Source organism: Erysipelatoclostridium sp. AM42-17 (assembly GCF_003480255.1).
In the GTDB taxonomy this organism is placed as follows: Bacteria; Bacillota_I; Bacilli_A; order Erysipelotrichales; family Coprobacillaceae; genus Faecalibacillus.
Genome location: NZ_QUIN01000001.1, coordinates 1 through 57,671, shown reverse-complemented (window position 1 = coordinate 57,671; position 57,671 = coordinate 1). Strand labels below are relative to the sequence as shown.

At 30.9% G+C, this 57,671-nt stretch carries 55 protein-coding genes and 1 riboswitch (1 of these 56 running past the window's edge); of the genes, 8 read left to right on the top strand and 47 right to left on the bottom strand.

Going from position 1 to position 57,671, the window contains the following annotated elements:
* The 8 genes from DW911_RS00270 to DW911_RS00235 form a co-directional block, all read right to left on the bottom strand.
* Window positions 1–178, bottom strand: partial view of a hypothetical protein gene (locus DW911_RS00270; RefSeq protein WP_227158437.1) — the 5' portion only. The gene continues 98 nt to the left of window position 1, outside the view; only the first 178 of its 276 coding nucleotides appear in the window; it begins with the start codon at window positions 176–178; its stop codon lies beyond the left edge, outside the window.
* 253 nt (window positions 179–431) lie between these two features.
* Window positions 432–785 (bottom strand): TnpV protein, encoded by a 354-nt coding sequence (locus tag DW911_RS00265; protein WP_008788592.1) that lies wholly within the window; start codon window positions 783–785, stop codon window positions 432–434.
* On the bottom strand, window positions 782–2,080 hold the full coding sequence (locus DW911_RS00260; RefSeq protein ID WP_008788591.1) for a relaxase/mobilization nuclease domain-containing protein: 1,299 nt from the start codon (window positions 2,078–2,080) through the stop codon (window positions 782–784). Before DW911_RS00260 ends, DW911_RS00265 begins: the two co-directional genes overlap by 4 nt.
* Window positions 2,080–2,397: a plasmid mobilization protein gene (locus DW911_RS00255; RefSeq protein WP_017144210.1), complete on the bottom strand. Its 318-nt coding sequence runs from the start codon at window positions 2,395–2,397 to the stop codon at window positions 2,080–2,082. Before DW911_RS00255 ends, DW911_RS00260 begins: the two co-directional genes overlap by 1 nt.
* A gap of 187 nt (window positions 2,398–2,584) precedes the next feature.
* Window positions 2,585–3,655 carry an AAA family ATPase gene (locus DW911_RS00250; protein WP_017144209.1) on the bottom strand — a complete coding sequence of 357 codons (1,071 nt, stop codon included), beginning with the start codon at window positions 3,653–3,655 and terminating at the stop codon, window positions 2,585–2,587.
* Window positions 3,656–3,802: 147 nt separating this feature from the next.
* On the bottom strand, window positions 3,803–4,159 hold the full coding sequence (locus DW911_RS00245; RefSeq protein WP_008788588.1) for a plasmid mobilization protein: 357 nt from the start codon (window positions 4,157–4,159) through the stop codon (window positions 3,803–3,805).
* Window positions 4,149–5,237 (bottom strand): site-specific integrase, encoded by a 1,089-nt coding sequence (locus DW911_RS00240; RefSeq protein ID WP_022001766.1) that lies wholly within the window; start codon window positions 5,235–5,237, stop codon window positions 4,149–4,151. Before DW911_RS00240 ends, DW911_RS00245 begins: the two co-directional genes overlap by 11 nt.
* On the bottom strand, window positions 5,218–5,430 hold the full coding sequence (locus DW911_RS00235; RefSeq protein ID WP_008788586.1) for a hypothetical protein: 213 nt from the start codon (window positions 5,428–5,430) through the stop codon (window positions 5,218–5,220). The genes DW911_RS00240 and DW911_RS00235 overlap by 20 nt, the downstream gene beginning before the upstream one ends.
* A 210-nt stretch (window positions 5,431–5,640) precedes the next feature.
* Here DW911_RS00235 and DW911_RS00230 point away from each other — a divergent pair, with 210 nt between their 5' ends.
* Entirely contained in the window at window positions 5,641–6,141 is a 501-nt protein-coding gene (locus tag DW911_RS00230; protein ID WP_017144208.1) for a helix-turn-helix domain-containing protein, read from the top strand.
* Between the two features lie 178 nt (window positions 6,142–6,319).
* On the opposite strand, the gene guaA is transcribed toward DW911_RS00230, so the two are convergent.
* Window positions 6,320–7,867, bottom strand: coding sequence for a glutamine-hydrolyzing GMP synthase (guaA, locus tag DW911_RS00225; RefSeq protein ID WP_118430864.1), 1,548 nt, complete (start codon window positions 7,865–7,867; stop codon window positions 6,320–6,322).
* Window positions 7,868–7,881: 14 nt separating this feature from the next.
* Window positions 7,882–9,159, bottom strand: a complete 1,278-nt coding sequence (locus DW911_RS00220; RefSeq protein WP_118430862.1) for an adenylosuccinate synthase — start codon at window positions 9,157–9,159, stop codon at window positions 7,882–7,884.
* Between the two features lie 156 nt (window positions 9,160–9,315).
* Between DW911_RS00220 and DW911_RS00215 the strand changes: the two genes are divergently transcribed.
* Complete coding sequence (locus tag DW911_RS00215) at window positions 9,316–10,212, top strand: LysR family transcriptional regulator (protein WP_118430860.1); 897 nt, start codon at window positions 9,316–9,318, stop codon at window positions 10,210–10,212.
* On the opposite strand, the gene DW911_RS00210 is transcribed toward DW911_RS00215, so the two are convergent.
* From DW911_RS00210 to proB, 11 genes are all read right to left on the bottom strand, one after another.
* Entirely contained in the window at window positions 10,163–11,203 is a 1,041-nt protein-coding gene (locus DW911_RS00210; protein ID WP_118430858.1) for a molybdopterin-binding protein, read from the bottom strand. The two genes, DW911_RS00215 and DW911_RS00210, sit on opposite strands and share 50 nt — an antisense overlap.
* 36 nt (window positions 11,204–11,239) lie before the next feature.
* Window positions 11,240–11,698, bottom strand: coding sequence for a COG2426 family protein (locus DW911_RS00205; RefSeq protein WP_118430856.1), 459 nt, complete (start codon window positions 11,696–11,698; stop codon window positions 11,240–11,242).
* Window positions 11,699–11,715: 17 nt separating this feature from the next.
* On the bottom strand, window positions 11,716–12,423 hold the full coding sequence (locus DW911_RS00200; protein WP_233541796.1) for a GntR family transcriptional regulator: 708 nt from the start codon (window positions 12,421–12,423) through the stop codon (window positions 11,716–11,718).
* 115 nt (window positions 12,424–12,538) lie between these two features.
* The gene (locus DW911_RS00195; protein ID WP_199588993.1) at window positions 12,539–13,894 is read right to left on the bottom strand and encodes an MATE family efflux transporter; all 1,356 of its coding nucleotides are present in this window, start codon (window positions 13,892–13,894) and stop codon (window positions 12,539–12,541) included.
* A gap of 119 nt (window positions 13,895–14,013) precedes the next feature.
* Entirely contained in the window at window positions 14,014–15,861 is a 1,848-nt protein-coding gene (locus DW911_RS00190; RefSeq protein ID WP_118430850.1) for an ABC transporter ATP-binding protein, read from the bottom strand.
* Window positions 15,854–18,070, bottom strand: a complete 2,217-nt coding sequence (locus tag DW911_RS00185; RefSeq protein ID WP_118430848.1) for an ABC transporter ATP-binding protein — start codon at window positions 18,068–18,070, stop codon at window positions 15,854–15,856. The genes DW911_RS00190 and DW911_RS00185 overlap by 8 nt, the downstream gene beginning before the upstream one ends.
* Window positions 18,057–18,524, bottom strand: coding sequence for a MarR family winged helix-turn-helix transcriptional regulator (locus DW911_RS00180; RefSeq protein WP_118607332.1), 468 nt, complete (start codon window positions 18,522–18,524; stop codon window positions 18,057–18,059). The genes DW911_RS00185 and DW911_RS00180 overlap by 14 nt, the downstream gene beginning before the upstream one ends.
* A gap of 131 nt (window positions 18,525–18,655) precedes the next feature.
* Complete coding sequence (locus tag DW911_RS00175) at window positions 18,656–19,531, bottom strand: sensor domain-containing diguanylate cyclase (protein ID WP_118430844.1); 876 nt, start codon at window positions 19,529–19,531, stop codon at window positions 18,656–18,658.
* Window positions 19,518–20,063 (bottom strand): V4R domain-containing protein, encoded by a 546-nt coding sequence (locus tag DW911_RS00170; protein WP_118430842.1) that lies wholly within the window; start codon window positions 20,061–20,063, stop codon window positions 19,518–19,520. Before DW911_RS00170 ends, DW911_RS00175 begins: the two co-directional genes overlap by 14 nt.
* Before the next feature lie 113 nt (window positions 20,064–20,176).
* A complete protein-coding gene (locus DW911_RS00165; RefSeq protein ID WP_118430840.1) occupies window positions 20,177–21,418 on the bottom strand; it encodes a glutamate-5-semialdehyde dehydrogenase in 1,242 nt (413 codons plus the stop codon).
* Window positions 21,411–22,547 (bottom strand): glutamate 5-kinase, encoded by a 1,137-nt coding sequence (gene proB, locus DW911_RS00160; RefSeq protein ID WP_118430838.1) that lies wholly within the window; start codon window positions 22,545–22,547, stop codon window positions 21,411–21,413. The genes DW911_RS00165 and proB overlap by 8 nt, the downstream gene beginning before the upstream one ends.
* 171 nt (window positions 22,548–22,718) lie before the next feature.
* Here proB and asnA point away from each other — a divergent pair, with 171 nt between their 5' ends.
* Entirely contained in the window at window positions 22,719–23,726 is a 1,008-nt protein-coding gene (asnA, locus tag DW911_RS00155) for an aspartate--ammonia ligase (protein ID WP_118607331.1), read from the top strand.
* An 8-nt stretch (window positions 23,727–23,734) separates the two neighbouring features.
* On the opposite strand, the gene DW911_RS00150 is transcribed toward asnA, so the two are convergent.
* Genes DW911_RS00150 through DW911_RS00140 form a run of 3 tightly spaced genes read right to left on the bottom strand, consistent with a single transcriptional unit; the run spans window position 23,735 to window position 25,987 of the window.
* Entirely contained in the window at window positions 23,735–24,910 is a 1,176-nt protein-coding gene (locus DW911_RS00150; protein WP_118430834.1) for a MalY/PatB family protein, read from the bottom strand.
* A gap of 5 nt (window positions 24,911–24,915) precedes the next feature.
* Window positions 24,916–25,761 carry a DUF3737 family protein gene (locus tag DW911_RS00145; RefSeq protein WP_118607330.1) on the bottom strand — a complete coding sequence of 282 codons (846 nt, stop codon included), beginning with the start codon at window positions 25,759–25,761 and terminating at the stop codon, window positions 24,916–24,918.
* The gene (locus DW911_RS00140) at window positions 25,754–25,987 is read right to left on the bottom strand and encodes a hypothetical protein (protein WP_118430830.1); all 234 of its coding nucleotides are present in this window, start codon (window positions 25,985–25,987) and stop codon (window positions 25,754–25,756) included. Before DW911_RS00140 ends, DW911_RS00145 begins: the two co-directional genes overlap by 8 nt.
* 129 nt (window positions 25,988–26,116) lie before the next feature.
* Here DW911_RS00140 and DW911_RS00135 point away from each other — a divergent pair, with 129 nt between their 5' ends.
* Window positions 26,117–26,992: a LysR family transcriptional regulator gene (locus DW911_RS00135; protein ID WP_118430828.1), complete on the top strand. Its 876-nt coding sequence runs from the start codon at window positions 26,117–26,119 to the stop codon at window positions 26,990–26,992.
* Between the two features lie 29 nt (window positions 26,993–27,021).
* Here the strand turns inward: DW911_RS00135 and purB are convergent, their stop codons facing one another.
* The 10 genes from purB to DW911_RS00085 all read right to left on the bottom strand — a co-directional run bounded on the left by purB (window position 27,022) and on the right by DW911_RS00085 (window position 40,670).
* Window positions 27,022–28,404: an adenylosuccinate lyase gene (purB, locus tag DW911_RS00130; protein WP_118430826.1), complete on the bottom strand. Its 1,383-nt coding sequence runs from the start codon at window positions 28,402–28,404 to the stop codon at window positions 27,022–27,024.
* Window position 28,405: 1 nt separating this feature from the next.
* Entirely contained in the window at window positions 28,406–32,164 is a 3,759-nt protein-coding gene (locus DW911_RS00125; protein ID WP_118430824.1) for a phosphoribosylformylglycinamidine synthase, read from the bottom strand.
* Between the two features lie 11 nt (window positions 32,165–32,175).
* The gene (purD, locus tag DW911_RS00120; protein WP_118607329.1) at window positions 32,176–33,429 is read right to left on the bottom strand and encodes a phosphoribosylamine--glycine ligase; all 1,254 of its coding nucleotides are present in this window, start codon (window positions 33,427–33,429) and stop codon (window positions 32,176–32,178) included.
* A gap of 17 nt (window positions 33,430–33,446) precedes the next feature.
* Window positions 33,447–34,973, bottom strand: a complete 1,527-nt coding sequence (purH, locus tag DW911_RS00115) for a bifunctional phosphoribosylaminoimidazolecarboxamide formyltransferase/IMP cyclohydrolase (RefSeq protein WP_118607328.1) — start codon at window positions 34,971–34,973, stop codon at window positions 33,447–33,449.
* A complete protein-coding gene (purN, locus tag DW911_RS00110) occupies window positions 34,974–35,567 on the bottom strand; it encodes a phosphoribosylglycinamide formyltransferase (RefSeq protein WP_118430818.1) in 594 nt (197 codons plus the stop codon).
* Window positions 35,561–36,586: a phosphoribosylformylglycinamidine cyclo-ligase gene (gene purM / locus DW911_RS00105; RefSeq protein WP_118430816.1), complete on the bottom strand. Its 1,026-nt coding sequence runs from the start codon at window positions 36,584–36,586 to the stop codon at window positions 35,561–35,563. Before purM ends, purN begins: the two co-directional genes overlap by 7 nt.
* Window positions 36,587–36,603: 17 nt before the next feature.
* Window positions 36,604–37,308: a phosphoribosylaminoimidazolesuccinocarboxamide synthase gene (purC, locus tag DW911_RS00100; protein WP_118430814.1), complete on the bottom strand. Its 705-nt coding sequence runs from the start codon at window positions 37,306–37,308 to the stop codon at window positions 36,604–36,606.
* A 13-nt stretch (window positions 37,309–37,321) separates the two neighbouring features.
* Window positions 37,322–37,810 (bottom strand): 5-(carboxyamino)imidazole ribonucleotide mutase, encoded by a 489-nt coding sequence (gene purE / locus DW911_RS00095; protein WP_118430812.1) that lies wholly within the window; start codon window positions 37,808–37,810, stop codon window positions 37,322–37,324.
* A gap of 12 nt (window positions 37,811–37,822) precedes the next feature.
* Window positions 37,823–39,493 (bottom strand): formate--tetrahydrofolate ligase, encoded by a 1,671-nt coding sequence (locus DW911_RS00090; protein ID WP_118607327.1) that lies wholly within the window; start codon window positions 39,491–39,493, stop codon window positions 37,823–37,825.
* Between the two features lie 153 nt (window positions 39,494–39,646).
* Window positions 39,647–39,725: riboswitch (ZMP/ZTP riboswitch) on the bottom strand.
* A 66-nt stretch (window positions 39,726–39,791) separates the two neighbouring features.
* Window positions 39,792–40,670, bottom strand: coding sequence for a class I SAM-dependent methyltransferase (locus DW911_RS00085; protein ID WP_118607326.1), 879 nt, complete (start codon window positions 40,668–40,670; stop codon window positions 39,792–39,794).
* A 164-nt stretch (window positions 40,671–40,834) separates the two neighbouring features.
* On the opposite strand from DW911_RS00085, the gene DW911_RS00080 reads away from it, so the two are divergent.
* Window positions 40,835–41,287, top strand: coding sequence for a GNAT family N-acetyltransferase (locus DW911_RS00080; RefSeq protein WP_118430806.1), 453 nt, complete (start codon window positions 40,835–40,837; stop codon window positions 41,285–41,287).
* A 108-nt stretch (window positions 41,288–41,395) separates the two neighbouring features.
* On the opposite strand, the gene DW911_RS00075 is transcribed toward DW911_RS00080, so the two are convergent.
* From DW911_RS00075 to DW911_RS00045, 7 genes are all read right to left on the bottom strand, one after another.
* Window positions 41,396–42,394, bottom strand: coding sequence for a GGGtGRT protein (locus DW911_RS00075; protein WP_118607325.1), 999 nt, complete (start codon window positions 42,392–42,394; stop codon window positions 41,396–41,398).
* A 17-nt stretch (window positions 42,395–42,411) separates the two neighbouring features.
* Window positions 42,412–43,104: an iron-sulfur cluster assembly scaffold protein gene (locus DW911_RS00070; RefSeq protein ID WP_118430802.1), complete on the bottom strand. Its 693-nt coding sequence runs from the start codon at window positions 43,102–43,104 to the stop codon at window positions 42,412–42,414.
* Window positions 43,105–43,555: 451 nt separating this feature from the next.
* Window positions 43,556–43,900, bottom strand: coding sequence for a P-II family nitrogen regulator (locus DW911_RS00065; protein WP_118430800.1), 345 nt, complete (start codon window positions 43,898–43,900; stop codon window positions 43,556–43,558).
* 12 nt (window positions 43,901–43,912) lie between these two features.
* Window positions 43,913–45,154 carry an ammonium transporter gene (locus DW911_RS00060; protein WP_118430798.1) on the bottom strand — a complete coding sequence of 414 codons (1,242 nt, stop codon included), beginning with the start codon at window positions 45,152–45,154 and terminating at the stop codon, window positions 43,913–43,915.
* Between the two features lie 263 nt (window positions 45,155–45,417).
* Window positions 45,418–47,151, bottom strand: coding sequence for an ABC transporter ATP-binding protein (locus tag DW911_RS00055; RefSeq protein ID WP_118430796.1), 1,734 nt, complete (start codon window positions 47,149–47,151; stop codon window positions 45,418–45,420).
* The gene (locus tag DW911_RS00050; RefSeq protein ID WP_118430794.1) at window positions 47,151–48,938 is read right to left on the bottom strand and encodes an ABC transporter ATP-binding protein; all 1,788 of its coding nucleotides are present in this window, start codon (window positions 48,936–48,938) and stop codon (window positions 47,151–47,153) included. Before DW911_RS00050 ends, DW911_RS00055 begins: the two co-directional genes overlap by 1 nt.
* A gap of 72 nt (window positions 48,939–49,010) precedes the next feature.
* Entirely contained in the window at window positions 49,011–49,613 is a 603-nt protein-coding gene (locus tag DW911_RS00045; protein WP_118430792.1) for a TetR/AcrR family transcriptional regulator, read from the bottom strand.
* A gap of 132 nt (window positions 49,614–49,745) precedes the next feature.
* Here DW911_RS00045 and DW911_RS00040 point away from each other — a divergent pair, with 132 nt between their 5' ends.
* On the top strand, window positions 49,746–50,015 hold the full coding sequence (locus DW911_RS00040) for a hypothetical protein (RefSeq protein ID WP_118430790.1): 270 nt from the start codon (window positions 49,746–49,748) through the stop codon (window positions 50,013–50,015).
* A 91-nt stretch (window positions 50,016–50,106) separates the two neighbouring features.
* Here the strand turns inward: DW911_RS00040 and DW911_RS10905 are convergent, their stop codons facing one another.
* The 6 genes from DW911_RS10905 to DW911_RS00015 form a co-directional block, all read right to left on the bottom strand.
* Window positions 50,107–50,280 (bottom strand): hypothetical protein, encoded by a 174-nt coding sequence (locus DW911_RS10905; protein WP_158568136.1) that lies wholly within the window; start codon window positions 50,278–50,280, stop codon window positions 50,107–50,109.
* On the bottom strand, window positions 50,267–51,499 hold the full coding sequence (locus DW911_RS00035) for an MFS transporter (protein ID WP_158568135.1): 1,233 nt from the start codon (window positions 51,497–51,499) through the stop codon (window positions 50,267–50,269). Before DW911_RS00035 ends, DW911_RS10905 begins: the two co-directional genes overlap by 14 nt.
* A gap of 82 nt (window positions 51,500–51,581) precedes the next feature.
* Window positions 51,582–52,346 (bottom strand): MurR/RpiR family transcriptional regulator, encoded by a 765-nt coding sequence (locus DW911_RS00030; protein WP_118607324.1) that lies wholly within the window; start codon window positions 52,344–52,346, stop codon window positions 51,582–51,584.
* A gap of 8 nt (window positions 52,347–52,354) precedes the next feature.
* On the bottom strand, window positions 52,355–52,906 hold the full coding sequence (locus DW911_RS00025) for a DJ-1 family glyoxalase III (RefSeq protein WP_118430784.1): 552 nt from the start codon (window positions 52,904–52,906) through the stop codon (window positions 52,355–52,357).
* A gap of 1 nt (window position 52,907) precedes the next feature.
* Window positions 52,908–53,468 (bottom strand): DJ-1 family glyoxalase III, encoded by a 561-nt coding sequence (locus DW911_RS00020; protein WP_118607323.1) that lies wholly within the window; start codon window positions 53,466–53,468, stop codon window positions 52,908–52,910.
* 96 nt (window positions 53,469–53,564) lie between these two features.
* Complete coding sequence (locus DW911_RS00015; RefSeq protein ID WP_118430780.1) at window positions 53,565–55,976, bottom strand: glycyl radical protein; 2,412 nt, start codon at window positions 55,974–55,976, stop codon at window positions 53,565–53,567.
* 180 nt (window positions 55,977–56,156) lie between these two features.
* On the opposite strand from DW911_RS00015, the gene DW911_RS00010 reads away from it, so the two are divergent.
* Window positions 56,157–57,050 (top strand): glycyl-radical enzyme activating protein, encoded by an 894-nt coding sequence (locus tag DW911_RS00010; RefSeq protein WP_199588989.1) that lies wholly within the window; start codon window positions 56,157–56,159, stop codon window positions 57,048–57,050.
* Window positions 57,051–57,061: 11 nt separating this feature from the next.
* A complete protein-coding gene (locus tag DW911_RS00005; protein ID WP_118430776.1) occupies window positions 57,062–57,571 on the top strand; it encodes a pyridoxamine 5'-phosphate oxidase family protein in 510 nt (169 codons plus the stop codon).
* Window positions 57,572–57,671: the final 100 nt, after the last annotated feature.

The window sequence follows — 57,671 nt, the reverse complement described above, 5'->3', positions numbered from 1 at the left end:
TTGGTTTGATTGTTCCTTCACTTGTAAGTTCAGCTCTTGCTCTTTTAAGTGTTGATTTGCTTATATCTAATTCTTCTGCCAAATTATAGATTTCATCTGAATAAGCATCATGGTCATTTAACAAACTTATGATTGCTTCCTCAACCAATGATTTTTTCTTATTACCTTTTGTCTTCATTATTTTTCTTAAAAGTTTTGATTTCATATTAATTTCATTAAATGCTTTCTTATTATACTTAGTACAAATTTTATTTACCTTTGCAAGTTATAACTCCAATTTAGGATTAGCAGGATTATATTAATCATTTTCTCTTTTTCAGTCATAGTATATGCTACCTTAAAATTTATATTTAATAAATCATGTTATACAAATTTATTACAAGAAAGTCATTATATTTCAAATATAAAAAGGAACTCTGCTATAAGTTCCCTTAAATATGAATAATTTGTTTATTAATAACCTCTTCAACACAGTTTTGAATGTTATTCATCTCTTGAATCCATTTCATTTGATCTTTTTCTTTAAGTTCTTTAGTAATATTTCTTTTAACTTTATATTGTTCAATCAATCTATCATATAATACATTTGCTTCATCATCTATCATTTGCAGATGTTCATTTAATTCACCACTTGTTAATAAATTTGTATAAAATATTGGTCGATATTGCTTTAGATACTGCAATCTCTTTCTACCAAACCTTGTTAAATGTATTTCCTTTTGAGGCGGTAATGTTAATTTTGGATATAATAATCCATTAATTTCAATGTATTCAATTTCTTTCATCTTGTTCTTTCCTTTCTTCTCTTTTGTTTTTCATGTTCGTTTAAAAATTTATTGATACCTAATGAACGTTCTTCTATTTTTTGACAATACATTAATTCTTTTCTTAACTTTCCTATCTCTGGTGTATATGATTTTGCTATTAACTTTTGTTCATCTTTTTGCTCTTTAGTTTTATATTTTCTCACTTGATTTCTTGCTTTTTGTCTTTCCTTGATAAGATGGTTAAGTTCATTTTCAATCTTATCCATATGGCTGTATAAATCATCAAAAGTTTCAATTTTATTCTTACAAAGAATGATTGTCTGCTGATTAAATTCCTCCATCTTTTGTACTGCTTTTTGTAATTCTTCCTTTTCAAACGGACTTAACTTGCATCTATTATTACGTGGTAAGATTTTTAATTTGTACTGATAGTGAAGGAACAATCTCTGTAATCCTGTTAATCTTCGTTGTTCATATTGCTGACAATATGGCTTAATATCAAATCCTAATCGTCCATATGGTGATGTATTATATTTATCTTTATTAAAATCTAATATTCTATCAATTAGTTTTTCTTTTGTATAATCATCACCTAATGATTTCAAACGAATAAATTTGCGATGTAATGGATGCCTAACAGAAATATTCCTTTCAGTTATTTTGATTTCATAGCCTTCTAGTTCAAGTTCATTATAGAATTGTCTATCTGTATAACTGACACTGATTACCTGATCAACTGCTTCTCTAACAATTTCTTTAAGTCTATCATTATGGAAAACCTGTTTTCTTGACTTGCCTACATATTGTTTAAATTCTACAACTGATAAATTATGTTCTCTGCATAATTCATCAGATATATTTCTCATATTTTGAATATCATTATAGGTATTACAATATCTTTTTCCATCTACAAATGATGTTGAGTTTAATAGAAAATGATTATGAATATTATCAGTATCCAAATGTGTTGAAACAATCACCTCAAACCTATCTCCCCACATCTTTTTTGCAAACTCCACACCTAACTGATGTGCCAAATCTGCATTGACTTCATCTTCTTCAAATGACTGGTAGCCATGAAATGCTAGTATTTCGCTTTCATCATGGAAATGCCTCTTCGTATTGACCATGCTTAATTTTGGATTATCAAATAAACAGTTAAGATAAGTGACATATCTTTTTTCAATAGTCTTTTCACCATTAGTCGTATAATCGATAACAGTTTCCAATCCAATTGTTTTATATGGATTGGAAACATAATTAACTAAATGGTCTAAACGATTCTTTACTGCCCACATTCCTGTTGTTGCCATTATACAACACCTCTTATCATTGATTCTGTGAATGATATAAGAGATTTTAACTGTGTTAGAACAGATAATGACTCTTGTTCAATTAATGGCTGATAATAAGCTAATTTCACCAATTGATTGAGATTATTACCAATAGAATTAAACTCATTGATTAGCCTTTGATAATCAATTGATGGCTGTTCTTTTGGAACACTTTTTAACAAAGTTGTTCTCATATAATTTTCTCGGCTGGTATAACCTGCTTTCAAAACATAGCTGTTTAAAAGCATTAATTCGTCATCAGTAAATCTCACTTTAACTTCTTTATTTCGTTTCATGTGACATTTCACTCCTTTCTCTGGGTCTTAGGGTCATCCCTAAAATTGTAATTTGCCCCCAAATTACGCTGCTTGCTAATACAATAATCACTACTTTGAGTTACCTTTTTAAATATTTTCAAAATACAGAGGATCACTTTGTTAGTCACTGTATTTTTGGCCCTCTGTATTTTTTGAACCTCTGTATTTATACTTTTTTTACTAAACTAAATATCGTTCTTTGTTTATCATTACCTTTATTAGAACCTGTTCTTTTTGGTTTGATTATTCCTTCACTTGTAAGTTCTGCTCTTGCTCTTTTAAGTGTCGATTTGCTTATGTCTAATTCTTCTGCTAAATTGTAGATTTCATCTGAATAAGCATCATGGTCATTTAATAAACTTATAACTGCTTCTTTAGCTTCTTCAACCAATGATTTTTTCTTATTACCTTTTGTTTTTTCTTTTTGAAAGTCAAAATCCTTTTTAGAAGTCGTTCCTACTTTAACAATCACACTATCTTCAATTTTAAATAAGGTTGTAGGTTGCAATTTCCCATAATTACTTTTTTCCTGCGAAAAATAATGAATACCCTCATCACTTGCATCTCCTACAAAAATAACACTTCTTGCAATATCCCAAATATCAGAACTATCAGATGCTCTATTTCGTCCACCTGCCATTTCTCGTTTATTTGTGTGAACAATAATGATGATTGTGACATGATATATTTTACCCAATGCAATAAGGTTATTAAGAGTACTTCTCATAGTATTTCTTGCGCCCATATTAACACTATCACCAATAAAGCTTTGTAATGGATCAAAGACTAATACTTCTAACTTATTTTCTATAATTAAACCTTCTAGATATTGACTATTGAATTTCACTTTATGAAATCTCTTATCTGTTATTGGAATTGTTTTCACATTGCTTTGTTTTGCTAAATTGAGTCGCAACTTCTTTTTAATGATACTATCATGTGGATCTTCTGAACTAAAAAAACCAATTTTTAAAGGTTCTCTTTTATCTTCTTCTTGATTTTCAAAGAAACATAACTCTCCTTTTGATAATGCTGATATAATGCTGGTCCAAGAGGTTGTCTTACCAACCCCTCCATCACCAACAATCAAAGTTATTTGTTCTTTAGGAATATAGTTGGGAATAAGCCATTGTATTTCTTTTTCTTCAACTTCATCCATTGAAATCATATGATAATCTTCATTATCATCAAGTAAAGTTATATCATTAAAAACTGAAGTGTTTTTTAAGGTATCCAATGATATTTTCCTTTCATTGATAAATGATATTTAGTTTTTATATTTAATATATCTAACATACATATTCCTCTTTTCATTGACTTATATCCTTAAAATCAATAAAATGAATATGAGCATAAATGAAAGTCATTCAATGAGAATCCACTGCTAAATAGTTCTATTTGATGCTTTGATTTTTTGCTCTTTTTTTCTTTTCATTGATATAACGATTTCTAACATCATTTTTAATATTTCTAATTCATCTAATTCCAAATCATTAAAACTTTCTATCTTTTCAAACAACTGAATAAAATGAATTAATTCTCTTTTTAAAGAACGATAAACATATGGATTACCTAATACAACATAATCTTGATTTTCCATACAATGTATCAAATAGTCCTGCTTGGTTAACCCACTCAAAAAGACTTTTCTTTCAAGTACTCTATTTTCTTCAGGTGATACCCTAAATGCAATCACTTTACTACGAAAACGTCCTTGTTTATCATTGTTTTTATGCGACATTCACTATCTCCTCTCTTTCTATATTAAGTTTATCAGCTATTTCTTTACCTTTTGCAGGGAACAAATGTGCATATCGATAAGTAATATCAATACTTTCATGTCCTACTCTATCGGCTATAGCTACTGCACTAAATCCCATTTCAATCAATAATGATACATGACTGTGACGGAGATCATGCAAACGGATTCTTTTAACACCTGTTTCCTTACATCCTCTATCCATTTCATGATGTAATCCTGATTTTGTTATATGAAATATTCTTGAATCTCTTTTAATTCCATATAAACGACTAATGTAATCATGTATTTCTTCAGCCAAGAAATGTGGCATTTGTACTGTTCTATTACTCTTTTCAGTTTTAGGATCTGTAATCACATCATGTCCTTTAATTCTTTGAAAAGATTTATTAATTCTTACAGTCTCTTTTGTAAAATTAAAATCACCTGGTGTTAATGCCAACATTTCACCTAATCTTAAGCCACACCAATAAAGCATTTCAAATGCTTGATATACACCATCTTTTCTCATCATTGATTCAGAAAATTTTAAATACTCCTCCTTTGTCCAAAATTTCATTTCTTTACTTTTTTCTTTTCCCATATTTCCAGCAATTCTAGCAGGATTATTTTTAAGATTGTAATACTTAACTGCATGATTAAATATTGCACTTAATTGGTTATGAACTGTTTTAAGATAACATGGAGAATATGGATTACCATTTTCATCACGATATGCAAGCAATTCATTTTGCCATTCGATAATATCTGCTGGACTTATTTCATTTATCTTTTTCAATTTAAAATATGGTTTGATTTTATCTTCAATAACATATGTTTTTGTTATCATGGTATTTTGTTTAATACGATTAGATAAATCTCTTAAATAGATATTGAGAAATTCTTCAAAATTCATATCTAAATCTTTTGCCTGTTCCAATTTGAATTTTGCAATAAACTCATCTGCTTCTCTTTTAGTGCGAAAGCCTCGTTTCATTTTTTTGATTCTTTCGCCTTTCCAATTTTGATAATAAAATGAAGCATACCATGTTTGAGTGTTATTATCCTTGTATGCTGGCATAGTTTTGTTCCTCCTTTCTTACTCCATAAATTCTTTCTTCAAAATACTGCCTACTAACACGTCCACGAATAGTAATAAATCCTTTTTCTTCAAGCTCTTTATTAAGTTGCTTGATCAACTTATAAGCATACGCTTCTGACATACCAGTTATTTCAATAATATCGTGAGCATCCATAAATGTATTCATATCCATCTTATTTTCACCTCCTTTCATTAACTAACCCAAATAAGTTAATCTGTATATTATAGAATAATAGTAAAATCAACTATTGTCAAGAATAAATTATACTATTTAGGTTAGTCTACTTATTTTTTTAAGTTTATAGACTAACTTATTTAGTATTATTTTTTCTTTACCAATATTATATATTCTGTTATAATGGGGACAAAAGGAGTGATAATGATGTCATTAGGTTCAAATTTAAAAACAATTCGTCTATTTAGAAATAAAACTTTAAAGGAATTAGGACAAATTTTAGGTTTTTCAACTTCATCTGCTGATGTGCGTATTTCTCAATATGAATCCGATAAAAAGAAACCAAGAGAAAATGTTATTGAAAATCTAGCTTATAAACTAGATGTTTCACCACAAGCTATTGATATTCCTGATATTGAAACATACATAGGAGCTATTTATACCTTATTTCAACTAGAACGTTCATACGGCTTAAAAATTGATGAATTAGATGGTCAACCTATTTTGCGATTTGACAAGCTATTACCTCATGAACAAGATACTTTGTACGAATACATGCAAAATTGGTTAGAAGAAGCCAAAAACTTTAGAGAAGGTAAAATAACCCAACAGCAGTATGAAGAATGGAAATATAATTTTCCCAAATATTCAACTTTAAACATAAACAAGCAACCTCGGGAAGATTGGTTACACAATCAAGATGACTAATTGCAGGATTTTCCTGCTTTTTTATACTTACAATCCTTTCTTTACCACTTACAAAATATATAAATGAATTATCAAAAGAATAGTACAGTCTTAAAATCTGTAGTATCAAAATAGAATCATTTTCATGTTAATATACAAAAAAACTCCGATAAACACGGAGTTTTTAGCTTTTTTTCTACTATTCAAACTCAATAGTTCCAGGTGGCTTACTTGTAATATCATACATTACTCTGTTTACCCCACGAACTTCATTAATAATTCTAGACATTACTTTGTTTAAAACATCGTATGGAATTTGAGCTGCTTCTGCAGTCATGAAGTCAATTGTATTAACGGCACGTAATGCAATAGCGTAGTCATAAGTTCTTTCATCACCCATAACACCTACTGAACGCATGTTAGTAAGTGCTGCAAAGTATTGACCGATTGAACGATCTAGTCCTGCTTTTGCGATTTCTTCTCTATAGATAGCATCAGCATCTTGCACAATTCTTACTTTTTCTGCATTAACTTCACCAATGATACGAATTCCAAGTCCTGGTCCTGGGAAAGGTTGTCTAAAGACTAAGTATTCAGGAATACCTAATTCTAAACCTACCTTACGTACTTCATCTTTGAATAAGTCACGTAAAGGTTCAATGATTTCTTTAAAATCAACATGATCTGGTAATCCCCCTACGTTATGATGTGATTTAATAACAGCGGATTCTCCACCTAAACCACTTTCTACAACGTCTGGATAAATTGTTCCTTGTACTAAGAAGTCAACAGCACCAATCTTTTTCGCTTCTTCTTCAAATACACGAATAAACTCTTCACCAATAATTTTACGTTTTGCTTCTGGTTCAGTGACACCTTTTAATTTTTCATAATATCTTTCTTGAGCATTAACACGAATGAAGTTTAATTCATAATTACCATCAGGTCCAAATACAGCTTCTACTTCATCCCCTTCGTTTTTACGAAGTAAACCATGATCTACAAAGACACATGTTAATTGATTACCAATAGCCTTAGAAAGTAATACAGCAGCTACAGAAGAATCAACACCACCAGATAAAGCACATAATACTTTACCATCACCTACTTTTTCTCTAATGGCTTTAATTTGTTCTTCTACAAAAGAATCCATACGCCAATCACCAGCACATCCACATACATCTAACACAAAGTTAGATAACATGTTTTTACCATATTCACTATGTAATACTTCTGGATGGAATTGAATTGCATATAATCCTTTTTCTCTATTTTCACATGATGCTACAGGGCAATCTTTTGTATGAGATGTGATTGTAAATCCTGGCGCAATCTTAGAAATATAGTCAAAATGACTCATCCATACAGTAGATGTTTCAGGAACATCTTTAAAGATGGCAGAATCTTTTTGATCAACTAATAAAGTTGATTTACCGTATTCTCTAACATCAGCTCTTTCAACTTTACCGCCTAAGATATGTTGCATTAATTGAGCTCCATAACAAAGCCCTAATACTGGAATACCTAATTCAAATAATTCTTTAGAATAAGTAGGTGAATCTTCTAAATAACAACTATTAGGTCCACCAGTTAAAATAATTCCTTTAGGGTTCATTTCTTTAATCTTTGAAATATCTGTTTTATATGAATAGATTTCACAATAAACATTACACTCACGAACTCTTCGAGCAACTAATTGATTATATTGACCACCAAAGTCAATAACAATGACTAATTCTCTTTTCATGAAAAACCTCCTTTTTAAAATTCAATATCTTTTAAAACAACTGTTTGTTTACGGTCAGGTCCAACTGAGAACATAACAATTGGACAATGAATTAATTCTTCAATTCTCTTTAAATAGTTTTGACAATTTACTGGTAATTCTTCAAAAGAAGTCACTCCTGTAATATCTTCTTTCCATCCAGGCATTTCTTCATATACAGGTTCTACTTCTTCTACTCCTTTTACAGTAGCTGGTAAACCATGAATAATTTCACCTTTATATTTATAAGCAGTACAAATTTTAATTGTATCTAAACCACTTAAAACATCTAATAACATTAAACTAATACCTGTTAAAGAAGACATTCTTCTTGATTGATTAACAACAACAGCATCAAACCATCCTGTTCTTCTTGGACGTTTTGTTACTGTACCATATTCATGTCCTTTTTCACGAATATAATCACCAATTTCATCATCTAATTCAGTTGGGAATGGTCCAGCACCTACACGTGTTGTATAAGCTTTAATAATCCCAATTGCTTCTTTAATATATAAAGGTCCAATACCAGCCCCTTCAGATACACCATTAGCACCAGGATGAGAACTTGTAACAAAAGGATAAGTTCCATAATCAATATCTAACATAGCTCCTTGAGCCCCTTCAAATAATACTTTTTTATTTTGAGATAAATATTGATCTAATAAAATACCTGTATCACAAACTAAAGGTTTTAATACTTTTGCATATTCTTTGTATTCTTCAAAAATACTTTCTACTGTGAATTTTCCTTCTAATTCAGGATATTCCATTAATTTCATTGGGAAAGTTTCTTTTAATCTTTCTAAGAATAATTCTTCATCAATAAATTCTCCCATACGAATACCAATACGAGAATATTTATCAATATAAGTAGGCCCAATACCTTTTTTAGTTGTTCCAATACTATTAGCACCTTTTCTTTTTTCTTGAATTTCATCAATTTCAAGATGATAAGGTAAAATAACATGACAACGATCACTTACTCTAATTTTACTTGTATCAATACCTGCTTCTTGAAGATATTTTACTTCTTCTAAGAATGCTTTAGGATTAACAACCATTCCATTAGCCATAATCACTTCATGTCCACTAAAGATACCAGAAGGTATTAATCTTAAAGCAAATTTTTTACCATCATAAACGATTGTATGCCCAGCATTATTACCACCTGAGTAACGAACGACAACATCCGCTTTTTGAGCAAGATAATCAGTAACTTTTCCTTTACCTTCATCTCCCCACATACTTCCAACAACTACGACTCCAGCCATTTCATTTCCACCTTTCTTTGCTATGACCATTATACAAAATAATCACTTTTAAAACAATAAAAGTCATTACCTTGACTCATTACATAACTCATTATATTATAGATTTATATATAAGTAAAATTAATATATTTAATATTTGCTATAAGGAGTGATAATATGAACATTAAACTAGAACAATATAAAATATTTAATGAAGCTGCTTCTACACTTTCTTTTTCATTAGCAGCTAAAAATCTCTTTATTTCTCAATCAGCTGTTTCCCAAACTATTTTATCATTAGAAAAACAACTCAATACTAAACTCTTTATCCGTCAAGCTAAAGGCGTCACTTTAACCCATGAAGGATCATTACTTCATAAAAAAATCAATGAAGCTTTATCTTTAATTACCTCTGCAGAAAATGATCTTATCTCATCAAAAGAATTAGAAACTGGCGAATTAATTATTGGTGCCGGTGATACATTATGTGAAAACTTCTTGTTACCTTTATTAGTACAATTTAGAAAAATGTATCCTCACATTAAAATCAACGTCATTAATCGAACATCCCTTGAAACCATTCAACTCATTAAAAATGGTCAGATTGATTTAGGACTCATTAATTTACCAGTCTATGATGAATCATTAGAAATTAAAAACTGTTTTGAAGTCCATGATATCTTTGTTTCAAGTACGCCTCCATCACATCCCTATACTTACCAGCAAATGAGTAAAGAAAATCTTATTCTATTAGAAAAATCATCTAACTCGAGAAACTACATTGATCAATACTTTGCTAGTCATGGTATCATTCTTCATCCTGAAATGGAACTCGGTGCTCATGAACTATTGTTAGAATTTGCTAAAGAAGGTTTAGGTATATCATGTGTCATTCAAGAATTTTCTAAAGATTTGCTCGAACAAAAAAAGCTTTTTCCTATACCATTAGAAAAAAGCATTCCTTCTCGTCATATTGGCTATGCGTATCTTAAAAGAAAAAGTTTATCACTTGCTTCTTTAAAATTTATCGAATTAATAAATAAATATGATTCAACAAACGAGACTCTAATCTAGCTAAAGAATATTTTGCATCTTTAAGTAACGGTACTTTAAAGGTGCTTTTTTTATGATGATAAGTCACTGTCGCTTCAACAACATCACCAATATCTAAGCGTTGTTCATTTAATTCAATTATTACTTCACCTTGATTATCTTGAAAACGATCACCTAAATGAAAATGACAATGATTAATAATAGTATAACCATGAATATGTTCTAATATATAATGATTTAAATCGTGGGTTTCTAATACATAATCTTGAAGAATGGCAACAATTTGATCATATACCGGTTTCATTAACTCATTTGCCTGTTCTTGATGCGTTGCCTTACAACCAAGTCTTACTCTTACAGTTTCTTCTGAAGCATATAAAGCAATACTTACTTTATCTTGATGACTAATGATATCACTTAATTTTTCATCAACTAGGCTTTCACCAATTCCCATTGTTACAATATCTTGAGTATAAATTTTAGCTTGACGATATTGTTCTAAATAGGGTTTTAATACATGATCAACAACATAAGTCATTTCTTTAGGTGGACCTGGAAGATTAATAATCATCTTTTGATCTTTACTCATCACACAGCCATTAGCTGTTCCAACTTCATTTTCTAATACATAACAATCTTTTGGAAAATATGCTTGTTTATAATTGTTATCTGGTACTTCATCTAATTGTGTCACAAAACAACATTTATCATGTACCTTTTTGGCCTCAGCTTCATCGTAAACAAGTTCTAATCCTAAATACTGAGCTGATAATTCTTTTGTTAGATCATCTTGGGTCGGTCCTAAGCCTCCGGTTGTAATGATACAATCAGCACCTCTTTTAAAAGCTATATCTAAACAATCCAATAAACGTTGGGGATTATCACCGACAACTGTTTGAAAATATACATTAAATCCTAATTCTTTACACATCTTTTGGAGATATGTCGCATTTGTGTTAACAATTTCACCTAATAATAGTTCGGTTCCTACATTAATAATTTCTACGTTCATAAAATAACCTCCTATAAAAAAGAAGTATAAATACTTCTAAACTAATGAAAATCCAAGAACACTGAAAACCATCATAATGACCCCAGCAAGTAAAACACCAAGAACAACAGCTATCGATGTTTTTTTAAAATCCATATCTAAAATACTTGCTGCCAATGTTCCTGTCCAAGCACCTGTCCCTGGTAAAGGAATTCCTACAAATAAAAGTAAAGCAACAAAAGTACTTCTTCCTGCTTTTTCTTGTAATTTTTTTCCACCCTTTTCACCTTTTTCTAAACACCAAGTAAAGAATTTTCCAATAACAGGTTTATCACAACCCCATACTAAAATCTTTCTAGCAAATAGATAAATAAAAGGTACTGGAATCATATTAGCAATGATACAAACAATATAAGAAGGAATAATTGGTAACCCCAATCCTTGAGATACTGGAATTGCCCCTCTTAATTCAATTAATGGTAACATTGAAATAAAAGCAATATATAAATAATTCATTTTTTTCTCCTTTGTTTTTATTTTCTACGATAAGCAACTTGATTAAAAGTATACTTATCAACACGATAATAAGTATAGCCATATTCTATACATTTCCCATTATTTAAACGTGTAATTGATAACACGCGTAATAATGGAGAACCTGGATCAATTCCTAAATAATGTCCTAATTCTTCACCTGCTAAACAAGCATCAATCTCTTGATCAGAAAAAGCAATATTATATCCTAAATCATCTTCAAAATAATGAAATAAGGAATGTTCAACAACCTCATTAGAAATAGCTCCTGTTAAACCATAATGACAGAAATCATCTTCAAAAGCAACTGTTTCACCATCTACCATACGTACTCTTTTAACATGCCATACCTTATCATCATCAGCTAAAAGCATTTCTTTTTTTACAACATCACTTGCATCTTCTAATTGATTTAAAACAACTATAGACGAAGCAGCGCCTTTTTTACGTTGACTATCTTCACTAAAACTATTTAAACCGTCAAAGTTTTTAAATTTAGATTTACGACAAACAAAAGATCCAATTTTTGGTAAAGAATAAATAATATTTTCATTAACCAACTCACTTAGAGCTTGTCTTACTGTCATTCTTGTTACACCAAATAGATCACATAATGTATGTTCACTTTCTATTTGTTCATTTTCATGATATTTCCCCGCTTCAATATTATCAATAATATATTGTTTTATTTGTTCATATTTCTTCACGATTCACACCTCACGAGAGAGATTTTAACATCAAAATGGGAGTTTGAAAAGAAAAAACAAAGGAATTATCAGTTTATGTTATAAAAAAATCAACTATGTATAGACATAGTTGATTTTAAAGATGAATTTGGTCTAAAGTCGTATCATTTTTTAAACCTTTTATTTTAATTAAAATTGTAGGAATCAAGATTAAATCAGCACAAATCCAAGCTAAAGGATTTGCATAACAGATTGCATTAAAACCAAAAATACCCACTAAAAATACCGCAATAATCGTACGACCAATTAATTCAGCTAAACCTGCTAACATCGTTAAAGCAGAATACCCTAAACCTTGTAAAGCATTTCTTGTAAGAAATAAAATAGATAAAGTGAAATAGAAAATACCATTAGTTGTAAGAAATTGAATAGCTGAACGAATAATAGCCACTTCTTTACCACTAACAAACAATAACAACAAATATTTACCAAAGAATACATTGATACCTAAAGCAATTAAAGAATAACCTAGAGTTAAACCTAAAGCTTGTTTCAAACCCACATAAATACGTTTAGCTTTTCTCGCACCTAAGTTTTGTCCACAGAATGTTGCCATCGTAGAACCAATCATATCCATAGGCTGTGTAAAAAACATTTGAATCTTTTGAGCTGCTGTAATAGCGGCCACCTTATTAGAACCTAAACCATTAACAGCTGTTTGTAAGATAACCGTTCCAACTGCGGTAATTGAATATTGTAATGCCATTGGTACAGCAATATTCAATTGTTTTTTTATAATTTTAGCATTAACTTGTAATGTTTCTTCATTAAAAGTCAAAATAGGATATTTCTTTTTCATATAAATTAAACAAAATAAAGCTGATAAACCTTGTGCAATCACAGTCGCATAGGCCGCTCCAGAAACACCCATTTTAAAATTAACAATCAAAATAAAGTCTAAAATAATATTAATAACTGAAGAAAATCCTAAAAATACAAGTGGCGTTTTACTATCACCTAAAGCTCTTAAAATACTTGCTAGAATATTATAAGCGATTGTACAAGTAATTCCCATAAAGACAACAAAAATATAATCATAAGCATCTTGATAAATATTACTTGGTGTATTCATCATATGTAAAAAATCATCTGTTAAAAAATAAGTTCCAATAGTTAATATAATTGAAAAAACAAGACATACATAAATTGCATTAGCAATATTTTGTAACATTAATTTTTCATTTCTAGCACCAAAAGCCTGGGCAATAGGAATTCCACATCCTGCTGTTAATCCTAAAGCAAAACCGATAATCAAGAAATTTAAAGATCCTGTAGATCCTACAGCAGCTAAAGCATCTACCCCTACAAAACGTCCTACAATAATCGAATCGACATTATTATAAAGCTGTTGGAAAATAGCTCCACCTATTAAAGGAATACAAAAACTAATAATCAACTTTAATGTTGAACCATGTGTTAAATCCTTTTCCATCATATCCCCCTATCAAAAAACAAAGACAATCATAACATAATTCAAATAAAAAGTGACTTATTTTCAAATAAAAAAAATAAAACCCCATCAGTTGATCACTCAACTAACAGGGCATTTCATTATATTTCGCTACCTTCAAATTGTGAACGGTATAAAGAAGCATAGAAGCCATCTTTTTCAATTAATTCGTCATGATTACCAATTTCAACAATATCGCCATCTTTCATAACAATGATTGTATTGGCATCACGAATCGTAGATAAACGATGAGCAATAACAAAACTTGTTCTACCTTCCATTAATTTTTCCATTCCTTTTTGAATTAAAACTTCAGTTCTGGTATCAACTGATGAAGTAGCTTCATCAAGAATCAAAATCTTTGGATCTTTCAAGAACGCTCTAGCGATGGTAAGCAATTGTTTTTGTCCTTGAGAAATATTTGATGATTCTTCATCAAGAATAGTTTCATATCCATCTTCTAATGTATTAACAAAATGATCAACATAAGCCATCGAACATGCTTTTTTGACATCTTCTTCACTAGCATCAAGTTTACCATACATTAAGTTTTCTTTAATTGTTCCATTAAATAACCAAGTATCTTGTAAAACCATTCCAAACAAGCTTCTTAAATCATGTCGAGAAAAATCACGAATATCATGACCATCAATCATAATTGAACCTTTATTAAGTTCATAGAATCGCATCAATAACTTAACAATTGTTGTTTTACCAGCACCAGTAGGTCCAACAATAGCCACTGTTTGTCCGGCATGAACATGCATATTAAAATCATTAATAATTGTCTTTTCAGGAAGATAACCAAAATTAACATTATCAAAAGTCACTGAACCATGAATTTGACTTAATTCATCTGGTGTTACTTTTACAGTTTCAGGCTCTAATTCCTTTTCATCTAAAAATTCAAATACACGTTCTGCAGCAGCTGCCGTACTTTGTAACATATTCATTGTTTGAGCAAGTTGGGCTATGGGTTGATTAAATTGTCTTACATACTGGATAAATGCTTGAATATCTCCTATTGTAATGGTATTACCACCGGCTAAGAAACCACCTAGTAAACATACGCCAACATAACCTAAGTTACCAACAAAATTACTTAATGGTTGCATTAAACCAGATAAAAATTGTGATTTCCATGCTGAATCATATAATGCATCATTATATTCATTAAAAGTAGCTACTGATTTAGCTTCTCCATTAAATGCTTTAACTACATCATGAGCACCATACATTTCTTCAATATGACCATTAACATCACCTAAAGATTTTTGTTGTCTAGCAAAGTATTTTTGTGAATGTTTCATTACCGTTGTAATTAAAATAAGTGATAACGGTAAAACCAAAACAGCCACAATCGTCATCTTAACAGAAATCGTTAACATCATAATAAAGATACCCACTACTGTCACTGATGACGTAATGACCTGTGATAGACTTTGATTCAATGATTGAGCAATCGTGTCAATATCATTTGTCACCCTACTTAAAGTATCACCACTAGAATGACGATCAAAATAACTTAAAGGCATTCTTGACATCTTCTTAGATAATGACTGTCTTAAATCATAAGCCACTTTTTGTGAGATAGAAGATGTAATAAATCCTTGAATAAAACTAAATAAAGCACTAATTAAATAGAGTCCAACCAATATTAAACAAATATAACCAATATATTTAAAATCAATACTTCCAGTATTATTGACTTTAGCCATAATACCTTCAGATAATTTATCTGTTGCTTTAGCTAAGATCTTAGGCCCCACAATAGTAAAGATCGTCGAACCAATAGCAAAAACAACAACAACTGCTAATTTAAAATAATAAGGTCTTAAATAAACAAATAACTTCTTTAAAGTTCCTTTAAAATTCTTTGCTTTTTCACCATTACCTCTCATGCCACCCATAGGTCCTCGAGGTCCACGTCTTCTATTTTCATTACTCATGACTTAGTTCCTCCTTTGATAATTGTGAATAGGCAATTTCTTGATAAACCTGACATGATTCCATTAATTGATCATGTGTTCCTTGACCAACAATTTTACCTTGATCTAATACAATAATCTGATCTGCATCCATAATTGAAGCGATTCTTTGACCAACTAATAAAACTGTACTCTTTGTCTTTTTGACCAATTTATTTAATTTTTGACGTAACTTAGCATCAGTTTTGAAATCTAATGCTGAAAAACTATCATCAAAAATATAAATATCAGGATTTTTAGCTATCGCTCTTGCAATCGCTAATCTTTGTTTTTGTCCACCAGAAACATTTGTACCACCTTGTGATATTTCAGTATCTAATCGTTCTTCTTTTTGATCAATAAATTCTTTGGCTTGCGCTACACGAATCACTTCTTCTAAATCTTCATCACTTAAATCAGGTGCTCCATATTTTAAATTAGAACGAATTGTACCTGAAAATAAATTTCCTTTTTGAGGCACTAAACCTATATGTTGACGTAAATCATGTTGACTTACATCACGAATATCAACACCCGATACTTTAATACTTCCTTCGCTTACTTCATAGAAACGAGGAACTAAATTAATTAATGTTGATTTACCTGAACCTGTAGAACCTATAAAGGCAGTTGTTTGACCAGGTTTAGCAGTAAAGCTAATATGTGATAATACTGGTTCATGTGCTCCTGGGTAACAGAATGAAACATCATTAAATTCAACTAATCCTTTTTTATTTTCATCAAAAGCAATTGGGTTTTTAGGATCTTCAATTGAAGGTTTGGTATCAATGATCTCATATACACGATTTGCTGCAACACTCGCACGAGGTAACATAATGGCAATCATGGCAATCATTAAAAATGACATAATAATTTGCATTGCATATTGCATAAAAGCCATCATTTGTCCAATGGCTAGATTTCCTAAATCAATTTGTTTAGCACCATAATAAACAATAATTAAAGTAACAACATTAAAAATAAACATCATAATTGGCATAATAGATGCCATTGATCGATTAACAAATAAATTAACTTTTGTTAAATCTTGATTAGCCCTGTCAAAACGATCTTCACTGTGTTTTTCATTACCAAAAGCACGAATAACAAGCATTCCTGATAAGTTTTCTCTCATTGTTAAATTTAATTTATCAATTAAATTTTGAATAATTTTGAACTTAGGCATAACAACTGCAAAAGCAATAGCCATTACTCCAAAGATAACAATTAAAACAATACCGATAATCCATGTCATAGAAGGTGAATTTGTGAGAGCTTTAATCAATGCTCCTACCCCCATGATAGGTGCAAAACATACAATTCTTAGTAACATCATCGTTACCATTTGAACTTGTGTAATATCATTTGTTGTACGCGTAATTAAAGAAGCAGTAGAAAAATGATTAAATTCCTCATTAGAAAAGCTTTCAACTTTCTTGAAAACATCTTTTCTTAAAGCACGGGCTACCCCTGCTCCTACTCTTGATGAGAAAAAAGCAACAGTAATCGCAGCCAATGTACCAATTAAAGCAATCCCTAGCATCTTTAATCCTGCACGAAAAATATAATCAGTTTGAACTTTATCAATATCGCCACCTAAACGTTTATATTCAGCTTTTACACCATTACCAGCAGCAATCTTTAAAGTACTTTCACCCATCGTATCCATCTTTTTATCAATGTCATTAAACATTTTATCTTTTTGTTCATCATTCATCATGCCAATGACATCATAAACTGACATTTGTGGTGGTAACTGACCAAACTTTTCTTGATATTCTTTACTCGCTGGGTCCATACTATCAATTGAAGTAACCATTAACATCGGTTTCATTAAAATATCTTCTAATTGACTTTCTTTTTTATCCGATAAATCTTTTAATTTATATACTTTGCCTTTAGCCTTAGGAAAAGTATCTTTAATATCAGCGTTAACTGTTTTAAGCTGATAAGCATCTTTTACCTTTTGTTGATCTTTCTTATCAACAAACAACATTAAATGTTGATACGTATCTTCCGTTAAGATATCACTTACAGGTGATGCAAAACCACCAGCTTGAATACCAACAGATACAATATCACTCATATAATCAGGTAAAGTTAATTCAGATTGCGCTTGTACGAATAACAAACAAATACAAGCTAAAATAAAAAACCAGAATTTCTTTAAATATTTTCTAATCTTTAACATCTAACTCCTCCTTCATTACATTCATATTTCGTTCAAAGATTTCACAGTACTCTTTCATTTTTTCAATATCCTCTTTAGAAATACCATCAAATAAACGCACTGTAAAAGATTTCATTCCTTCTTTACATTCACTGCTTTCTTTTTTTCCTTTATCAGTCGTATGTAAAGTTACATTGCGTTTATCTTGAACACTGACAATTTTTTCAATGTAACCAGCTTTTTGTAAACGTTGTAGTCTTACCGATAATGTTGCTGGCGTAATCTTTAATCGTTCTGCCAACATCTTTTGATTAGGATGATCACTATATTCAATTAAAAATAATAAATAACACTGATCAGCAGATAATCCTTCCATATTACTTTTTTTTGTCGTTAATTCATGTATTTTTTTATGTAATGATTTAAATTGTAAAAAAATTCCTTTTATATCTTCAAAGCAAAGTTGATCTTTCATGATACACCTCCTTAGTTAGTACGCTAATCATTATAGTTAGCACACTAAACAATGTCAATACATTTAGTGTACTAACTATATAAAAAAATAAAAAAGGTGTTACCACCTTTTATCTGCTTTCTATTAATTCATTATTTAAATTCTTTATAATGGGCCTTATAATGTTGCATTTTAGAATGATACATTTTTTTATCAGCTAAACTTAAATATTCACTAATTGTTTTGTTAGGGATTTTTTTAACATCAATACAGCCAAAACTAAATCCACAAGGATAACTAACAGTATGTTCCATTTTTTCAACCAATTCATTTTGAATTTGTACAAGACGAATTTGACAATCTTCAGCACAATCTCTTTGTGATAAAACCAAAAATTCATCCCCGCCAAATCTAAAAATAAATTCATTTTCTTTTAAGTTTTCTTTTAAAATCTGACATACTGATTGAATGTAATAGTCCCCTTGAGAATGTCCATAATGATCATTACAATACTTTAAGCCATCAATATCAATAAAAGAAACCGAACAATTTATATCTTGATCCCATAATTTCTCAATGAGAATATTAAAAGCACGTCGATTGCCTACACCTGTTAATACATCTGTATTACTCATTTGTTCCATTTGATCTCGATATTGATCTAATTGCTTAATCATTTCATTAAAAGAGTCAGAAAAACTTCCCAAATTAGAAACAGACTGTTGGTAATCCCCTGCTGCAACTCTTTTAGCTACCCAAGATAAATGTTTTAAATTACTTTGTATACTTTTAACAGGTGCAGCTAAATAATGATGAGAATATTGAAAGTCTGCATCAATCTTTCCCTGTGCCATCTTTGTTAGCACATTTTTTTCATCTTTAATAATCTCCCCTAAGTATTCTAAACCATCAGCAAGTTGACTTACACTATTTGACAGTTTTTCACGATGAAGAGATGCTTCATCAGTATTATATAAAAGTTGTTTAATATATTCTAAAAAGATTTCTTGATCATTATTTTCCATCATCTACAGTACCCTTGAAGCGACATACACGGCTACCACTAGACCAACAATCAACTTCTCTTACCCTAAATGGTTTATTAGCATAAGCTTCTAATATACCCGCTAAAAAACCTTCATCATATTTACATACCACTTCACCAGTAGGAGGCAAACCACTACAATCAAGATCTTCATGAACTGTAATGATAAATTCCCCCTTTTCAAAATCAGCTTCTTCCATTCTTAAAATACCCACTTTTAAACTTTCTAAAGTTTTAGCTAATGTACTTACAAAAGTGCTCTCATCTTGATCTAAAGGCAAAATATTTTTAGCAAACTCCATCCCTGCCAAATAACCTGCCTGTCTAAAAATCTCGTCTGTTTTTTCTTTTCCAAAATTATTGAATAAGACATGATTCATACTGTATTCTAAAATTCTATAAACAAGAACCGGCATTTCTTCACCAAGATTTTCTCTTCCTTTTTTGATATCACCTAACTTTTTCCATTCAAATTGATAATGACTTTCAGGGTCTACTTCAAATATATTTTTCATCTTTACCCTCCTCATATAAAAAACACAAGTATAATTTCATTATATCATCACATCAATAAAAAACAATTGAAAGTAATAAAACTACCCTCACTTAAGTAAAGGTAGTTTTATAATTATTTTCTTATTTGTCCATTTCCATAAATAAGATATTTTGTTGATGTAATCTCTGGTAATCCTAATGGTCCTCTGGCGTGTAATTTTTGGGTAGAAATGCCCACTTCGGCACCAAAACCAAATTGTCCTCCATCAGTAAAACGAGTTGAAGCGTTATGATAAAGACATGCAGAGTCTAATGCATCCATGAAATATTGAGCTGTTTCTTTATTTTCAGTAACAATTGATTCTGAATGTTTTGTAGAATATTGATAAATATGGCTAATTGCCTCATTGATATCTTCAACAACTTTTATATTACAAATATAATCATCATATTCAGTAGCATAATTTTGACTTGTTGCTTTTAAACACGAAATAATTTGTTGTGTTCTTTCATCACCATAGAGTGTTACTTTTTGATTAAATGCATCTTGCAACATTGGTAAAAAAGTAGGTGCTACATCTTGATGAACAATAATTGTTTCAATGGCATTACATACTGAAGGTCTTTGTATTTTAGCATTAATTGCAATTTCTAAAGCCATATTCAAGTTAGCTTCTTTATCTACATATAAATGACATCTTCCGGCACCCGTTTCAATAATAGGAACAGTGGCATTTTTTACAACATATTGTATTAAACCAGCACTGCCACGAGGAATAATCACATCGACATAATCATGAGCCTGAATAAGCTCATTAATTTGTTCTCTTTGTGTCGTTTCTATTAAAACAATACAGTTTTCAGGTAATAAATCTTTAATAGCCTCATTCATGATTTTAACTAAAATACGATTAGAATGTATTGCTTCTTTACCCCCTTTTAAAACACAAACATTATTTGTTTTGATACACAAAGAAGCAATATCAACGGTTACATTAGGACGTGATTCATAAATGATACCAATCACTCCTAAAGGAACACGTACTTGTTTAATCAACAAACCATTAGGTCTATTGATTGTTCTCACAACTTCACCAATAGGATCATTTAGTTCTACTACTTTTAAAATATCTTGAGCCATAGCTTCAATCCGTTCACGAGTAAGTAATAAACGATCGACCATTGATTCTTTAATACCATTATTTTTAGCATCTAAAATATCTTTTTGATTCTCTTGAATAATTAAATTAACATGAGTTAATAAAGCATCACTTATTTTCTTTAGCGCTTTTTCTTTTACCTCTGGTTTTATATTTTGCATATAACGACTCGCCTCTTTTGCTTGTCTTAATTGCATTTGAATTCTATTATCCATGAACAACCTCCTTATAAATCACTAAATTATCAGCATGAACAACTTCATCATAATCTTTATAATGTAAAACATCCTCTATTTGATCACTATTTAGTCCTTTAATCAACTTAATTTCATCACTAGAATAGTTTGTCATTCCCCTAGCAACAAGATGTCCCGTCTCATCAACGATATCCACTACACTGCCAAGTACAAAAGAACCTTCAACATCTTTAATTCCTTTAGGAAGTAAAGATGTATGATGCATTTTAATAGCCTGTCTTGCCCCATTATCAACGATGATTTTACCTTTAGGTGAGGAACGATACATAATCCAGTGATCACGAGAACTTAATGTTCTTCCTGGTTTACCATCAAAATAAGTTCCAACATTTTTACCTTCTAATAAGTCAACTAAAACATGTTCTTGATTTCCATTAACAATAGCCATATCACAACCATAATCATTAACAATTTTAGCAGCTCTAATTTTAGTAATCATTCCCCCAGTACCTACAGCACTCGTTGCATCTTTAGCAAAATCCATAATTTCACGTGTGATCCCCTCAACGTTTTCAATAAGCTTTGCATTTTTATTAGTATGTGGATTATCGTTATATAATCCATCTATATCACTTACTAAAACTAATAATTGAGCATCAATAATGGGTACTAATAAAGAAGCTAAAGTGTCATTATCACCTACTTTAATTTCCTCTACTGCTAAAGTATCGTTTTCATTAATAATTGGAATCACATCATAATCAATAACCGATTTCATTGCATAATGAAGATTCATTAAACGTTTACGATCATCAAAATCATCATGATTTAACAAAATTTGAGCACACTTTAAATGATATAAATTAAATAATTCTTCATAAATTTGCATTAAATGAGCTTGCCCAACAGCAGCTAAAGCTTGCTTTTTAGCGATATCTTGAGGACGCTTTTCAAGTTGAAGAACTTGCATTCCTGCATTTATTGCACCCGAAGAAACTAAAGTTACTTTGATTCCTTTTCTTTTTAATATAGCTATTTGACTAATAAGATTTAAAATTCTTTCTTTATCTAAAGTCCCACTTTCATTACATAAAGAAGATGATCCAATTTTAATAATGATATTATCAATATGTTGTAAATTACGCATTTAAATTTCCCCCGTATTTTCAATCAATTATACCTTATCACACCATTTTTGACAATAAACAGAGCGAATAATATATAATAACTATTTATACATATTATAATTTTTTATTATTCCCTTTTACATTATCAATAAAATGTTAAAATAGTAATAAATTATTGAGGGGGACAATACATGAATTTAATTATACCTAAAAACTATGATCCTGTCTTATCTTTAAGACAAACACAAGAAGCTATTAAATATATAAGAGATACTTTCCAAAAAGAATTTGGTAAAGCTCTTCATTTAGAAAGAATTTCTGCGCCATTGTTTGTACCAAAAAGCAGTGGTTTAAATGATAACCTAAATGGTGTAGAAACACCTGTATCATTTAATATTGTAGAATTAGAAAATGATCCTATTGAAGTTGTTCATTCACTTGCTAAATGGAAAAGAATGGCATTAAAAAAATATGAATTTAACTTACATGAAGGTCTTTATACAAATATGAATGCCATCAGAAAAGATGAAACAGTTGATAATCTTCATTCATATTATGTAGACCAATGGGACTGGGAAAAAGTTATTTCTAAAGATGAAAGAAATGAAGAAACTTTAAAAACTCATGTTAAAGAAATATTTAAAGTTATCAAACATATGGAACATGAGGTATGGTATAAATATCCTCAAGCTGTTAATCATTTACCTGATGATATTCATTTTATTACCAGCCAAGAATTAGAAGACTTATACCCTAACCTTTCTGCAAAAGAAAGAGAAAATGAAATTACTAAAAAATATGGTTGTGTTTTTATCATGAAAATTGGACACACTTTAAAAAGCGGACAAAAACATGATGGGCGTGCACCTGACTATGATGATTGGAACTTAAATGGTGATATCTTATTCTGGTACGAACCATTACAATGTGCATTAGAAATTTCTAGTATGGGAATTCGTGTTGATGAAAAATCACTTGTAGAACAACATGAATTAGAAAATTTCCAAGATCGTCTTTCATTGCCATATCATCAAGCTATTATTAATAAAGAATTACCTTACACTATTGGTGGCGGTATTGGTCAATCAAGATTATGTATGTTATTACTCAAACGTGCACATATCGGTGAAGTCCAAGCAAGTATATGGCCTCAAGAAATGATTGATGAATGTAAAAAACATAAAATTTATTTACTATAAAAAGTGTTCTAACGAACACTTTTTTCTTTCATATATAATTCTATTCCCTCTTTAAAACGATGAAGTCCATCTTTTAATCTCTCAAATGGACAAGCTACATTCATTCGGATAAATGCTTGTCCATTTTTACCATACTCTAAGCCATCACTTACATATAAACCAGTATGCAAACGAATAAATTGGGTTAATTCAACACTATCATGACAAATACGATGACAATCAATCCATAATAAATAAGTTGCATCCCCTTCTACTAAATGAATATTCTTTAATTCTTTTTCAATAAATTTTTTAGCATAATCCTTATTATGTTGAATATATTCATTTAATTCATTAAGCCATGTTTCACTTTCATTAAATGCAGCTTTAGTAGCACAAATTGCAAAACTGTTAGCTTCGGCAACTTCATCAATATTAATACCTCGATTCACTTTATGACGCAATACTTCATCATAAACAACAATACAAGCACTATGTAAACCTGCCATATTAAAAGCTTTAGTTGGAGCAATACACGTTATACTATTTTCTAAATTTGTTTTTGATACAGAAGCAAAGGGAATATATTCTTTGCCCGGGCGAACAATATCACAATGAATCTCATCACTCAATACAATAACATGATGTTTTTTACAAAGCTGACCTATACGATCTAGTGTCTTACGATTCCATATTTTTCCAATTGGATTATGTGGATTACAGAAAATCATTAATGATGTTTGTTTTAAAACTAATTTTGCTTCTAAATCCTCAAAATCAATATGATACTCATTACCATCATAGACAAGATCACTCGATATAACATGTCTCCCATTATTTAAAATAGAATTATAAAAAATATTGTATACTGGTGACATAATCAATACATTTTCACCGACTGTTGTCACTTTTCTAACAATTGAAGAAATGGCTGGAACAACGCCGGTTACAAACATCATCCATTCTTTTTCAATATGAAAATGATGCCTTCTTTCCCACCAGCTTTGATAAGCTGCAAAGTAATCATCGCCTATTACATTATACCCAAATATTTTATGGTCCACCCGTTGATGTAAAGCATCAATAATAGCTGGAGCTGTTTCAAAATCCATGTCCGCTACCCACATAGGAAGTTCGTTTTCGCCAACATCCCATTTATAACTATCACTTCCTCTACGGTTTGTCATTTTAGAAAAATCATACATTTTCTTTATTCCTCCTCTACAATAATATTTACATCTGAATTATCTTTTTCATCCATGATGATTTCACCAATACTTTTAGCTCTAATTGTGCCAGAAAGAGGATGAGTAATACTGTCAATATGACTATTAATTTCAACGTCGATATCTTTGCAAAATTCAAACGCTAGATTTGTATTAATCAGTTTACAATTAATCATTTTTAATCCTTCAATATAGCATAATCCTTGTAAACTCTCTATTGTACAATTAATAAAAGTAATATTTTTAGTATTCCAAGCCAAATATTCGCCAATAATAACAGAGTCATAAATTGTGATATTTTCACAGTTCCAAAAAGCATCTTTTGATATCAATTTAGAATTTCTGACAACAATATTCTTACCACCATCAAAACAATAATTAGCTGATAAACGTAAATCATTAATTTCTATATTTTCACTGTTCATTCCAAAATAATCGCCCTTTGCTTGAACTGCATTTATCTTAATGTTTTGACAATTCCATAATGTTTCTTGACTGTTTAACAAGTTAACATGATCTAATGAAATATATGTACTTCTTCTAAATGTTTTAGGTGCGTCAATAACACTATCTTTAATATCAATATGATGCGTATACCAAATACCTGAACGTGCTGTTTCTAATAATGTACTGTTATTTACGGATACATTTTGGCAGTACCATAATGGATACTTCCATTTAAATATAGTATCTTTAATATCAATATTTTGGCTTTCTTTTAATGGAGATTCTCCATCTTCAAAAACACTATCTTCTATTTGTATATGATGACTTTGAAATAAAGCTCTTTCTCCTATTAACTTTTGTTGTTTTACAACTGTATTATTCATTTTCTTCATACTCCTTTTTTAAACAATAAATCAAATAATCCAAACATTCTATTTTTCTTTGTTGTTGGTGTAACTTTTCTATTAGACCACAACGATGACATTGCAATAATTTAATCAGTTTTTTTAAATCCTGCATTTCATATCTTAAAAGACATTCTTGAATTAATTCATCGTTACAATCTGCAGCTTGTAAATTAAGTAAAATGTCTTGAACTTTTTGATTCATCTTTTTATCACTTCCTTACTACTTTATTTTAATAAGCATTAAACATATAATCCAATACTTATATTTCATAGTTTTTTATGCTTGTAAGGCATATATAAAAGTATTAAAATATCTCTAGGAGTGATCATTATGGAATTACGTTTATTACAATACTTTCTCGCCATTGCAAGAGAAGAAACAATTTTAAAAGCTGCAGAAAGCTTACATATAACTCAGCCTACTCTCTCTAGACAAATGAAAGAACTTGAAGATTATTTAGGAAAACCATTATTTATTAGAGGAAGTCGTAAAATCAGTTTAACAGAGGAAGGCATTATTCTTAGACAAAGAGCAGAAGAAATCATTAGTTTAGTTGAAAAAACGGAAAATGAAATCATGCTTCTAGACGAAGAAATAAGTGGCGATGTTTATATCGGTAGTGGTGAAACAATCGGTATGCAAATCATTGCTAAAGCAATTAAAAAATGTCAGGATGCCTATCCTCACATTCAATTTCATTTATATAGTGGAAATGAACAAGATGTCGTCGATCGTCTTGAAAAAGGATTACTTGATTTTGGGTTAGTCATTCAACCTGCAAACATCTATAAATATAATTATTTGACCTTACCTTATAAAGATATTTGGGGAATTTATGTTACTGCTACTCATCCTTTAGCTTTGCATAACAAAATCACTTCCTACGATCTTAGTCCCTACCCTTTAATTTGCTCAACTCAAGAATTAAAATATAAACAATTTGAAAACTGGGCACAACAAGAATTTAAACACTACCATATATCTTCTACTTACAATCTTATTTATAATGCTTCCTTACTTGCAAAAGAAAACAACGCTATTATAATTGGTCTTAAAGACCTCATTAATCATGAAAGTTTTAAATTTATTCCTCTTTTTCCACAATTAGAAGCAGGACTTGATGTCATCTGGAAAAAGTATAAAGTCTTATCTAAACCAGCGCAATACTTTTTAAATGAATTAAAAAAGCAAATAAAAAGCTATTAACTCCAATGAGTCGATAGCTTTTTTAATTATTATTTTAATTTTAATGTAGCTAATTGATTAGCAAGACCAATATAACTTGCAGGTGTCATATCAAGTAAAGTTTGACGATCTTCATCAGATAAGACTTCTAATCCTTTTGCAAATTCCATAATTGCTTCTTGAGAAATATTTTTTCCTCTAGTTAGTTCTTTTAATTGATCATAAGCATCAGAAATACCATATTTTCTAAGCATTGTTTGAATTGGTTCTGCTAAAACTTCCCATTTTTCATTTAAATCATGAGCTAGTTTTTCTTTATTAACAACACATTTAGCTAAACCATTTGTTGTTTCGCTAATAGCTTGAATTGAATATCCAAATGCTAAACCAATATTTCTTTGACTTGAAGAATCAGATAAATCTCTTTGCATACGAGATTTAGGTAATTTATTAGATAATCCTACACAAATATTATTAGACATATCAATATTTGCTTCACTATTTTCAAATCGAATTGGATTAACTTTATGAGGCATTGTACTACTTCCTACTTCTCCTTTTACAGGGATTTGTTTGAAGTATTCCATTGAAATGTATAACCACATATCAACATCAAAATCAACTAACACATTATTAAAATGACGAATACCGTCTAATATATGACATGTATAATCATGACTTTCTATTTGTGTTGTAAGTGGATTAAAAGTAAGTCCTAAATATTCTTCAACAAACTTTTTAGCTAATGCTTGCCAATCATAATTAGGGAAAGCAGTTAAAATAGCACTATAGTTTCCTGTTGCTCCATTAAATTTAGCTTTGATTTTAATGTTTTCAACATTTTCAATACTTGAATAAAAACGATAAGCATATACTTTAAATTCTTTACCAATTGTTGTTGGTGTTGCTGGTTGACCATGAGTATGAGCAAGCATGGCATCATCTTTATGTTCTTCAGCCCAACCATTAATCATATCAGCAAATTCTTTAGCTTTTTTTAACCACACATCTTTTAAACCATGTTTTAACATACAAGCATAAGATGTATTATTAATATCTTCCGAAGTACATCCAATATGAACAAAACTAATTAAATAGTCATACCCCATATCTTTTAATTGATGACCAATAAAATATTCTACTGCTTTAACATCATGTCGTGTTGTTGCTTCAATGTCTTTAATAGCCTTAAATGAATCATAATTGAATTCTTTAGAAATAGCTTCAATCTTAGCTAAGTCTTGTTTATCAAACTTAGCTAAGATATCACTTTCAACATTTTCAATTAAGAACTTTAACCATTGAATTTCAACAAAAACACGATATTTAACTAATGCATATTCAGAAAAATATTCTCCTAGTGCATCTTTTACTCCTGAATAACGTCCATCTAAAGGACAAAGAGTTAAACATTCAAATTCTTGTTTTTCCATTCTATTTTCCACCTTTAAAATAATTTACACCTGCTTCAAATAATTTTTGGTCCATTTCACCATAAACATTTTTAAAGCGATTTTCACCTTGACGTTCACTATGTCCCATTTTACCAATAACACGTCCATCCTTAGAAATAATTCCTTCAATAGCATACATTGAACCATTTGGATTATATGGTGTTTGCATTGTTACTTTTCTATTAGGATCAACATATTGTGAGAATACTTGTCCATTAGCAAATAATTCTTCAATCACTGGTTCAGGAGCAACAAAACGTCCTTCACCATGAGAAATAGGAATAACATGAACATCTCCAACTTGTACATTAGCAAGCCATGGTGATTTTACACTACCAATACGTGTATCTACAAATTGAGATAAGTGACGTCCGATTGTATTAAATGTTAATGTTGGATCATCACTAGACATATCTCTAATTTCTCCATAAGGTAATAAACCTAATTTAATTAAAGCTTGGAATCCATTACAAATACCAATCATTAAACCATCACGATGATCTAATAAATCTTGAATTGCTGTCTTTAACTTAGGGTTTCTAAGTACAGTAGCGATAAACTTACCAGATCCTTCAGGTTCATCACCAGCTGAGAATCCACCAGGTAACATCACTATATTAGCACGTTTAATAGCTAATTCCAAAGCATTAATTGATTCTTCTAACATGGCTTCTGTTTTATTTCTAATTAACACAAGTTCAACTTTTGCTCCTGCTTTTTCAAAAGCGCGTTTTGAATCATATTCACAGTTTGTTCCAGGAAATACAGGAATAACAACTAAAGGTGTTTCTACATATTGTTTTGGTTGTAATGTAGATCTTGTTTTACATTCTGCTACTTTAATTTGAGTAGTTGGTGCTTTTTCTCTAGTAGGATAAACACTTTCTAATGGTGCTTTATTAATAGCATACGCTTCAGTTAAAGTAATTGCGTCACTACCATATGATAAAGTATCTGCATCATTTAAAGTAGCTACAACACGATATTGATCAAAGACTGCTAAATCTTCTTCTGATTTAACTTCAATAACGATATTTCCATAATCCTTTGATACATAACTTTTTAATGAATAATCAACATTAAAAGCAGCTCCAATATGATTACCAAAAGCCATCTTACTTACTGCTTCAATAACTCCACCATCTTTAACAGTATAGGCACTATATACTTTACCTTCTTGCATAAGTTTATGAATAGCATCATATTGTTTCTTTAAATGATCAAAATCAAATACTTTAAATTGATCTTTATTAATCATAACTTCAGCTAAAATATGTCCTGCTTCTTTTGCTTCTGGTGTCATCACATCACTTACATCACTAGAAGTAATCGCAAATGAAACAAGTGTTGGTGGAACATGAATATTTTCAAATGATCCTGACATAGAATCTTTACCACCAATTGAAGGTAAACATAATTCTTTTTGAACACGATAAGCACCTAATAAAGCTGCCATTGGTTTACCCCATTTATAAGGATCATCTAATAGTTTTTCAAAATATTCTTGGAAAGAGAAACGAATTGTATGATAATCGCCACCCATAGCTACAATCTTAGCTACTGATTCAACAATAGCATACATAGCACCATGATATGGAGACCATTTTGCAATCTTAGGATTATAACCATAAGCCATTAATGAAGCAGTTGTTGTTTCTTTTCCTAAAACAGGAATTAAAGCAGCCATACCTTCTGTTTCAGTATGATATGTACGTCCTCCATAAGGAGATAATACAGTACCATTACCAATTGAAGAATCAAATCGTTCTACTAATCCCTTTTGACTTGCTACTGATAAACGAGATAAAACTTCTTTTGTTGTATCAACAAAATTATTTTGTTTTACTTCATCAAACGGAGTTTGTGTAAAATCAGGTAATGTTACTTTAACATCTTGGTAACGCTTAGCACCAGCAGCATCTAAGAAATCACGAGAAATGTTAACAATATCTTTTCCCATATGCTTCATCACTAAACGATTATCATCAGTAACAACAGCAACACGTACAACCTCTAAGTTTTCTTTAGCACATTCATTTTTAATGAAGGCTTCATCTTTTTCATCAATAACAATAGCCATACGTTCTTGAGATTCACTGATAGCAAGTTCAGTACCTGTTAAACCTTCATATTTTTTCAAGACAGCATCTAAATCAATAACAAGACCAGGTGCAAGTTCACCAACAGCAACACAAACACCGCCAGCTCCAAAGTCATTACATCTAACAACTTTTTCACTAACCTCTTTGTTTCTAAATAATCTTTGAATTTTTCTTTCTTCTACTGGATTACCTTTTTGTACTTCAGCCCCAGCAGTTTCAATTGATTTTACATCGTGTGATTTAGAAGATCCAGTAGCCCCACCAATACCATCACGACCAGTACGACCACCAATTAATAAAACAATATGATCTTTTAATGGTTCAAGACGTTTAACTTGTTCTTTAGGCGCAGCCGCAACAACAGCTCCAAGTTCCATTCTTTTAGCTACATAACCTTCATCATAAATTTCATGAACATAACCTGTAGTTAAACCAATTTGGTTACCATAACTAGAAAAACCATGTGCTGATTCTTGGCATAATTTACGTTGTGGTAATTTACCAGGCATTGTATCTGCTAAAGCTTGGCGAGGATCTCCTGCTCCAGTGATACGCATTGATTGATAAACATAAGCTCTTCCTGAAAGTGGATCACGAATAGCCCCACCTAAACAAGTAGCAGCTCCCCCAAATGGTTCAATTTCTGTAGGATGGTTATGTGTTTCGTTTTTAAACATTAACAACCATTGTTCGTCACCTTCATTAGTATGAACAGTTATTTCTACAGAACATGCATTAATTTCTTCAGATACTTCCATATCATCTAAATATCCTGTTTTTCTTAATTCTTTCATGGAAATAGTTGCTAAATCCATTAAAGTAAGCGGACGTTTTGTATCAATACCGTAAACTAAATGACGGCTAGTCTTATAGTCTTCTACGTCTTTTTCTAGTATTTCTTTGAAAGCACCACTTTCAATATCTAAATCAGTAATAATTGTCGCAAAAGTTGTATGACGACAATGATCTGACCAATATGTATCTAATACTTTAATTTCTGTTTCAGTAGGATCTCTTTTTTCTTCATTCTTAAAATAATCTTGTGTTACTTGTAAATCTGCAAGATTCATAGCCATTCCATTATCTTTTAAGAATTGTTTTAGTCCTGTTTCATCTAATTGATTAAAACCTTCTAATACAGGAACAGGTTTAATAACAGGAGCTTTATCTGTTAAATCATCAGGTTTATCTAAACTAGCAATTCTTTGATCAACAGGGTTGATTAAGAAATGTTTAATTTTTTCGATTGTTTCTTCATTATGATCAACATCAATAACAAATAAGCGTGCACATTTAACTTTAGAGGAAGTATTCCCTGTTAAAATTGCAAAACATTGTTCACATGAATCAGCTCTTTGATCATATTGACCTGGTAAAAATTCCAAAGCAAATACTGATTCTTTATCTGATTTTGGATAATCTTCATCATAAACATTATCAACCATTGGTTCTGCTAGAATTGTATTAATTCCTTGTTGTAATATTTCTTCATTAATTCCTTGAACATCATAACGATTAATAATACGTAATGAATGAATTGTAAGTCCTAATTGTTCTGTTAAATTGTGTTTAATTTCATTAGCTTCAGTAGCGTATTGTTTCTTTTTTTCTACATAAATTCTTCTTACATGACTCATGAATGCTCCCCCTATCTAAGACCGATGTCTTTACGATAATATTTACCATCAAAATCGATGATATTTGCAGCTTGATATACTTTATCAAGTGCTTCTTTTAAAGATTGTCCTTTAGCACAAATATTTAAAACACGTCCTCCATTTGTAACTAATTTTCCATCTTTTAAAGCTGTCCCTGCATGGAAAACAACAATATCATCAGCCACATCTTCTACATGACTAATTTCAATTCCTTTTTCATATTTTCCTGGATAACCGCCACTAGCAAGAACAAGACAAGCTACATGATTATTAGACCACTTCACTTCAACTTGGTCAAGTTCTCTTTTAGCACAAGCCACCATAATTTCGTATAAATCACTATCTAATCGAAGTAAGATAGATTGTGTTTCTGGATCTCCAAAGCGAACATTAAATTCTAATACTTTAGCTTGTCCATTTTCAATCATTAAACCAATAAAGACAACCCCTCGGTAATCCATATGATCTTCTTTTAAACCTTTCATAAATGGATCTAATACAGTTTCCTTTAAAACTTCATCCATGTTATCTGGCATAAAGGGATTTGGTGAGACGGTTCCCATACCACCTGTATTAGGTCCTTTATTACCATCGAAAATTTGTTTATGATCTTTTGCTGAAACCATAGGAACAATTGTTTTACCATCTGTAAAGCAAAGTAAAGAACATTCGAATCCAGTTAAAAATTCTTCTAAAACAACTTTACTTCCAGCACCATCTAATGCTCCATCAACCATCATTTCCTTTAAAGTCTTAATAGCATCATCTTTGTTATCAACAATGACGACACCTTTACCAGCAGCAAGACCATCTGCTTTAATTACTAAAGGAAAATCAAAATGATCAATTTGATTCACTGCATCTTGATAATCCGTTACTTCTACATAACGTGCTGTAGGAATATGATGTCTAATCATAAAATCTTTAGAGAAAGCTTTACTTCCTTCTAAAGTAGCTGCATGACGTGTAGGTCCAAAAGCAAGGAATCCAGCTGCTTCTAAATCATCAGCTAAACCATTACATAAAGGAACTTCAGGTCCAATGACCGTTAAATCAATTTGATGTTCTTTAACAAAAGAAACAATCATATCATTATCTTCAACACTACCATCAACACATGTACCAATTTGAGCAATTCCTGGATTACCAGGAATTGCATAGATTTGATCTACTTGAGGACTTTGATTCAATTTATAAGCAATCGCATGTTCACGACCACCGCTACCAATAACAAGAACTTTCATTTTCAAATTCCTTTCTCTTAATGTCTAAAATGTCTATATCCACTAAATACCATTGGAATATCATGTTCATCACAAAAATCAATAGATTCTTGATCACGAATAGATCCACCTGGTTGAATAATAGCACCAATACCAGCTTTATACGCAACTTCGGCACAGTCACTAAATGGGAAGAAGGCATCACTAGCAAGAACGGCTCCTTTAAAATCTTTATCAGGATTATTATGAATTGCGTTTTCTAAAGCCCATACTCTTGATGTTTGTCCTCCACCAATAGCTAAAGTCACACCATCTTTAACAATACAAATCGCATTAGATTTTACATATTTAACAACCTTCATACCAAATTCCATATCACTTAATTGTTCTGGAGTAGGTTGAGCTTTTGTGACAACATTCATCTCTTTAATCATTTCAGTATTTAATTTTTGAACTAAAACTTTTCCTTCAAGATATTTAATATCATATTTAGCTTCTCTTGCATCCAAGTTCTTTAGTTTTAAAATACGTAAATTTTTCTTTTTCTTTAAAATTTCTAAAGCATCATCATCATAGTCTGGTGCAGCAACAATTTCTAAGAAAATCTTATGCATTTGCTCTGCTGTTGCTTTATCAATTTTATAGTTTACTGCTACAATTCCGCCAAAGATAGATTGAGGATCAGCTTCATAAGCTTTCATATAAGAATCATAGCCTGTATTTCCAATAGCAACACCACAAGGTGTAGAGTGCTTAATCGCAGCTGTTACAATTTGATCTTTAAATTCTCTAACAACAGCAACAGCTCCATATAAATCATTAACATTATTAAATGAAATTTCTTTACCATGTAATTGTTCATAGTCTAATAATGATTTTTGAACAAAAGTGTCTTCATATTTATTAGCAGCTTGTTGTGAGTTTTCACCATATCGTAAGTGTTCTACTTTTTTATAAGACATATTTAAAATTTCTGGGAATTCATCACCAACAACACCTGCAAAATAACGAGAAATCATAGCATCATAGCTTCCTGTTAAACTAAATGCTTTATACGCTAAATTTAATCTAAAATCATAATCATCTTTTTGATCTTTAATCGCATCTAAAACATTTTGATAATCACGAGGATCAGTGACAATTAAAACATCTTTAAAGTTTTTAGCAGCTGAACGAATCATTGATGGACCACCGATATCAATATTTTCAATCATATCAGCCATTGGTTTTCCTTCTTTTAAAGCTTTTTCAAATTCATATAAATTAACACAAACTAAATCAATAGGTTGAATTCCATATTTTTTTACTGTTTCAACATGTTCAGGTAAATCTCTTCTAAATAATAATCCCCCATGAACTTTAGGATGTAATGTCTTTACACGACCATCTAACATTTCTGGAAAACCAGTCACATCATCAATAGCAATACATTTTACTCCTGCTGTTTCTAATACTTTCATTGTTCCCCCAGTCGAAACAATTTCAAAGCCAAGTTCAACTAACCCCTTAGCAAAATCCACAATACCATCTTTATTAGTAACACTCATCAATGCTCTTTTGCTCATTTAAATCACCTTTGCCCTTTCATTTTCAACTTTTATTTTTCCATCGCAATATAAAGCAACCGCTTGAGGTAAAATACGATGTTCTATTTCTAACACTCTTGCTTGAATATCTTCTGCTTTATCTAAATCGGAAATATCACATGCCTCTTGTAAGATAATAGGTCCCCCATCAACCTCACTACTTACAAAATGAACAGTCGCTCCTGACACTTTAACCCCTCTTTTAAGTACAGCTTCATGAACATGCATTCCATAAAATCCGGGTCCACAAAATGATGGAATTAAAGAAGGATGAATATTGATAATCTTACAAGGATAAGCATCAATTAACTCATCAGTTAAAATAGCTAAATATCCTGCTAACACAATTAAATCAATTTCTCTTTCTTTTAGCATTTCCACCAATAAATGATCATTATTTTTTACAATTGCTGTTTCAATACCAGCATTGCTGGCACGTGTTAAACCATAAGCATTTTTACGATTTGAAACAACAAGTTTTATTTCCCCATTAATTTGACCGCTTTGACAAGCATCTATAACTGATTGTAAATCTGTTCCTCCCCCAGAAACAAAGACAGCCATCTTTAGCATAATTCTACACCTTTATCACCAGATACAATTGAACCAACAACATAGCATTGATCTCCAGCAGCTTCAATTGCTTTTAAAGCCGTATCTACATCATTTTTATCTAAAGCAATCACCATACCTAATCCCATATTAAACGTATTATACATCATATGACTTTCAATATTTCCTTCTTTAGCAATTAAATCAAAGATAGGTGGTATCGGATAACTATTCTTTTTAATCATTGCCTTAGCACCTTCTGGTAACATTCTAGGAACATTTTCATAGAATCCGCCACCAGTAATATGACTACATCCTTTAATTGTCACGCCCGCATCTTTCACATTTTTTAATGCTTTAACATAAATGCGTGTTGGTTCAATTAAAGCTTCTCCTAAAGTTTTTCCTAATTCATCATAATATGTATTTAAAGATTCTTGAGTCATATCAAATACTTTACGAACAAGTGAAAAACCGTTACTATGAACACCACTTGAAGCAATACCAACTAAAACATCCCCATCTTTAACTGTACTACCATCAATAATGTCTTTTTTATCAACAACACCAACAGCAAAACCAGCTAAATCATAATCATTTTCAGGCATTAAACCAGGATGTTCAGCAGTTTCCCCACCTACTAAAGCACAACCTGATTGCTTACATCCCTCAGCTACACCAGAGACAATTGTTGCAATTTTTTCAGGATAATTTTTACCACAAGCAATATAATCTAAGAAAAATAATGGTTCTCCTCCTGAACAAGCAATATCATTTACACACATAGCAACAGCATCAATACCTATTGTGTCATGTTTATCCATTACAAAAGCAAGTTTAACCTTTGTTCCGCATCCATCTGTACCAGATAAAAGAACAGGTTCTTCCATATTTTTAATGCCACTTAAATCAAAAGCACCAGCAAACCCACCAATGCCTCCTAATACTTCAGGACGCATTGTTTGTTTAACATGTTTTTTCATTAATTCAACGGATTTATATCCTGCTTCAATATCAACACCAGCTTTTTTGTAATCCATCTTATTCTCTCCTTAGTCTATTTATTTTCCATTCTAGCAAGTACTGCTTTATAAGTTTCAATTAAATCTCCGATATCTTGTCTAAATACATCTTTATCATATTTTTGATTTGTATCAACATCCCATAAACGGCATGAATCTGGAGAGATTTCATCAGCTAATAAAATTTCACCATCTGCAGTTTTACCGAATTCAATTTTAAAATCTACTAATTTTAAATTCATTGATAAGAAGAATTCTTTCAATAATTCATTAATTTTTAAAGTTGTTTTTTTAATATAAGCTAATTCTTCACGAGTCGCTAATTTTAAAGCAACTGCATGATCATCATTAATTAATGGATCCCCATATTCATCATTTTTGTAAGACATTTCAAAGATTGGTTCATCTAATACAACACCTTCTGGTGCACCTAATCTTTTGCAGAATGAACCAGTTGTAATATTTCTAACAATAACTTCTAATGGAAAGATATCTACTTTTTTAACTAAAATATCACGATCATTTAATTTTTTAATCATGTGTGTTTTAATTCCTGCTTCTTCCAACATATCAAAAATAATACAAGAAATTGTGTTATTTAAAACACCTTTCCCTTCAAATTGATCATGTTTTGCTCCGTTTCCTGCAGTTGCATCATCTTTATAATGAATTAAATATTCATCTTCCTTTTCTGTTTTATAAACTTGTTTTGCTTTTCCTTCATATAATAATTCAGCCATTTTTCATTACCCCCTATTTAAATTTTTCAATAACTTCTTCATTGGCTTTCATTGCTTGTTTTTCCATATCTTGTCGATAAGCTAAAAGTTTATCTTTTAATTCATCGTGTTTAATTGCCATAATTTGCATAGCAAGATAAGCAGCATTTTTACCGCCATTGATTGCTACCGTAGCAACTGGGATACCAGAAGGCATCTGTACGATAGATAATAAGGCATCCATACCATCAAGTGTTGCCCCACTTAAAGGAACTCCAATAACTGGTAAAACTGTTTGACTCGCCACAACTCCAGGAAGCGCAGCAGCCATTCCCGCAGCTGTAATAATAACTTCAGTACCATCATGAGCAGTTTCCTCAATAAAAGCACTTAATCCTGCATGAGCACGATGTGCCGATAAACAACGAACATTTACTTCAACACCATAATTTTTCAAAATGTCAACGCATGCTTCCATTTTAGGTAAATCACTTGTTGACCCCATGATAATTGCAACTTTCATTTTTCTCTCCTTTTAGAATAAACCAATAATTTTTCCATCTTCATCAATATCCATATTGACTGCTGCTGGCTTTTTAGGTAAACCTGGCATACGCATAATATCACCAGAAATAGCAACTAAAAATCCTGCTCCAGCAGAAGGAATAATATCATTAATCTTTACTGTAAATCCTGTTGGTCTTCCAAGTAAAGATGCTTGATCTGATAATGAATATTGTGTTTTAGCAACACAGATAGGTAAATCAGCTAACCCTTGTTCATTATATTTTTTAATCTTATTTTTTGCTTTCTTTGTAAATTCAACACCGTCTCCACCGTAAATTTCTTTAACGATTGTTTCGATTTTATCTTCAATTGACATGTCTAAATTATATAAAGGATGATAATGAGCTTCTTCATTTTCTAAAATATCTAATAATTTTTCAGCAAGTTCAATACCACCATCTGCACCTTTTTCCCATACTTTACTAATTGCAACTTCAACACCTAATTTTTGACAACATTCATTTAATAATTGTAATTCAGCTTCAGTATCTGTTGGGAAAGCATTAATAGCAACAACACTAGGAATATCAAATTTAGCAATATTTTCAATGTGTTTTTCTAAATTACCTAATCCTGCTTTTAAGGCTTCTAAGTTTTCAATTGCTAAATCTTTTTTAGCAACACCGCCATGCATTTTTAAAGCTCTTACCGTTGCTACAATCACAACAGCTTCAGGATTTAATCCAGCTTGACGACATTTAATATCCAAGAATTTTTCAGCACCTAGATCAGCTCCAAATCCAGCTTCAGTAATGGCATAATCACCTAATTTAATAGCAAGTTTAGTTGCCATAACCGAATTACAACCATGAGCAATATTAGCAAATGGACCACCATGAACAAATACTGGATTATGATCTAAAGTTTGTACCAAGTTTGGTTTAATTGCATCTTTTAATAATAATGTAACTGCTCCTGTTGCTTGAATATCATCAACTGTTACTGGTTTTCCATCATATGTATAAGCAACAATCATTTTTGCAGCTCTTTGTTTTAAATCTGTTAATGAAGTAGCTAAACATAAAATAGCCATTACTTCACTTGCTACTGTAATATCAAAGCCATCTTCACGAGGAACCCCATTAACTTTTCCTCCAAGACCACAAACAGTATGACGTAAAGCACGATCATTTAAATCAACAACTCTTTTCCATACGATTTGACGGGTATCAATATTTAAAGGATTACCTTGGTGAATAGAATTATCAAGCATAGCAGCAATAAGGTTATTAGCTGCAGTAATTGCATGAATATCACCTGTAAAATGAAGGTTAATGTCTTCCATTGGAACAACTTGAGCATATCCTCCACCAGCAGCACCACCTTTAATACCAAAACATGGTCCAAGAGATGGTTCACGCATCGCTACAACTGATTTCTTTCCTAACTTATTTAAAGCTTGAGATAAACCAATCATTGTCGTTGTCTTTCCTTCACCGGCTGGTGTAGGATTGATTGCTGTAACCAAGACTAACTTCCCATCTTTGTTATTTTCTAATTTTTTAATCGCATCTAATGAAATCTTAGCTTTATATTTACCATATAATTCTAAATCATCTTCATTAAGACCTACTTTTTTTGCAACTTGACTAATCGGTTCCATCGTTGCATTTTGTGCAATTTCTACATCTGTTAACATATCAATTTATCCTTTCTTTTATAATAGATTTGCTTTTAAAAATCCGACTATATTATATCGCAATTAGTTAAGGCAAACAATCAATGACTGTTTGAAATTACGTATAATTACATAAACAAATCTATAAAACTAAAAAAGAGCCTAGTCGTCCGGACTCTTTGCCCAGACGGTCGGCTCTCTATGATTATACTCCATGTGGTTAATTCCACTTCCGTCAGTCGTATAACTAATTGCATAATACCAAAAATCTCATACTAAATCAACACCAAACGACGAATAATTGTAAATGATTTTTGATTTATCTTTTTCTAGCAAAAACATAACTGATATCCTGAAACGGAATAATTGGACTATCATAATGACATTGATTGTATTCATCAAAATACAAATGCGTTATTACATCATAGTCTAGATGTTTTTCAATCTCAAAGCCATGAGATAATAATAATTTTTCTATTTCATCATGTTGATATTTTGCTTTCATTGAATCACCTGCTCCACTAGCAAGCTGCTTATTTTTTAAACTTTCTCTGCTTTGATGATCACAAGGATAATCAAATACCAAATAACTTCCTTCCTTCACGTTTTTATTTAAAATACATAATAGTTTAGAAAAATCATCTTTGCTTAAATAATAGCAAAGCCCCAATAAACTACTAAACGAAATAACGTCCTGACAATAATGATTTTTATATAATTGACTGATCCAATCATCATCTTCTAGCTGGCACCCAATAAAATGAACATGATCATAATCAATATGTGCATTTTTTAATCTTTGTAATTTGTCTTTGATAACATCTGGTCGATCAATTTCAAAGACATTCAATCCTTTTAATAAAGAATAGGCAAAACTATCTAAACCAGAACCAAAAATAAGATATTGTCTTTCCCTTTCCATTTTTTGTTTTAGACAATCTTGATAAAAAGCACTTCTAGCAAGAACAGTTGGAGCAAGTTGATGATTGACAATCCATTTCAACGCTTCTTCTTTTGTTCCTTCAAATTGCGGATTAAAAAAATGAATCCCTTCTATCATTGATTGACTTATTTCTTGATATTCTTGTTTTGTTAGTAAACAATGAGCTAAAGCATCCTCAAACACCCAACTATCATTATTTAAATAATGATATCCTCTAGCAAAACAACTAACTAATGACGTTAAATTTTTTCCCATATTTGACCTCCTGTTATTCTTAATACACCTATTCCATAAAAATGACCAGTCTTGAAAAATCACCTAATTTGTGGTATTATAATGTTGAAAATAACAAAAGAAATAGTAAAAAAACTATTTCTTTTTTCATATTTATTACATTGTAAAAATAAAGGTGGTCAATCATGATTCAAGAAATATCAAGCAAAATGGATTATGCTCTGTTATTAACAGAAAGCGATCCTAACATTAATTTAGTTGAAGATTATTTAGAAAAAGGTCAATTATATGGATACTTCATAAATGAAGAACCTGTCTCTTTTATTGCGGTTATAAAAAAATCAGATAGTGAAGTAGAAATTAAAAATATTCTTACCTTACAAGAACATCGTGGACACGGATATGCAAAAAGTTTAATTCAATATATTGAAAAAATGTATCAAAATATTCCTACAATTTATGTATCGACAGCAAATTCAAGTATGATTAATATTGCCTTTTATACTAAATTGGGTTACCATTATAGTCATCGTATCGAAGAGTTTTTTATTAAATACTATCCTCAAGAAATTTATGAAAATGGTTTACAAGCCGTTGATTTACTTTATTTTAAAAAATCATTAGTAGGCTTAAACTAAAGATAAAATGAGCTTTTTGTAAAGCTCATTTTTTTATAAACAAAAAAAGCCTTGATTTATATCAAGACTTTTTTAATATAATTTTAACTAGTCTAAACCAGCTTTTAATTATTTACAAGCTTCTTCAATTGCAACAGCAACAGCAACAGTAGCACCAACCATTGGGTTATTACCCATACCGATTAATCCCATCATTTCTACGTGAGCAGGAACTGATGAAGATCCAGCGAATTGTGCATCACTGTGCATACGTCCCATAGTATCAGTCATACCATATGAAGCAGGACCAGCAGCCATATTATCAGGATGTAATGTACGTCCAGTTCCACCACCTGAAGCAACTGAGAAATATTTTTTACCTTGTTCGATACATTCTTTTTTATATGTTCCAGCAACTGGATGTTGGAAACGAGTTGGGTTAGTAGAGTTACCAGTGATTGATACATCTACACCTTCTTTATGCATGATAGCAACACCTTCACGTACGTCATCTGCACCATAGCAGTTAACTTTAGCACGTGGACCATTACTATAAGCAGTTCTTGATACTTCTTTAACTTCTCCAGTGAAATAATCAAATTGAGTTTCTACATAAGTGAAACCATTAATTCTTGAGATGATTTTAGCAGCATCTTTTCCTAAACCATTTAAGATAACTCTTAATGGATTTTTTCTAACTTTGTTAGCTTTTTCAGCAATTTTAATAGCTCCTTCAGCAGCAGCGAAAGATTCATGTCCAGCTAAGAATGCGAAACATTGAGTATTTTCATTTAATAACATAGCTCCTAAGTTACCATGACCTAAACCTACTTTACGATCATCAGCAACTGATCCTGGAATACAGAATGATTGTAAACCAACACCGATTGTTTTAGCAGCATCTTCTGCTTTTTTATCACCATTTTTAATTGCCATAGCAGCACCAACTGTATATGCCCAACAAGCGTTTTCGAAACAAATTGGTTGTGTAGATTTTACGATATCATAAACGTTGATACCTTTTTCATCACAAATAGCTTTTGCTTCTTCGATTGATTTGATATCATACTTAGCTAATGCAGCGTTAATTTGATCAATTCTTCTTTCATAACCTTCAAATAATGCCATTTTTTCGTATCCTCCTATTATTCTTTTCTTGGATCGATGTATTTAGCAGCATCATCGAATCTACCATAGTTTCCTTTAGCAGCTTCTAAAGCTTCATTAGCATCTTTTCCATCTTTAATCATTTCCATCATTCTACCTAAGTTAACGAATTCGTAACCGATGATTTCGTTGTTATCATCTAAAGCAATACGAGTAATATAACCTTCAGTTAATTCTAAGTAACGAGGTCCTTTTAATTTAGTAGAGTAAGATGTACCTACCATTGATCTTAAACCTTTACCTAAATCTTCAAGACCAGCTCCAACAACTAATCCTCCTTCAGAGAATGCTGATTGAGTACGTCCATAAACGATTTGTAAGAATAATTCTCTCATAGCTGTGTTGATAGCGTCACAAACTAAGTCAGTATTTAAACCTTCTAATAAAGTTTTACCAACTAATGCTTCACTAGCCATTGCAGCAGAGTGAGTCATACCTGAACATCCAACAGTTTCAATTAATGCTTCTTCAATAATACCTTCTTTAACATTTAAAGTTAGTTTACAAGCACCTTGTTGAGGAGCACACCAACCAATACCATGTGTTAATCCAGAAATATCTTTGATTTCTCTTGAATATACCCATTTTCCTTCTTCTGGAATTGGAGCACATCCATGTGATGCACCACGATTTACAGTGCACATTTCTTCAACTTCTTGTGAATAAATCATTTTTTATTTTCTCCTTTCATCAATTAATGATCACTAACACTGAAAAAAAGAAATATCGTATTACTACAAGATTTCTTCCTTCTAGGTGAAGGAAATCACCTATGGCAAGTATAGAATAAATGTTTTTAAAAGTCAATGAAACATCACCGTCAAAATATGAAATTTCGTCTCATTTTTACATTTTTTTATTCAAGATAGTTGACACATCAGTTAGCATATGCTAACATATAGATAGTTAGTTAAGGCTAACGAAAACAAACCTCGATTTTTATCAATCACACTAACACACACAACAAAAATCGTAGGTGAAGGAAAAAATTAACATGAAAGTAAAAATCGAATAACTTTCCTTATATTTAATGTACACATTCCCTAATTTTAATGACATTTTTACTTTTGGTTATATGGCAATTAATATTGCCTTTTTTTCTTTATAAAAAAAGAAGCCATTTTAGTTAATGGCTTCTTTTCCTGTTTCACCAGTTCTAATGCGAAGTGCGCTTTTTAAATCATAACTAATAATTTTCCCATCACCAGGATGCCCCGTATAAGCAGCCTTGCGAATGGCTTCAATTGTTTTTTGTTCCCACTTTTCGTCACTGACAATAATTTCAAATTTAATTTTAGGCAACATATTTATTTCTACTTCTTGTCCACGAACGATTTCAAGATACCCTTTTTGGATTCCACATCCCATCACTTGATAAACAGTGATACCATGAACTTCAATAGCTGAAAGCGCAGCTTTAACGTCCTCTAATTTTTCTTCACGAACAATTGCTTCTATTTTAATCATTTGTCATCCTCCTTAATCTAAACCATTAAATGATGGATAAGCTGTTTCATTATGTTCTGCTAAATCTAATCCAATTTGTTCTTCACGTTTTTCCACTCGTAATGGTGTAAACAAACGAATAATACTTAAGCAAATCAATGTTCCAACGATTGCAATAACAATTGTAACAATAATACTTATCACTTGTGCAATAAATAATCTCGTATCACCAAAAAACAATCCGTTCCATTTTGCTACACTATTAATAGAAGTTTGCCCAAATAATCCAGTAGCAATGCCACCCCAGATACCACCGACACCATGACATCCAAATGCATCTAAAGCATCATCATAACCAAATTTTTGTTTGACTTTTGAAATCATGAAATAACAAATTGGACTCCCTACAAAACCTATAATTAATGAAGCCCAAATTGGAACAAAACCTGCGCCTGGCGTAATAGCCACCAAACCTACAACAAGACCTGTAACACAGCCTACTAAAGTTGGCTTTTCTGCCATCACAACATCCATTAACATCCAAGATAACATCCCGGCAGCCGCAGAAACCGCTGTTGTTACAAAGGCATGAACGGCAAGATCATTTGCTTTTAAAGCACTACCAGCATTAAATCCAAACCAACCAAATAATAAAAGACTTGCCCCTAAAACAACAAATGGAATATTATGAATACGATAGTTTGCTTTACCATACCCATTTCTTTTTCCTAAAACAATACATAAAACCAAAGCACTGATTCCAGAACTTATATGAACAACATTTCCTCCTGCAAAATCAACAGAACCAATCTTTGCTAGAAAACCTCCAAGTCCCCATACCATGTGTGCCATTGGATAATAAACAATTGTCGACCATAAAATAATAAATAAAAATAAAGCTTTAAATTTCATTCTACCCGCTACTGCTCCAGTTATTAATGCCGGAGTAATAATCGCAAACATCATTTGAAACATAGCAAATCCTAGTCCTGGAATAGAATCGGCATACTCACCTACTGCTCCTGTTACTCCAGCAAGACCAAGATGACTTAAATCCCCGATAATTCCAAAATGATCTTTACCAAAAGCTAGTGAGTAACCAAACAATACCCACATCACCGTTGCAATACCAATAATAAAAATTGATGTCATCATCGTATTAACAACGTTTTTTCTACGAACCATACCGCCATAGAAAAAAGCTAAACCTGGCGTCATCAGTAACACCAAGGCAGCACAGATTATCATAAATCCTGTATCACCCGTATCAATCATGTTATTTCCCCCCTTCTTTTACATGAATGTGCATTTATTGTAGTTTATATTTTATTATCATGCAAGTATTTTATTATTATAATTAAATATTTTTACAGTTTATTCAAATTAAATGTGTCTTTTGTGTCTTCCTTTAAAAATTTAATTACTTCTGGAGCACCATGAATAGGTGCTTCAACGTAGTAATAAGAGGTAAACCTCATGATTGTACAAAAAAAGCACAAAATTGAATTTGTGCTTTAAAATCATTATTTATATAGGATCTACTCATATTTCCATTGACTTGATAACATTTGCATATCTACCATATGTTTATAAATTCCATTTTGTTGTTTAAGTTTTTGTGGTTTACCTTGTTCAGATACAACACCATCCTTTAAAACAACAATTTTATCAACGCCATCTACTGTTCTCATTCTATGAGCAATAATGATAACTGTCTTATTTTTAATCAATTTAGAAATAGCTTCTTGAATCATAGATTCATTATCAACATCCAAAGAAGCAGTTGCTTCATCCATTAAAATAATTGGTGCATCTTTAAGAAATGCTCTAGCAATAGAAATTCTTTGTCTTTGTCCTCCTGATAATTCCGAACCATTTTCACCAATCATTGTATTCCATTGATCAGGCATTTTTTCAACAAATTCATCACAGTGTGCTAATTTTGCTGCAGCAATAACTTCTTCATCAGTGGCATCCTTTTTACCAATACGAATATTTTCCATTACTGTATTATTAAATAATGTTACATCTTGGAAAACAATTGAATAAAGTTCTAATAATTTTTCAGGATCAATCTTAGAAATATCCATGCCACCCACTGTGATTTTTCCACTATCGATATCATAAAAACGAGCAGCAAGTCGAGAAATTGTTGTTTTACCGCCACCACTTGGACCAATTAAAGCTGTCACTTCACCTTGTTTAGCAGTAAATGAAACATCCAATAATACTTTTTCTTTTTGATTATAAGAGAAAGCCACATGATCAAAAACAATATCATAGCCTTCATTTGTAAGCGTATCGACACTCGTTTGTTCATCATGAGATAAAATTTCATCCATACGTTTACAGTTTGTATCTAAACTAATCATCGCTGATAAGTTTTGTAAAGAAATTTGTAAAGGTTCATACATACGTGTCACAACAAATAAAAACATAAAGAATGTAAGAACGCTTATTTCTCCTTTTACAAGTAAGTAACTTCCTACTACTGCTACTGTACCCATACCAAGTTTTAAAATCATTTGTGCACTGCATACAAATGCTGCATTTGTAAATTCAGCAAAGATAGCATGGTTTTCAACTGCTTTAATTTTTTTATTAAGAGATCCCATATAAGTATCACACATATTATTTGATCTTAAATCTCTCAATGTTTCTAAGCCTTCTTGAATACCGTCTAAACAATCAATACGATATTGATTTGTTTTTTCATAAGTATGACGTAATGCTTTTCTTGAATAAAGAACAATTGCAAAAGCAATTGGCATAACCCAAATAGCCGCCAGCGCCATTCTAAAATCAAAAAAGAATAAACTGACAACAATAATTGTCGTTGAAATCATAGCTCCAATTAATTCAGGAATCCAGTGTGAACTTGCTGTTTCTAAAAGAGCACAGTCGGACATAATTGTATTTGTAAGGTCTGCTAAATCTTTTTTACCAAAATAAGACAAAGGTAATTTTCTCAGTTTTTCAGCTAAAGTTCTTCGTCTAACACCACTTTCAACATATGTTGATAAAAAAGTAGAACGATATTGAAAGATTGTTGTGAGCGCAATACAAATTAAAATTGTCACAATCGCAATCATAAAAAACATCAATTTTCCCTTAGGTAATCGTTGATCTAACAAATAAGATGCTAGCAAATAAAGTAATCCTACCGGAAACATTAAAACAAGATTAGAAAGTGTGACTGCTACAAATGCTCTTACCATATCTTTTGCCCCTTGATTAGATAAAGCATATTTATGTTTTAATCTTTCTATCATTATTCTTCTTCCCCCTTTTGTACTTTCCATTTAACTGACTGATTGTATTGACTCCACATATGTTCATAAACACCCTTTGCTTCTAACAAGTCTTCATGTTTACCACTTTCAACGATACGACCGTTTTCTAATACATAAATACAATCAGCATCTCTTACTGTTGATAAACGATGAGCAATCATAATGACAGTTTTATTTTTTGAAAGTTTTTCAAAAGCTTTTTGTACAAGAACTTCATTATCAGGATCTGCGAAAGCTGTTGCTTCATCTAAAATAAGAATTTGTGCATTCTTTAAAAAGGCTCTAGCAATAGATAATCTTTGACTTTCTCCACCCGAAACATAAACTCCTTTTGAGCCAATAATAGTATTAACTCCATCAGGGAATTTATCAATAATATCTTGGCACTGTGCATTTTTTAAAGCTTGTATAACCTCTTCATCTGATGCGTTCGGTCTAGACATACGGATATTTTCTAAAATACTCATTTTAAGTAAATGACTGTCTTGAAAAACATAAGATACTTGATTCATTAATTCAATTTGTTCAATATCTTTAATATTAACATGACCGATTTTAATACTTCCTTCATTAACATCCCAAAAACGAGAGATAAGCGATGCAACTGTTGTTTTACCACCACCACTTGGTCCTACTAATGCAATATGTTCTCCTGCATTAATATGCATGCTTAAATTATCAATTGCTTTAGTAGAAGCATCTTGATAAGTGAAACTGATATTTTCTAAATCAATAGAAGCATCACTTGGTAATTGTGTTTGTTGACTTTCAGGTAATGGTTGAACATTCATAATCGAATCCATACGATTTAAAGCATCTTCAACAAGCATTTGTGATTCACCTGCATAAGCTACTTTCATTAAAGTTGTTGTTAGAATAGCTGTAATTAAAATATAGAAAAATAAGTTTAAAACAAATTGATCAGTAACTTGACTTCCTGCAAATAAATAAGCTGCAATAATCAATGCCGCAAAGATTGCATTCGCAAAAGTTGTAAAACAAACCATTGGTTTCATCATACTTTCCGTATAATCCAAAGTCCATTTTTCATATTCATCAATAGCTTCTTTAAATCTTTTAAAAGAGAAAATAGTTTGTCCAAATGTTTTAACTACCGGTATTCCTCTTACATATTCTACTGCTTCATTTGACATATCTTCTAAAGCATTTTGATATTGTTTCATATCCTGAGCCATTTTAGGTCCCATCATTGCTGTAAACATCAAAACAAAAGCAATAACTGCAGGAATTAAACTCATTAAACCTAAACGCCAATCGAAAACAGCCATCATAATAAGTAAACCAATTGGTGTTGCTTTAGAAACTACTTTATCTGGCACATTATGTGCTAAAAACGTTTCGGTCGCTGCACTTGATTCCATAACAACTTTTCTTATTTTTCCACTCCCTTGGCTTTCAACATAACCAAGTGGAAGTTTCATAATATGTTCCATCATTTTCGTTCTCATTGTTGCTTGCACTCTAAATGCCGCTTTATGCGAACACATTAAAGCAGCAATGTAAAATACCATTGCTAGTAAAGCAAAGAAAACAGCTTGCCAGCCATAACTTTTAATATGGATAGCTTCATTAAAATTTTGTCTTACTTCTAATACCTCTTTAATAATACGCCAAATATCATAAAAAGGAATTAATGCAACAACAGCACTTAACGCTGCTAAAACACATGAAGCATAAACATAGTATTTATGATTGCCTGCATATTGCATTAATTTAGATAATGTACTTTTTTTCTTTTCTTTCATAGATACCCTCCTTTTGGTTAGATATCGCTAACTGTTGACTTTTATTAAAGGCAGTTTCCACTGCCTCATATTTTAATCAATTCCCATAACAGCTTTCCAGCCAGCAATATTAAATAAAATGGTGCTATTCATAAATGATTGCGCTTCTTCATACGTACGTTCATGTGCAACAACTTCATACACGAGTTGCCAACCACTTCGACAAAAAACATGGATAAAAAAATCATCAACTCGATACCCTTCTTTTCCGTATTTTTTTACAAACTCACGATAATACGCTTCTTCAATTTCCCCTAATTGATCAAGAAAATGCTCGTACTTTGTTCCTGAAGAACAACAAAAAATCAATTTAAACTCTGTTAAATGTTGATAAACATATTCCAGAACTAGATTTGTTCCTTGTCCTCCTTCTTGATTGGCTAAAGATAAATCATCACTCAATGAAGCTTTTTTTATACAATCCAAGTAAATATCCATCAATCCTTGAGCACACTTACCCACAATAGCATCAAATAAACCCGCTTTATTTTTAAAACGTGTATAAATTGAATTCGTGCTGACACCACTATCAGCAGAAATCTTACGAAGACTTGCTTTTAAGAAACCTTCTTTTAAAAATTCATTTGTTGCACTTTTTAAAAGGGCTTCAGTTACCCCTGCTGATTCTTGTCTCATTTATAACCTCCACCATTAAATAACAGCGTTATTATAACACTGTTATTTAATGTGTCAAGCAAGTTTATTTTTTAAATATATGAATATATATCACTATCATATATATGATACATAAAATACATTGGTGATCATATGAATGAACCTTGCATCCATCCTCTTTTATTAAATCAAAGTCTCGTTCTTATTAGTTGTTCTTTAATAGATTGTTTTAGTGAGGAACAACTTGCTGTTATAGGTGCTTATCTAACAACATTAGGAGATATGATTTCTTTAAACAGCACCTATTGTTCCTTTATTAAAGATCAAAATGAAAAGATTGAAAATAAAGAAGATGACTATGATTTATTAGAAAAAAGCATTGATAAAATTAAAGAGGAAATAGAAAAAATAAAAAAGGCATAAGCTTTATAGCTTATGCCTGTATACATATTCTAACAAATAAGACTAGAGATAAATTATAATTGAAAAGGATGATACCCAACATTGCTAAACGTCATTTATCATCATTTGTAATATGTCCAGTAACTAATACATTAAAATCTGATCTTTTTGTTAGATTAAAGATAATTGTGGAAATAGTACTATTAAACATTGGAAAGCAAAATTGTTTACATGTTGAACAATAAAGAACCTCTCCATCAATACCACATTCCCTACAACATTCCATTTCTATCATCTTTGTTATTATGGCGTGAACAAATCACCAATAATAATATTAAATTAATAAGATGAAATAACAAGGCAATGATAAAGACAATTTGATAACTCTTAGTAAAATCATATAAATAACCAATCAAAGTTAAAGAACTTGCACTCCCTACATTCGTTAAAAAACCAATTACAGCATACGTTTGACCATAGTTTTCACTTCCAAAAAAATACCGTGTCAACATTGGTATTCCTACTGCTCCTACCGAATAAATAGAGCCAAAAATAAATGAACCGATAGTTAACAAAAGAACTTGTTGTTGTAAAACACCAACAAATAATAAAATCAAAGAAAAACAATTTGTTAAAATCATAATGACTACAGCCTTAACCGGTGTAAACAAATCACTTAATAAACCAATCAACAACTTTGTACAAATATTACCAATCATGGTAAGTGACATAAAAGTTGCTCCTATGTTTGTAGAAAGTTGAATACTTAAGGCAATACCTGATAAATGTTGAGAGATACCTGTGATGGATGTATGTAAAATAGTAAATAAACACATATATACAAAACTAAGAGTTAAAAGATTAATTTTATTTTTTGATACAGTGACTGTCTCTTTCTTTTGATAACCATAAGGTAACATTCCTTCATCTTGTGGCATTATTTTCCAAGAGACACTTAAAGCAGGAAGAACCAAAACAAAAATAATAATTGCCATAAATCGATAGGTCGTTTGCCAGCCATAACTATCAATCCAAAAACTTAACAAAGGAGAAAAGATAGCTCCTGCAAGTCCACTAAAACTTAGTGCAAGACTAGTTGCTAGTCCATGTTTTTCATCAAACCAATTAGTAATGACTATCGTAAGAGGCACCATCCCATAAATTCCTACTCCTATTCCTCTTACAATTCCTAAAATATAAAACAAATAAATAGATGAACTATAAGACATCAACCACGTAGATATACTTGTCATTAATACACCTATCAATAAAACACTTTTATAATTATATTTTTTTATGATTTTTGACATTTTTAAAGATGTCAAAGCAGTTGTTAATGTAGAAAGTGTCGCATGCAAAGCAAATGTTCCTTTCAATACATGTAAACTATTTGAAACAGGTACATAAAAAACACCAATTGCATTAGTGCATAAACCTATCGAACTTGCTGCTAAACAACACATTAATAAAACAATAAGCCAATGTTTATAACTTTTATTAACCATATTTTTACCTCCTGATAAAAACATAAATCATTCTTTAATTAAAAGCATTTGATTTCTTAAATTAAGAAAAAAGAATAGCCTTTTAGACTATCCTTGCATACTCTTGACCAATAAGTCCTGCAATAAATTGAAGTTGATAAGGATGACTATTTTGGTCTTGTAAAGAATCAAAAGTAATTACATGATCAATAAATTTAGGATATGTTTCCTGCTTGCTTGAAATCAACCAAATTTGTGGAGCATTAAGTTTATTTTTTAAAGCTCTTAAATCAGGATAATCAAAGTAACATCCTGTATAAGAAAAGATAATAATTAAATCGTCTTTTGTTGCTGATAAAATGTATTGCAATTGTTGTTTATAGGAAATATTTGAATAAATTTGTTTTCCCAGCATCAATAAGTCTGTTTGTAAATTAAAGGCCACTGTTCCTGCTTTAAGCAAGCCAAAAGCAGCCACCTTTTCATAATGTTTGATTTCTTTGCATAATAAACCAATTTGTTTTATATCAATAGAATTTTCAACCATTTCAATACTTTCTTTGACTTTTGAACTATAGGCTTTTAATCTCTCATCACAAGATGAAGACAACGAATTTTGTTCGAAATTCATATTTGTAGAAACCAATAATTCTCTTAATTCATTAAAATCATGAAGCCAAATTTCCTTACAAAATCTTGAAATAGAACTCATCGCTACATGACATTCTTTTGCCATATCCCGAATTCCAATATCTTTAATCTCTTCTAAATGATCTAATAAATAAGAAGCAATTTGACTATTCGTTGAGTCTTTCTTTTCGCTAGCTAAAGTACTTAAAAATACAATAGGTAATTTATCATAAAGCATAATCTCATCTACTTTCCTCTAGCAAAAGTATACATTAATTTTTCTTTCATTTCAGTAACATCTTTTCCTAAAACTTCTAAGATTTTAAAAGCAAAGGGATAAGCTGTGGCTGGTCCTTGGCTCGTAATGATATTTTGATCAAAGACAGCTACCTCATCAACAAAATTTCCACTTAAAAGTTTATTTTCATATCCTGTATAACCCGTTACCTTTTTCCCATTAATGACATCTGCTGTTTCTAGAGCTATTGTTCCTGAACACATAGCTCCTAGATATTTATGATGTTCATTAAAATAACGAATCATTGAAATAACTTCCGGATTTTCTCTTAAATTTTGTCCTCCTGGTCTTCCTCCAGGTAAAACCAGGACATCATATTCTTTAATTTCTTCACCAAATATTTTATCCGCTTTGACGTTCATTCCATGCATTCCTTTTACATATTCTCTGTTAAAGCTAAACGTATGACACTCAATTTCTCCTCGACGAAGTAAATCAACGATTGTTAAAGTTTCCCCTTCTTCATAACCTTCTGCCATCAATACTGCAACTCGTTTCATTTTATTCGTCCTCCTTTACATCAAATGCATTAAAATAAACCATTCTCTTTTTAACAGCTAAAGAATCTCCTCCAAGTAAATCTAAGAGTTTATAAGCAAAGGCATAACACGTTGCTGGTCCTCTACTTGTTACAAGATTGTCATCAATTACAACTTTATCTTGTAAAAAAACTCCCTGCTTAATTTTATTTTCATACCCTTGATAAGCCGTAAATTTTTTATTGATTAAAAGATTTGCTTTTTCTAAAGCAGCCGGTGCAGCGCACATAGCACAAATATATTTACGATCATTATTCATTCTATGAAGTAAAGAAAGAAACTGTTTATTTTCCTTCATTGCTTCGACACCACCATAACCTCCTGGTAAAACAACCATGTCATAGTCTAATAATGATTCGTCTAAAACAGAATCACAGCGTAAGACAATTTCATGTCCACCTTGAACATTTTGATCAAAGCCAATGGTATCACATTGGATATGACCCCTACGTAAAATATCTACAATCGTTAATGCTTCTCCTTCCTCAAAACCTGGAGCAATAATTACTGCAACTTTTTTCATATTCATTCCACCCTTTCAAAAATACAATAACCCTCTTCATTATAAGAAACTATTGATTTCCAAAATTAAGAAATAAAAAGATGATCAATGATCATCTTATAAAGTCTGTTCAGTTCTACCAATAATATCATCTTGTGTTGCTTTTGATAAGACATTAAAGAATGCTGAATAACCCGCTACACGGACTATTAAATCACGGTGTTTTTCAGGATGAATTTGAGCATCAATGAGGGTTTCTTTTGAAACCACATTGTATTGAACATGATATCCTTTTAAACGATTAAAGAATGTTTTTATCACCATCTCTAATTTTTGCTTATTTTCCTCTGTTGATAACATTTGTGGTGTCACTTTTTGATTCAATAAAACACCACCTGTAATTTCATGGGTTGGAAGTTTTGACACAGATTTAAATACTGCTGTCGGTCCATTTTTATCCATTGCATGTACTGGAGAACATCCTTCAGCTAAAGGAGTTTTCGCTTTTCTACCATCAGGGGTAGCCATTGTTCCATAACCTTGACCAACATTAGCAGAAATACTTGATGTACCGGCATAACGGATACCTCCTATTGGTCCACGACCATAACGTGTATTAGGATATTTTTTCATTTCATCAATGTAACTGTTATATGCATCAACTACTAATAAATCTACCTCATCATTATCATTACCATATTTAGGTGCATCATAAATAAGCATATTTTGAATACGTTTGCTTTCTTCACTTGTGTAGTTATCTTGCATAGCTTTCCATAATTGAGCTGGTGTGATTCTTTTTTCTTCAAATACCAGCTTTTTAATTGCAGCTAAACTATCTGCCATATTAGCAATACCAATCTGTAATCCAGAAATAAAATCATAAACAGCTCCACCTTGTTTAATTGTCTTACCTCGACCAATGCAATCTTGAGTTAATGTTGAACACAAAATATCTGGTACATCACGTTCTGAAGCTAAATCAACTGCATTCTCTACAATAACTGATAACCTTGTTATTTCTCGAATAGCTTGATCCCAAGCCTTTTGTAATTGTTCATAACTTGTCATATCTTTAAAATGTCCTGACCCTTTTACAAATCTTTTACCTGAGGTCACATCGACTCCATCGTTCATGACCGCAAGTAAAATACGTGGGAAATTATGATATGACATTCCCGTACAACGATAGCCCCATTTACCAGGAACAGCAGTTTCAACACATCCAATAGCTGAATAATTATAAGCATCTTCTTCCTTAACACCTAAATCAATAAAAGAAGGGATAATGATTTCATCATTATTAAACGCTGGCATTCCCGTTCCTAATTTCATTACCTCAATACACTCATCAAAAAATTGAGGATTCAAACCATTATAATAACGCACTGTTAAATTAGGTTGTGGTAAACGTGTTTGAGCTATTGATTTTAATACTAAAAATGACAATTTATTAACAGCATCCTTTTTGTCAGGTGTCTGTCCTCCAATTGTTACATTTTGATACATTGGACTTCCGGCACTACTAAATGTATGAGCTTGACTTCTTACTTTATTAATTGTAAGTGTTTTAATCCATAAGTTATCTAATAATTCGATTGCCTGATCTTCAGTCAATTTATTTAGACGTAAGTCTTTTTCTAAATAAGGATACATATATTGATCAAAACGACCATAAGATAAAGAATGCCCATTAGATTCGATTTGTAAAATAAGTTGAATAAACCATACTGATTGAATTGCTTCTTTAAATGAAGTAGCAGGTTCAAAAGGAACTTTTGAACAAATTTCACTTATTTCTAATAATTCTTTTTTTCTTTGTTCATTAGCGTATTGCGCTTTTTCTTTGGCTAATTGACTAAAGCGTGTTGCAAATGTTTTAACAGCTTCAATAACAATCAATACTGCTTTATAAAATACATATTTATCAATATTTTCGCTCACACATAAATCTAATTCATCTTTTAATTTTAAAACTCTTTTTTGATAACCTACTAAACCTTGTTTTAATAAAGTATCGTAATCTACAGCTAAATGCGCATCTCCAGAATTAAGTTTACCTTCCATCCCAAAAAAGCCAGTTTCCATAAAGACTTGAACACATTCTGGTAATAAGGCTTCGCCTTTTGCTCTTAAATTATTATTTTCCCAAAAAGGAGCAATTGAACGTAAATCTTTTTTGGTTTGTTCTGTAATATAAAATACATCGCCATCTCTTTTTTCAAAAGTATCTAATTCATCCAAAACAAATTTCATTGTATACTCAGGAAAAATAGGTGCATCTCTATTAGATGATGCTTGATTACCAACAATAAGCGTATCCTCTTCAATATAAATATTCATTTTTTCAAGTATTTTTTTTAACATTAAAGCCCTTTTCATAACTGCAGGCTGATTTTGATTTTCTTGGTACGCTTCTGTAACAAGCATTGCTCTTTGACTGTCAATATATGGTTTTTTTTCTAAGACTGCATCTCTAAAATGATTCATACGTGGTGTTAAATCACCAAAATGTTCAACATTTTTCATTTTGAATTCTCCTTTATTTCATTCGTAAGTATTTTTACTTATTTACAGTTTCTATTATAAGAATAGTTAGTATAATGTCAATTGTTTTATTACTTTTGTAATAAGATTAACTTTCGTTCGTAATTTAAAATTTTACATTTAATAATAACTATGATAAGATGACAATAAGGAGAAATAATAATGAAAGGTATCATATTTAATATTCAAAAATTCAGTTTACATGATGGTCCTGGAATCAGAACCACTGTCTTTTTTAAAGGATGTCCTTTAAAGTGTAAATGGTGTTCTAATCCTGAATCACAATTTACATCAATTCAAATTTTACATGATCAAATCAAATGTCAACATTGTCTCCAATGCATCCACACTTGTAAAAACAATGCCCTGTCATTAAAAAATGATATGATTGAAATAGACAATAGTAAATGTATGGGTTGTCTTGAATGTGTCCATGCTTGTCCTTTCCAAGCTTTATCATTTGAAGGTGAATATAAATCTATTAAGGAAATTGTTGAAACCTGTATGCAAGATTATGATTTTTATGAAGAATCACAAGGTGGTATCACAATTTCTGGTGGCGAAGGTATGAGTCAACCTGCATTTTTAAAGCAATTAGTCACTGAGTTAAAACAGCATCATCTTCATGTAGCTATTGAAACAACAGGATACATTGAACCTAAATTATTTAAAGAATTAGCGCCAATGTTTGATTTATTACTATTTGATTGCAAACATTACGATAGTAAAAGACATTTTATAGGAACCGGTGTTTATAATGAAATGATTATTGAAAACTTAACATGGGCAACTAAGAAAGGGTTGAATATTCTAGTTCGTATTCCGGTTATTCCAGAATTTAATTGTACATTGCAAGATGCTAAAGGATTTTGTCAGTTATTCAATGATATAGGAATCAAAAAAGTACAATTACTTCCATTTCATCAATTTGGCGAAAAAAAATATAATTTACTTCATCGTCCTTATACATTAAAAAATAAAAAAGCACTCTATAAAGAAGATTTAAAAGATTACCAGCAAGTTTTTATCAATTCTCATATAGACTGTTTCTTTTAGAAGAAGAAATTATGCGTAGAAAAGATCGAGAAATAACAGATTTTAATGAAATAATTGAAATAGTAAAAAAATGTGATGTCTGTAGACTAGCATTAAAAGATGATGATTTACCCTACATCATTCCTTTAAACTTTGGTATGAACATTGAAAACAATCAACTTGTCCTCTATTTTCATGGAGCATTAGAAGGAAAAAAGATTGAATTAATGAAACAAGACCCACGAGCAACATTTGAAATGGATTGTAATCATCAATTTATTCTGTATGAAGAAAGAATGAGCTGTACAATGGGATATGAAAGCGTAATTGGTCATGGAACAATTGAATTTATTGAAGCAGATAAAAAATACGAAGCACTAAAAATATTAATGAGACAATATCATAGTGAAGACTTTCAATTTAATACAAATATGATGAAATCCACATCCGTATTTAAACTTACAGTAAGTGATATGACTGGTAAACGTCGAAATAATTATCATCCTGGTAAAGCAAAAAAATTACCACCTTTAGATCAATAGTAAAAAATCTATTTTAGTCTTACCTAAAATAGATTTTTATTATACTTTGGGTAACCAAATAATTTAGGGGGAAAGCCAAATTATTTAGGGGACAACTTTA

Coding starts and splice junctions, on each gene's coding strand:
- DW911_RS00265 (WP_008788592.1), bottom strand. CDS start 785: ATGAAAGAAATTGAATACATTGAAATTAATGGATTATTATATCCAAAA.
- DW911_RS00260 (WP_008788591.1), bottom strand. CDS start 2,080: ATGGCAACAACAGGAATGTGGGCAGTAAAGAATCGTTTAGACCATTTA.
- DW911_RS00255 (WP_017144210.1), bottom strand. CDS start 2,397: ATGAAACGAAATAAAGAAGTTAAAGTGAGATTTACTGATGACGAATTA.
- DW911_RS00245 (WP_008788588.1), bottom strand. CDS start 4,159: ATGTCGCATAAAAACAATGATAAACAAGGACGTTTTCGTAGTAAAGTG.
- DW911_RS00240 (WP_022001766.1), bottom strand. CDS start 5,237: ATGCCAGCATACAAGGATAATAACACTCAAACATGGTATGCTTCATTT.
- DW911_RS00235 (WP_008788586.1), bottom strand. CDS start 5,430: ATGGATATGAATACATTTATGGATGCTCACGATATTATTGAAATAACT.
- DW911_RS00230 (WP_017144208.1), top strand. CDS start 5,641: ATGTCATTAGGTTCAAATTTAAAAACAATTCGTCTATTTAGAAATAAA.
- guaA (WP_118430864.1), bottom strand. CDS start 7,867: ATGAAAAGAGAATTAGTCATTGTTATTGACTTTGGTGGTCAATATAAT.
- DW911_RS00220 (WP_118430862.1), bottom strand. CDS start 9,159: ATGGCTGGAGTCGTAGTTGTTGGAAGTATGTGGGGAGATGAAGGTAAA.
- DW911_RS00215 (WP_118430860.1), top strand. CDS start 9,316: ATGAACATTAAACTAGAACAATATAAAATATTTAATGAAGCTGCTTCT.
- DW911_RS00210 (WP_118430858.1), bottom strand. CDS start 11,203: ATGAACGTAGAAATTATTAATGTAGGAACCGAACTATTATTAGGTGAA.
- DW911_RS00205 (WP_118430856.1), bottom strand. CDS start 11,698: ATGAATTATTTATATATTGCTTTTATTTCAATGTTACCATTAATTGAA.
- DW911_RS00195 (WP_199588993.1), bottom strand. CDS start 13,894: ATGGAAAAGGATTTAACACATGGTTCAACATTAAAGTTGATTATTAGT.
- DW911_RS00190 (WP_118430850.1), bottom strand. CDS start 15,861: ATGAGTAATGAAAATAGAAGACGTGGACCTCGAGGACCTATGGGTGGC.
- DW911_RS00185 (WP_118430848.1), bottom strand. CDS start 18,070: ATGTTAAAGATTAGAAAATATTTAAAGAAATTCTGGTTTTTTATTTTA.
- DW911_RS00180 (WP_118607332.1), bottom strand. CDS start 18,524: ATGAAAGATCAACTTTGCTTTGAAGATATAAAAGGAATTTTTTTACAA.
- DW911_RS00175 (WP_118430844.1), bottom strand. CDS start 19,531: ATGATGGAAAATAATGATCAAGAAATCTTTTTAGAATATATTAAACAA.
- DW911_RS00170 (WP_118430842.1), bottom strand. CDS start 20,063: ATGAAAAATATATTTGAAGTAGACCCTGAAAGTCATTATCAATTTGAA.
- DW911_RS00165 (WP_118430840.1), bottom strand. CDS start 21,418: ATGGATAATAGAATTCAAATGCAATTAAGACAAGCAAAAGAGGCGAGT.
- proB (WP_118430838.1), bottom strand. CDS start 22,547: ATGCGTAATTTACAACATATTGATAATATCATTATTAAAATTGGATCA.
- asnA (WP_118607331.1), top strand. CDS start 22,719: ATGAATTTAATTATACCTAAAAACTATGATCCTGTCTTATCTTTAAGA.
- DW911_RS00150 (WP_118430834.1), bottom strand. CDS start 24,910: ATGTATGATTTTTCTAAAATGACAAACCGTAGAGGAAGTGATAGTTAT.
- DW911_RS00145 (WP_118607330.1), bottom strand. CDS start 25,761: ATGAATAATACAGTTGTAAAACAACAAAAGTTAATAGGAGAAAGAGCT.
- DW911_RS00140 (WP_118430830.1), bottom strand. CDS start 25,987: ATGAATCAAAAAGTTCAAGACATTTTACTTAATTTACAAGCTGCAGAT.
- DW911_RS00135 (WP_118430828.1), top strand. CDS start 26,117: ATGGAATTACGTTTATTACAATACTTTCTCGCCATTGCAAGAGAAGAA.
- purB (WP_118430826.1), bottom strand. CDS start 28,404: ATGGAAAAACAAGAATTTGAATGTTTAACTCTTTGTCCTTTAGATGGA.
- DW911_RS00125 (WP_118430824.1), bottom strand. CDS start 32,164: ATGAGTCATGTAAGAAGAATTTATGTAGAAAAAAAGAAACAATACGCT.
- purD (WP_118607329.1), bottom strand. CDS start 33,429: ATGAAAGTTCTTGTTATTGGTAGCGGTGGTCGTGAACATGCGATTGCT.
- purH (WP_118607328.1), bottom strand. CDS start 34,973: ATGAGCAAAAGAGCATTGATGAGTGTTACTAATAAAGATGGTATTGTG.
- purN (WP_118430818.1), bottom strand. CDS start 35,567: ATGCTAAAGATGGCTGTCTTTGTTTCTGGGGGAGGAACAGATTTACAA.
- purM (WP_118430816.1), bottom strand. CDS start 36,586: ATGGATTACAAAAAAGCTGGTGTTGATATTGAAGCAGGATATAAATCC.
- purC (WP_118430814.1), bottom strand. CDS start 37,308: ATGGCTGAATTATTATATGAAGGAAAAGCAAAACAAGTTTATAAAACA.
- purE (WP_118430812.1), bottom strand. CDS start 37,810: ATGAAAGTTGCAATTATCATGGGGTCAACAAGTGATTTACCTAAAATG.
- DW911_RS00090 (WP_118607327.1), bottom strand. CDS start 39,493: ATGTTAACAGATGTAGAAATTGCACAAAATGCAACGATGGAACCGATT.
- DW911_RS00085 (WP_118607326.1), bottom strand. CDS start 40,670: ATGGGAAAAAATTTAACGTCATTAGTTAGTTGTTTTGCTAGAGGATAT.
- DW911_RS00080 (WP_118430806.1), top strand. CDS start 40,835: ATGATTCAAGAAATATCAAGCAAAATGGATTATGCTCTGTTATTAACA.
- DW911_RS00075 (WP_118607325.1), bottom strand. CDS start 42,394: ATGGCATTATTTGAAGGTTATGAAAGAAGAATTGATCAAATTAACGCT.
- DW911_RS00070 (WP_118430802.1), bottom strand. CDS start 43,104: ATGATTTATTCACAAGAAGTTGAAGAAATGTGCACTGTAAATCGTGGT.
- DW911_RS00065 (WP_118430800.1), bottom strand. CDS start 43,900: ATGATTAAAATAGAAGCAATTGTTCGTGAAGAAAAATTAGAGGACGTT.
- DW911_RS00060 (WP_118430798.1), bottom strand. CDS start 45,154: ATGATTGATACGGGTGATACAGGATTTATGATAATCTGTGCTGCCTTG.
- DW911_RS00055 (WP_118430796.1), bottom strand. CDS start 47,151: ATGATAGAAAGATTAAAACATAAATATGCTTTATCTAATCAAGGGGCA.
- DW911_RS00050 (WP_118430794.1), bottom strand. CDS start 48,938: ATGAAAGAAAAGAAAAAAAGTACATTATCTAAATTAATGCAATATGCA.
- DW911_RS00045 (WP_118430792.1), bottom strand. CDS start 49,613: ATGAGACAAGAATCAGCAGGGGTAACTGAAGCCCTTTTAAAAAGTGCA.
- DW911_RS00040 (WP_118430790.1), top strand. CDS start 49,746: ATGAATGAACCTTGCATCCATCCTCTTTTATTAAATCAAAGTCTCGTT.
- DW911_RS10905 (WP_158568136.1), bottom strand. CDS start 50,280: ATGGAATGTTGTAGGGAATGTGGTATTGATGGAGAGGTTCTTTATTGT.
- DW911_RS00035 (WP_158568135.1), bottom strand. CDS start 51,499: ATGGTTAATAAAAGTTATAAACATTGGCTTATTGTTTTATTAATGTGT.
- DW911_RS00030 (WP_118607324.1), bottom strand. CDS start 52,346: ATGCTTTATGATAAATTACCTATTGTATTTTTAAGTACTTTAGCTAGC.
- DW911_RS00025 (WP_118430784.1), bottom strand. CDS start 52,906: ATGAAACGAGTTGCAGTATTGATGGCAGAAGGTTATGAAGAAGGGGAA.
- DW911_RS00020 (WP_118607323.1), bottom strand. CDS start 53,468: ATGAAAAAAGTTGCAGTAATTATTGCTCCAGGTTTTGAGGAAGGAGAA.
- DW911_RS00015 (WP_118430780.1), bottom strand. CDS start 55,976: ATGAAAAATGTTGAACATTTTGGTGATTTAACACCACGTATGAATCAT.
- DW911_RS00010 (WP_199588989.1), top strand. CDS start 56,157: ATGAAAGGTATCATATTTAATATTCAAAAATTCAGTTTACATGATGGT.
- DW911_RS00005 (WP_118430776.1), top strand. CDS start 57,062: ATGCGTAGAAAAGATCGAGAAATAACAGATTTTAATGAAATAATTGAA.